The sequence below is a fragment of the Williamsia sterculiae genome (genome assembly GCF_900156495.1).
Taxonomy (GTDB): domain Bacteria; phylum Actinomycetota; class Actinomycetes; order Mycobacteriales; family Mycobacteriaceae; genus Williamsia_B; species Williamsia_B sterculiae.
Map to the genome: position 1 here is coordinate 57,672 of NZ_FTNT01000012.1, position 57,671 is coordinate 115,342.

Genomic DNA, 57,671 nt, shown 5'->3' on the forward strand with positions numbered 1-57,671 from the left:
ACGCCAACCGGGCGAACGACGGACCGTCCTGTCCGCGGGTCACAGCGTCGCCACCCAGTTCGCGAGCAACTGTGCGCCGGCCTCACCGGACTTCTCGGGATGGAACTGGGTCGCCGACAGCGGACCGTTCTCCACCGCGGCGAGAAACGGACCGCCGTGCCTGGCCCAGGTCAACGTGGCCGGCGGGATCCGTGACGTGGGGTCGTCGGGGATCTCCCACCGCTGGGCGGCATACGAGTGCACGAAGTAGAAGCGGGTGTCGGGGTCCATCCCGGCGAAGAGCACCGAGTCGGCGGGTGCGTCGACGGTGTTCCACCCCATGTGCGGCAACACGTCGGCGGGCAGCCGACTGATGGTGCCCGGCCATTCACCGCATCCGTCCGCGGGCACCCCGAACTCGACTCCCCGGTCGAACAGGATCTGCATCCCGACGCAAATTCCCAGCACCGGTCGGCCTCCGGCCAGCCGCTGGTCCACGAGGCGGTCACCCTTCACCGCGCGCAACCCGTCCATACAAGCGGCGAACGCACCCACCCCGGGGACCACCAGACCGTCGCAGTTCAGCGCGAGGTCGCGGTCGTCGGTGACGGTGACGTCGGCTCCGGTGCGCTCGAGTGCGCGTTGCGCCGAGCGCAGATTGCCCGACCCGTAGTCCAGGACGGTCACTCGGGGTCGGGCGGTCACAACGCACCCTTGGTCGACGGCACGCCGGTGACCCGGGGGTCGGGTTCGGTGGCCGCGCGCAGAGCACGGGCCACGGCTTTGAACTCGGCCTCGGTGATGTGGTGCGGGTCGCGGCCGTAGAGCACCCGCACGTGCAGCGCGATGCGGGCGTTCATGGCCAACGACTCGAAGACGTGCCGATTGATGACCGTGTGATAGGGCACGCCCGGGTAACCACCGATCGTGCTGTGGGTCAGGTGATCCGGCTCCCCGTCGGTCACGCAATAGGGCCGACCCGACACGTCCACCACCGCCTGGGCGAGGGTTTCGTCCATCGGGATCCAGGCATCGCCGAACCGACGGATGCCCTTCTTGTCACCGAGGGCCTCGCCGAGGGCCTGACCGAGCACGATCGCGGTGTCCTCGACGGTGTGGTGCGCGTCGATGTGCACATCGCCCTCGGCGCGGACGGTGAGGTCGAAGCTGCCGTGGGTGCCGAACGCGGTGAGCATGTGGTCGTAGAACGGCACGCCGGTGGAGATGTCGACGACTCCGGTCCCGTCGAGATCCAACTCGACGACGATCGACGACTCCCGGGTGGAGCGTTCGACTCGGGCGGTTCGGGCGCGATCGCTCATGCGTGGGCTCCAGAGATGCTCGTGGTCAGGTCGGTGGTGGCCAACCGGGCGCTGGTGGCCAGGAAGGCGTTGTTCTCGTCGGGCAGACCGATGGTGACGCGCAGATGTCCGGGAATGTGCACGTCCCGGATGAGGATGCCGTCGTCGAGATAACGCTGCCAGGAGGCCGACGCGTCGGCGAAGTAACCGAACAGCACGAAGTTCGCATCCGACGGGACGACCGCGTACCCGAGGTCGGCCAACCCGGCCACCACCCTGTCGCGCTCGGCGACCAGCGCGGCCACCGATCCGAGCGTCTCGGCCGAGTGTCGCAGCGCGGCGCGCGCAGCGGCCTGGGTCACCACGGACAGGTGATACGGGAGCCGCACCAGCAACAGGGCATCGATGATCGCGGGTGCCGCGGCAAGGTATCCGAGTCGACCTCCGGCAAAGGCGAACGCCTTGCTCATGGTGCGGCTGACCACCACCGTGGTCGGGAAGTCGTCGATCAGTTCCACCGCGCTCGGGGCGTCCGAGAACTCGGCGTACGCCTCGTCGACGACGAGCAACCCGGGCGTGACCTCGGCGAGGCGGCGGATGTCCTCGAGACCCAACGATCCGCCGGTCGGGTTGTTCGGCGACGTGACGAACACGATGTCCGGACTGCGCGTGGTGATCTCACCGACCGCGTAGTCGACGTCGAGTCCGAAGTCACCGGACCGTTTCCCCTCCAACCAGGCGGTGTCGGTGCCGTCGGAGATGATCGGGTGCATCGAATACGACGGGACGAATCCGATCGCCGTGCGGCCGGGACCACCGAAGGCCTGCAACAACTGCTGCAGGATCTCGTTGGAACCGTTCGCCGCCCACAGGTTCGCCGTGGTCAGCGCGGTGCCGGTGCGCGCGGTCAGGTAATCGGCGAGATCGGTCCGCAGCGCAACGGCGTCGCGGTCGGGATAGCGGTGCAGCAGCCGCGCGGCGTCACGCACCGAGTCGGCGACATCGGCGACCAGTGCCGCACTCGGCGCGTGCGGGTTCTCGTTGGTGTTCAGTTGCACGGGCACGTCGAGCTGCGGTGCGCCGTACGGGTTCTTGCCGCGCAGGTTGTCGCGCAGCGGCAGGTCGGCCAGCGACACCCGGGCGCCGGGCGCCGCGGTCACCGCGACCCCTCGTTCCCACGTGATCCGGCCCGAGCGGAGTCGGTCTGACGCACCCGGACGGCGTCGCCGTGGGCGGGCAGGTCCTCGGCGTCGGCCAGGGCGACCACGTGACCGGCCACCTCGGCCAGCGCCGCACTGTCGTAGTCGATGAGGTGGACCCCACGCAGGAAGGTCTGCACCGACAGTCCGGAGCTGTAGCGCGCCGAACCCGAGGTCGGGAGGACGTGGTTGGAGCCCGCGCAGTAGTCGCCGAGACTGACCGGCGAATACGCGCCGACGAAGATCGCCCCCGCGTTGTCGACCCGATCGGCGACCGTGGCCGCGTCTCGGGTCTGGATCTCCAGGTGCTCGGCGGCGTAGGCATCCACCACGGTCAGCCCGGCGTCGACGTCGTCGACCAGCACGATGCCCGACTGCGGTCCGGACAACGCGGTGCGGACGCGTTCACCGTGTTTGGTGGTGCGGACCTGTCGCTCGACCTCGGCGTCCACGGCGTCGGCGAGGTCGACGCTGTCGGTGACCAGCACCGAGGCGGCCATCACATCGTGTTCGGCCTGACTGATCAGGTCGGCGGCGACGAGGACCGGGTCGGCGGAGTCGTCCGCGAGGATCGCGATCTCGGTGGGCCCGGCCTCGGAGTCGATACCCACCACGCTGCGGCACAGCCGTTTGGCCGCGGTGACGTAGATGTTGCCCGGGCCGGTGATCATGTCGACCGGCTCGAGTTCGGTCCCGTCGGTATCGGTGCCCCCGTAGGTCAGCAGGGCCACCGACTGGGCGCCGCCGACCGACCACACCTCGGAGACCCCCAGCAGGGCGCAGGCGGCGAGCACGATCGGATGCGGCAGGCCGCCGAAATCGGCCTGCGGCGGCGACGCCACCACCAGCGACCGCACCCCGGCCTCCTGCGCGGGCACCACGTTCATCACCACACTGGACGGGTACACCGCATTGCCACCGGGTACGTAGAGCCCCACCCGACGGACGGGGATCCATTTCTCGGTGACCGTGCCACCCGGGGCGACCTCGGTGGTCGTCGAGCTGCGCCGTTGGTCGGCGTGCACCCGGCGAGCGCGGTCGATGGTCTCCGTCAGCGCACGCCGGACGTCCGGGTCCAGGCGGTCGAGTGCATCGACGACGGCCTGCTGCGGCACCCGGACCGTCGACGGGCGCACCCGGTCGAACCGCTCCCCGGCGTCGAGAGCCGCCTGTGCACCGCCGTCGCGAACGGCGGCGACGAGGGGGGCCACCACGTCGAGCACCGCGTCCACGTCGGTGCCGCCGCGGGGCAGTGCACGCCGCAACTGGGCGGTGGAGGGGACGCCACCGCGGAGATCGGTGCGGGCAAGCATGGGCGACGGACTCCTAAGCAGACGAGCGGCCGGGACGGCGGCGACACCTCGCCGCCGGTGAGCACCAGGATATGGGGTCCGGGCCACTCGTTTTCACCTGCCCGTGTCCGGCGGTGCGGACGGTTACAGGTCCAGCCCCAGATCGAGGACGCGCACCGAGTGGGTCAGCGCACCCACCGCGAGGTAGTCGACACCCGTCTTGGCGTAGGAGTGTGCGACGTCGAGGCTCAGCGATCCCGAACTCTCCAGCTTCGTCTCCGGCGCCCGCGTGTTACGACGCTGCACCGCCATCTGCGTCTGCCAGAGCGGGAAGTTGTCCAACAGGACGAGCTCCGCGCCCGCGGTCAGTGCCTCGTCGAGTTGTTCCAGGGTATCCACCTCCACCTCGACCGACAGTTCGGGCGCCGCCGCCCGCACCGCCTCGAGCGCGGCGGTCAACGAACCCGCCGCGGCGATGTGGTTGTCCTTGATCAGCGCGGCATCACCGAGCGACATCCGATGGTTGCGGCCCCCACCGGCCCGCACCGCCGCCTTCTCCAACGCGCGCAGCCCCGGCAGGGTCTTGCGGGTGTCGCGGACCACGCACCCGGTGCCGGCGATCGCATCCACCCATTGCGCGGTGGCGGTGGCCACCCCCGACAGATGACACAACAGGTTGAGCGCGGTGCGTTCGGCGGTGAGCAGTCCCGCGGTGGGGGCGTCGAGGGCGAGCACCACGTCACCGGGGTGCACCCGGTCGCCGTCGGAGCGCCGCGACGCCACGGTCACGTCGTCACCGATCACCTCGGCGAACACCGCGAGGGCGACGTCCAGCCCGGCGACCACACCGTCGGCACGACTGACGACCGCCGAGGCCGTGCGCGCCCCGGGCGGCACCGTGGCCAGGGTGGTCACGTCGGGCCCGTCGCGGAGATCCTCGGCGAGCGCGGTGGCGATGAGGGCGCGGACGTCGTCGGTGACCGGTGCGCCGGCCGTTGTCCCGGTCATTCCCCGCTGTGCTGTTTCCCGCCCGGTCATTCCCCACCCGCCGGCGTGCCGATGGCGATCATCCGTTCCACGCTGGCCCGCGCGCGCTCGGCGACGTCGGGGGCCACGAGCACCTCGTCGCGCCCCTCGCGCAGGCATCGCAGCAACGCCGCCGGGGTGATCATCTTCATGTAGGGGCAGGACGCGCGGTCGTTGACCGCCTGGAAGTCGACGTCGGGGGCGGCGCGGCGCAACTGGTGCAACATCCCCACCTCGGTGGCCACCAACACCTCCCGGGCCCCGGTCTGCCGGGCGGCGTCGAGCATGCCGCCGGTGGACAGGATCTTCACCTTCTCCTCCGGCACGAATCCCTCGCCCGCGAGGTAGAGCGCCGACGTCGCGCACCCGCATTCGGGGTGGACGAAGAGCTCCGCGTCGGGGTGGGCCTGGGCGCGAGCGGTCAGTTCGTCGCCGTTGATCCCGGCGTGCACGTGGCACTCTCCCGCCCAGATCTGCATGTTCTCCCGGCCGGTGACCCGTTTGACGTGCGCGCCGAGGAACTGGTCGGGCAGGAACAGCACCATCCGGTCGGGATCGATGGAAGCCACCACCTCGACCGCGTTCGACGACGTGCAGCAGATGTCGGTGAGACCCTTCACCTCGGCGGTGGTGTTCACATAGGACACGACCACCGCGTCGGGATACTCGGCCTTCCACGCGCGCAGGTCGTCGGCGGTGATGGAGTCGGCCAGCGAACAGCCGGCGCGCGCGTCCGGGATCAACACCCGCTTGTCCGGGCTGAGGATCTTGGCCGTCTCCGCCATGAAGTGCACACCGCAGAAGATGATCTCGTCGGTCTCGGCCTCCGAGGCGATCCGCGAGAGGGCCAGTGAGTCGCCGACGTGATCGGCCACGTCCTGGATGGCCGGCAGCTGGTAGTTGTGGGCCAACAGGGTCGCGTTCCGGGCGGTCGCCAGGCTGCGGACCTCGTCGAACCACTCGGGTGTGGGTTCGACGCCGGTGTAGGGGGCGGGTGCTGTGGTCGTCATGCCGACCACCTCCTGGTCATCGTGTGCGGAGTCGTGCTGTGTGGGCTGCCGTCCGTGAACGGACCGGGTTTTCGACCGTAGATCGAAAACCTCTGCCGATGCTACACCCGCCAGTCGGGCCCATAGACTCGGCACCATGCCGGCACCGGGGGTCTTGCACGAGGTGCTGTGCGCCGTGTTCGAGGTGCGCGCGGGCGGCGACGCGGAACCACCCGGTCTCTCGGTGCTGTTGTGGCAACGCGGCGAGGAGCCACAACGAGGGTCCTGGTCGTTGCCCGGCGGGTTGTCGTGCACCGACGAGGACCTCGAGACGTCGGCCCGGCGTCAGCTCGCTGAGAAGGTGGACCTGCGCGAGGTCGCGCATCTGGAGCAGCTGGCAGTGTTCTCGGCACCCGACCGGGTGCCCGGTGAGCGGGTCATCGCCTCGACATACCTCGGTCTGGTGCCATCGGACTCGCCTGCGAACCTCCCCGACGACACCCGGTGGCATCCGGTGGATCGGCTGCCGGACATGAGCTTCGACCACCGCGGGATCGTCGAGTTGGCGCGTACCCGGTTGTCGGCGAAGATCTCCTACACCAACATCGCCTTCGCGTTGGCACCCGCGGAGTTCTCGATGTCCGAACTCAGCGACATCTACGGCGCGGCGCTCGGTTATCCGGTGGACAGCACCAATCTGCTCCGCATCCTCAGCCGTCGCGGCGTCGTCGGCGCTACCGGCACCACCCGACGCACCGGACGCACCGGCGGCCGACCACCTGCGCTGTACCGCTTCACCGAACGTCGGCTGCGGGTGACCGACGAGTTCGCCACCCTGCGCCCACCCCCGTGAGAACAACGGCCCGATGGATCGCGACAACGGCCCGCTCGACGCGTATTTCGGCCCGATCGACGTGGTCACACGTCGAGTGGGCCGTCGTTGACGTCGAGCGGGCCGTTCTTCACGCCGAGCGGGCGCTCGTCGATGTCGAGCGGGCCGTCGTTTCAGTCGGAATGGGGGTCGTCGCCGCGGCCGAGGTCGGGGTACGGGGACGACAGGGTCGCGACCAGGTAGGCGATCACCGCGGCGAGCGGGGCGATGACGACCAGCGCCCACGGCGCCGGGATCGGCCCCAGGTGCGCGGGCGGCATCCACAGGGCGGGCGACGAGGTGTAGAACTGCCCGACCTCGCGGTGGGGTCCGGGGCCGGGATAGCGCGCATGCGCGACCAGTCCGCCGATCCACATGGCGACCGCAGAGGTGACCACCGCCGAGACCACGGTCGTCAAGACCCCGGCGACCCCGCGCAGGCTGCGCACCGACCAGCCGAGCAGCCCGACGATCACGCCGGCGACGACCATCACGCAGACGAAGACCGCGACGGCGTCGAACCGGATGTCCACGGCCGTCGGCAGGCTCACCGCGGCACCGATCTCGGCGACCACGCCGCGCACCCCGGGAGCGAGCACACCCCACAGCACACCGGCCACCGCACCGACGATGACCGCGGCCAGTCCGAGGACCACCCACCCCCAGCCGTCGACACGTTCGCGGCGCGCGTCGGCGACCGGCAGCACGTCCGGATCGGTACCGCTCATCGTCGTCCGAGATCCGCCGAATCCACCGACCCGTGCCGCGAACAGCGCGCCGACCACCCGTCCGGGCGGACCTGCACGATCATCCGGCGCCCGCACTGACCGCAGAATCGCGGCGGTTCCAGACCGAGCTCCGCGGCCCGCGGCACCCGCACCGACCCCGGGTCGTCCACCCCGATGCCGGTGTACACGCCGAAGCGCAGCGGCTCGTCGAGCGGGCCGGACACCCCGGCCCCCGACGCGGCGGACGGCGGCGGCACGGTTGGGTTCATGACCACCTCAGATGCTGTCGTTGAGGGCCTTGATCGGCATCTGCAGGTCGGCCAGCAGGTCGAGGTCCGCCTCGGCGGGACGGCCCAGCGTGGTCAGGTAATTGCCGACGATGACGGCGTTGATGCCACCGAGGATGCCCTTCTGGGCTCCGAGGTCACCCAGGGTGATCTCACGACCGCCCGCGAACCGCAGAATGGTGCGCGGCAACGCGAGCCGGAAAGCGGCCACGGCCTTGAGGGCCTCGGACGCCGGCAGCACCTCGAGATCGCCGAAGGGCGTTCCCGGCCGCGGGTTGAGGAAGTTCAGCGGAACCTCGTCGGGCTCCAACGACGCGAGGTCGGCCGCGAACTCCGCGCGCTGTTCCAGGGTCTCCCCCATGCCGAGGATGCCGCCGCAGCAGACCTCCATACCGGCGTCGCGGACCATCCGCAGGGTTCCCCACCGCTCCTCCCAGCTGTGGGTGGTGACCACCTCGGGAAAGTGCGACCGCGCGGTCTCCAGGTTGTGGTTGTAGCGGTGCACGCCCATCGCGGCGAGCTCGTCGACCTGCTCCTGGGTCAGCATGCCCAGACTGCACGCGATCTGGATGTCGACCTCGTTGCGGATGGCCTCGATGCCCGCGGCGACCTGACTCATCAACCGCTTGTCGGGACCGCGCACCGCGGCGACGATGCAGAACTCGGTGGCGCCGGTCTTCGCGGTCTGTTTCGCCGCCTCCACCAACGACGGGATGTCGATCCACGCGCTGCGCACCGGTGAGGTGAACAGACCCGACTGCGAGCAGAAGTGACAGTCCTCGGGGCACCCGCCGGTCTTCAGCGAGATGATCCCCTCGACCTCCACCTCCGGTCCGCACCAGCGCATCCGCACGTCGTGGGCGAGCTCCAGCAGCTCGGTCAGCCGAGCGTCGTCGAGCCGCAGCACCGCGAGGACCTGTTCCTGGGTCAGCGCCTCGCCGCGTTCGAGCACCTGCTCGCGGGCGACGGCCAGGATGTCGTCGGACGCGGGTGCGTCGAGGGTGCTCCGGGGATTCACGGGGGCCTGTGTCACGGATGGACTCCTTCTCGTTGACGGTCATTGTCGGCGGTGAGCTGTTCCGCCGATGCGGTGGGGTCGACAACGGCGGCGTCGACGACCCCGGGGTCGAACCAGGTGTGGGCACGGGCGGTGAACTCCGCCCGCGACAACCGGCCGGAACCGGCGGGAATCGTCCCGACGATCGGTACACCGGTGACGCGCGGCAGGTCGTCGCGGTTGCAGGTGGACGCCAGATCGGGGTCGTCGGGCCACGACCCGATGACCAACCCGGCCGTGCGCAGGCCGCGGGCGGCGATCTCGTGCACGGTCAACTCGGCGTGGTTCAGTGCGCCGAGCCCGGCGGGTGTCACCACCAACACGGGCGCGCCCAGCGCGGCGGCGACGTCGAGCAGGGTGAGATCTGCGGCCAGCCGCACCAACACCCCGCCCGCACCCTCGACCAGGGTCAGATCGTGGGTCTCGGTCAGTGCGCGCACGGTGTCGACGACGGTCCGCAGCTCCAGCGCGGGCATCCCCGCACGCCGGGCGGCGGTGTCGGGGGCCAGCGGGTCCGGGTAGCGCACGCATTCCGCGGTGGTCACGTCACCGACCAGGCGACTCACCTCCGCGAGATCACCGGGCGCACCGGCGGACATCCCGGTCTGCGCGGGTTTGCACACCGCCACCCGGCGACCTGCCGCCCGCGCCGCCGCGGCGACGGCCGCGGTCACCACCGTCTTGCCGACGTCGGTGCTCGTCCCGGCGATCACCAGTACGCTCATCGCAACCCCATCTCGCTCAGCACGCCACCGACCACGGTCGCGACCCGGTCGATGGTCGCGGCGTCCAGGTCGGCGCGGACGGTCAACCGCAACCGCGACGTCCCGTGCGGCACGGACGGCGGACGGAAGCATCCGACCAACACCCCTCGCTCCCGGCACCGGGTGGCGGCGTCCACGGCGACCGCGGGATCACCGACGATCAGCGACACCACCGCCGCGGCCGGGCGGTCGGCGCCGAGGCGCTGCGCCAACCTCTCCGCGTTGGCGCGCAGACGGTCGGGCAGGTCGGGTGCGGCACGGAGCACCCCGAGTGCGCCGCGGGCCGCACCCACCGCGGCCGGGTTGAGGCCGGTGTCGAAGATGAAGGTACGTGCCCGGTCGATGAGGTGGGCGCGCACGGCGTCGTCGCCGAGGACCGCGCCACCCTGCGCGCCCAACGACTTGGACAGCACCGCGGTCACCACCAGGTCCGGCGCACCGGACAGACCGCATTCGTCGACCAGCCCGCGGCCACCGCGACCGCGCACCCCGAGGGCGTGCGCCTCGTCCACGAGCAGCGCCGCCCCCGACGACCGCGCCGCCCGGTACAACTCGCCGACCGGGGCGGGTGCCCCGTCGATGCTGTACACCGAGTCGGTGACCACCAGAGCACGCTCCTCGGGGCGCTCGCGCAGCACCCCGGCCACCGCGTCGACGTCACCGCGGTCCACCACGACCACCCGGGCCCGCGACAGCCGGCAACCGTCGATGAGTGAGGCATGGGTGCCCGCGTCGCTGACGATGAGGTCGCCGCGACCGGCCAGGGCGGTGACCGCCCCGATGTTGGCCAGATAGCCCGACGAGAACACCAACGCGGCGGAGAACCCGAGGAAGTCGGCGAGGTCACCTTCGAGGTCGGCGTGCGCCCGGGTGGTCCCCGCGACCAGTCGGGATGCCGTCGACCCGCCGCCCCAGCTGTCGACGGCGTCGTGCGCACCGGCCAGGACGCTCGGGTGGGTCGACAGGCCCAGGTAGTCGTTGGAGGCGAGGTTGATCAGCTCTCGGCCGACGTCGCGGACCACCAGCTCGCGGTGTAGTCCCTCGGCGGCGCGCAGGCGTGCGTCCGGCTCCAGCCAGGCCAGGGCGTCGGCGAGATCCACGCCGGTGCGGTCGACGGTCATCGGCGCTCCCCCGCCGGTGCAACGAGCTCGCGGGTGACCGCGCGTACCGCGGCACCGACCCCGGCGACGACGATCGCCAGGTCGTCGTCGTCACAGACGAACGGCGGCATCACGTAGACGAGGTCGCGGAACGGTCGCACCCAGAGGCCGGCGTCGATGGCCGCCGCGCTCGCCACCGACACGTCCACCGGCCGATCGAGCTGCACCACGCCGATCGCGCCGAGCACCCGGACGTCGACCACGCCCGGCCGGTCGGCCAGCGGTGACAGACCGGCACCCAGCACCTCGGAGATGTGGGCGACCCGATCGCGCCACGGCGACGACAGCAGCAGTTCGGTCGACGCGACGGCCACCGCGCACGCCAGCGGGTTGGCCATGAAGGTCGGCCCATGGGCCAGCAGTCCCGGATCGCCCGCGCTGATCACCCCGGCGACCTCGGCGGTACACAGTGTCGCGGCCAGGGTGAGGTATCCCCCGGTGAGCGCCTTGCCGACGCACATGATGTCCGGTGAGACCCCCGCATGGTCGGCGGCGAACAGTTCACCGGTGCGGCCGAAGCCCGTCGCGATCTCGTCGAAGATCAGGAGGACGTCCTGCTCGTCGCAGATGCGACGCAGCGCCCGCAGGTATTCGGGGTCGTGGAACCGCATACCGCCCGCACCCTGCACCACGGGTTCCACGATGACCGCGGCGAGCTCGTCGCGGTGCGCGGCGACCAACGCCTCCAGCTCCGCGACGTAGGCGTCGTCGTGGTCGGCGGGCGGGGCGGGTGCGAAGACCTGCCGGGCCAACACGTCGGTCCACAGCGCGTGCATGCCGCCGTCGGGGTCGCACACGCTCATCGGGGTGAAGGTGTCGCCGTGGTAGCCACCACGCCAGGTCAGCAGTCGGGTGCGGCCTGCCCGGCCGCGGGCGCGCCAATACTGCAGCGCCATCTTCACCGCGACCTCCACCGACACCGACCCCGAGTCGGCGAAGAACACGGTCTGCAGCGGCTGCGGGGTGATCTCGACCAACAGTTGGGCCAACCGGGCGGCCGGTTCATGGGTGAGGCCGCCGAACATCACGTGCGACATCCGTTGCGACTGGTCGACCAGCGCCGCGTCGAGCACGGGGTTGCGGTACCCGTGCACGGCCGCCCACCACGAGCTCATCCCATCGACCAGCTCCCGACCATCGCCCACCGTGAGGCGTACGCCCGACGCGGATCGCACCACCAGTGGTTCCACCGGGGCGGGCATCGAACCGTACGGATGCCAGATGTGCTCGGCATCGATACGGCGGATGACGTCGGGATCCACCGGGCGGCTCCTGTCGAAAGTCGGGCGGCTGTATGACCCTGGACACTGTACAGGGGCGGTATCGGGCAGGGCGGACACGCCCTCTACCCTCGACCACGTGCCCAACAGCCGAGACGACGTCCTCGACGCCGCGCGCGCCATCCTGGATCGCTACAGCCTGGCCGACCTGTCCATGCGCAGGCTCGCGGGCGAACTCGGCGTCCGTCCCAACGCGCTGTACTGGCACTTCCCCAACAAGCAGTCGTTGCTCGCCGCCCTCGCCGACCGCATCCTCGACGACGTGGTTTCACCGCCGGCCACCGACCCGTGGGACACCCAGGTGATCGCGCTGGTCAGCGAGATGCGTCGTGTTCTCCTCGCGGTGACCGACAGCGCGGAACTGGTCTCCGCCAGCTGGGCCAGTGGCCTGTCGGCGATGACGGTGGCCGGCGAGATCACCACCGCGGTGTCACGCGGCGGGCTCGGCGTCCGTGACGCCAGAGCCGTCACCACCGCCGCGTGCCAGTTGGTCATCGGCCTCACCTTCGAACAGCAGACGCGGGCGCAGATGGAGCGGTTGGGCGTCAGCGGGCCGTCGGGTCGTGACTTCGACGAGGAGTTCGCCGACGGGTTGGCCGTGGTCGTCGACGGGGCCCGCGAGCGCAGCGGCGAACGAGCTCGGCGCAGCGCCTGAGTCGCGGTCCCCGGCATCCGGGGACCACACCGTCGCTACGTCGGCGAAGACCGGCCGACACGGTAGATTCGGCGTCACAGCACTCTCGCAGGCCCGGCCCCGAACGAGAAGAACAGGCCCGAGAAAGAGGACAGGCCCGGTCAGTTTTGGCAGCACCCACCCGCGTCGCACAGCAGGCACCGCCCACCAGGGACCCGGTGACGGCGTACCGCACGGATCTGGACGGGCTACGTGGGGTCGCGATCGCCCTGGTGGCCTGTTTCCACATCTGGTTCGGCCGGGTGTCCGGCGGCGTCGACGTCTTCCTCACCCTGTCCGGGTACTTCTTCGTCGGTTCGCTGCTGCGGCACGCCATCGCCGCCCAGGCCCCGCACGTCAACCCGTGGCGGGCGGCCAACCCGTGGCCGCGGTTCACCCGACTGGCCCGCAGGCTGTTACCGGCCCTCCTCACCGTCCTCATCGCGGCGTCCGTGCTCACGCTGCTGGTGCTGCCGCAGACGCGATGGCTGACCGTCGGCCGTGAGGTGATGGCGAGCGCGCTGTACTACCAGAACTGGCACCTCGCCTTGAACTCACAGGACTACACCGCGGCCAGCTCCGCGAACAGCCCGTTGCAGCACCTGTGGTCGATGTCGGTCCAGGGTCAGTTCTTCCTGGTCACCATGCTGACCGCACTGGCGATGACCCTGGCGGTCACGGTGGTGACCCGCCGGCTGCCGGTGCCGGTGCGGCAGCGGGCGATCCGGTGGTCGGCGGGGTCGACGTTGCTGGGTGTGCTGGCGGTGTCGTTCTACTGGGCTCAGCTGCGGGCGGGGATCAATCAGCCGTTCAACTATTACGACACCCTGGCGCGGGTGTGGGAGCCGCTCGCCGGCGGACTGTTGGCCATCTGGATGCCCAGGACGCGCATGCTCACGTGGCTGCGCACCCTGGTGGGGATCACGGCCCTGGCGGTGATCGTGACGTGCGGATGGTGGATCAACGGCGTCGAGTCCTATCCCGGGCCCTCGGCGTTGGTGCCGGTGCTGGCAACCCTCGCGATCATCTGGTCGGGTGCGATCGCGCAGGAGCACGGTCCGTCGGCACCCGTACCCGCGGTCAACCACGTTCTGTCCGGCCGGTGGCCGGTCTGGTTGGGATCCATCTCCTACGCGCTGTACCTGTGGCACTGGCCACTGCTGATCTTCTATCTCGCGGTGCGCGGCAAGGACCACGCGGGCGTCGTGGAGGGCGTGGTGCTGCTCGCGGTGTCCGCCGCCCTGGCCTGGGTGACGAAGCGCTTCGTCGAGGATCCGCTGCGGGTAGCACGATCGGCCGGCCGGACGCGCTCCACCGGTCGTCACGCCGCGCCGCCCACGCACGCCCGACGCGCGGCGCTGCTCTCGTACTCCGGGCTGCTGACGAGCGTGTTGGTCATCGGCGCGTCGGTCACCGGAGTGACGATCAAGGTGTGGGAGCACCACGTCGACACCATGGTGGTCGACACCACCGACCTCGACCCGGCGGTCTACCCGGGTGGTCGGGCCTTCCTCGACAACGCCCCGGTTCCGCGGATGGAAGCCCAGCCGACACCTCTGCAGGTGCTCAAGGACCTACCGATCACGTCCTACCGCGGAGACATCAGCAGCTTCACCGACGACGGCGTCACGGTGGGGGTCTACGGCGACACCGACGCCACCCGAACCGTCGCACTGGCGGGCGGCTCACACGCGGAACACTGGATCACCGCGTTGGACGCGATCGGCAAACGCGACCATGTCAAGGTCACGACCTACCTGAAGATGGGCTGCCCGCTGTCGAGCAACCCCCATCCCACCTACCTCACCAACGACGTGCCGTACCCGCAGTGCCGCGACTGGGTGCAGCAGGTGATGCACCGACTGACCACGACCGACAAGCCCGACGCGGTGTTCACCAACACCACCCGGCCGCGAGCGGGCATCACCGGTGGGGACATCGTTCCCGACGACTACACCCCGATCCTGCGGCAGTTCAGTGACGCCGACGTCCCGGTGCTGGGTATCCGGGACACCGTCTGGCCGCATCACGACGACGGTACGGCCATCGACTCACCGACCTGCCTGGCTGAGGGCGGTGACCCGGACACCGACTGCGCGTCGTCGCGCCGCACCGCGCTCAGCGACTCCGACCCCACCGACGCTCTGGTCGGCCGTTACCCCGGTCTGCACCCGCTCGACCTGTCGAATGCGTTCTGCGACGACACCACCTGCCCGGCGGTGATCGGCAACGTGACCGTCTACCACGACTGGCACCACCTCAGCGCGACCTTCGTCCGCAGCCTGATCCCCGAGTTGTCGCGACAGATGCGGGCGGCACTGCCCTGGACCTGACCCCAGGGTCCACCGGTCGCGACCCCAGGTGCCCTCTGCACACGATGAGCAGGACACCGTCAGCGACTACGCTCACCGCATGACGACAGCGGCAGGAGGCCTGCGCGCCGACGGTGCCCCCACCGACCGCGCCACCGCCTCGACACCGGACGGCCTGCAGGTGTGGCCCGGCACGGCGTATCCGCTCGGCGCCACCTACGACGGCGCCGGAACCAATTTCTCGCTGTTCTCGGAGGTCGCCGATCGGGTGGAACTGTGCCTCATCGGCAAGGACGGCAGCGAGCGACGGATCGACCTCGACGAGGTCGACGGCTACGTGTGGCACTGCTACCTGCCCTCGATATCCCCCGGCCAGCGCTACGGGTACCGGGTGCACGGACCGTGGGACCCGGGCACCGGCCACCGCTGCGACCCGTCCAAGCTGCTTTTCGACCCGTACGGCAAGGCGTTCCACGGGCATTTCGACGACGATCCGTCGCTGTTCTCCTACCGCCTCCAAGGCGTCGACTACGGCGACGAACCTCACCGGGAAGAGTCCGCGGTCACCCCGGAGCCGGCCGCTGCCGACATGGAGCCCCCCGAGGACCAACCGACCGGCGACCCCGCCACCGAGGTCGCGGTCGCCGATCTCGGTGAGGGTGTCGACGCCGACGATGCGGAGGACACCAAGACCGCCGAGGTCGTGGCGGCCGCCGCCGTCGAGACCGACACCGACACCGCCGAGCTCGCGCCGCCGCGGCTCGACTCCCTGGGCCACACCATGGTGTCGGTGGTCATCAACCCGTTCTTCGACTGGCAGCACGACCGTCCCCCGCACCACCCGTACCACGAGACGGTCATCTACGAAGCCCACGTCAAGGGCATGACCGCGACGCACCCCGACGTGCCGGAATCGTTGCGCGGCACCTACGCAGGCCTGTCCCATCCGGCCATCATCGATCACCTGACGGCCCTGGGGGTCACCGCGATCGAGCTGATGCCGGTGCATCAGTTCATGCAGGACCACCGCCTGCTGGACCTGGGACTGCGGAACTACTGGGGCTACAACAGCTTCGGGTTCATGGCGCCGCATCAGGAATATTCGTCGAACAAGAAAGCCGGAGCCGCGGTCGCCGAGTTCAAGGCCATGGTGCGCTCGTTCCACGAGGCGGGTATCGAGGTCATCCTCGACGTGGTCTACAACCACACCGCCGAGGGCAACCACATGGGTCCGACCATCGCGTTCCGTGGCATCGACAACGCGGCCTACTACCGGCTCGTCGACGGCGAGTCGGCGCTCTACATGGACTACACCGGAACCGGCAACAGCCTGAACGTCCGGCACCCCCACACCCTGCAGTTGATCATGGACTCGTTGCGGTACTGGGTGTTGGAGATGCACGTCGACGGATTCCGCTTCGACCTCGCTGCCACCCTGGCGCGCGAGCTGCACGACGTGGACAAGCTGTCGGCGTTCTTCGATCTGGTGCAACAGGATCCGGTCGTCAGTCAGGTGAAGCTCATCGCCGAACCCTGGGATGTCGGTGAGGGCGGTTACCAGGTCGGCAACTTCCCCGGACTGTGGACCGAATGGAACGGCAAATACCGTGACACCGTGCGTGATTACTGGCGCGGTGAGCCGTCGACGTTGGGCGAGTTCGCATCCCGGTTCACCGGGTCGTCGGACCTGTACGAGGCCACCGGTCGTCGACCGAGCGCCAGTATCAACTTCATCACCGCCCACGACGGCTTCACCCTACGGGACCTGGTGTCGTACAACGACAAGCACAACGACGCCAACGGTGAGGGAAACCGCGACGGCGAGAGCCACAACCGGTCCTGGAACTGCGGGGTGGAGGGTCCGAGCGACGACCCGGAGATCGAGGACCTACGTGCGCGCCAGCAACGCAACATCCTCGCCACACTCGCGCTGAGTCAGGGCACCCCGATGATCGCCCACGGCGACGAATTCGGCCGGACCCAGAACGGCAACAACAACGTCTACTGCCAGGACTCTCCGCTGTCCTGGATGGACTGGACGTTGGCCGAGAAGAACGCCGACCTGCTGGAGTTCAGCCGCAAGGCGATCGCGCTGCGCACCGCACACCCGGTGTTCCGGCGGCGCCGTTTCTTCCGCGGCCGCCCCATCCGCTCCGGTGACGAGCCCCGTGACATCTCGTGGCTCACCCCGTCGGGACAGGAGATGACCCCGGAAGACTGGGACAGCGGGTTCGGGAAATCGTTGGCGGTGTACCTCTACGGTGACGGCATCAACGAGCCGGATCTGCGGGGTCGCCGGGTCTCCGACGACACCTTCCTCCTCTGTTTCAACGGGCATTACGAACCGCTCACCTTCTCGATGCCGAGTTCGTTCTACGCTCCGGAGTGGACAGGGGTGCTCGACACCTCCCACCTCCGCGGTGACTGCGACGTCCACGCGGTCGCCGACCAACCGGTCGAGATTCCGGGCCGATCCGTGCTCGTACTGCGAAAGGTGGGGTGACTCGCCACCCATGCCAACCGGACCGGTCACCGCAACGTACCGTCTGCAGCTCAACGCGGACTTCACCTTCGACGACGCCCGTCACCAGCTCGACCACATCGCCGGCCTCGGCGTCAGTCACCTGTACCTGTCGCCCATCCAGACCGCGGTCGACGGTTCCACCCACGGATACGACTGGGTGCCGCCACCCGCGGTGTCCCCGGTGTTGGGCGGGATCGACGGGCTGCGGGCGCTGCGCTCCGCGGCGGCCGAACGCGGACTGGGCATCATCGTCGACATCGTCCCCAACCACACCGGGGTAGAGGATCCTCGGCAGAACCCGTGGTGGTGGGATGTGCTGCGCCACGGGCACGATTCGGCCTTCGCGTCGTATTTCGACATCGACTGGTCCTCCGCCAACGGTGCCGACGGCAAGCTGGCCCTACCCGTCCTCGGTGGACCCGGTGACGTCGACGCCCTCGAGGTGTTCCCGAACGCCGGTCAGACCGGTGAACTCGGGTTCTACGAGCACCGTTTCCCGCTGGCCCCGGGAACCGCACAGGGGTCGGGCGCAGAGGTGCACGACCGACAGCACTACCGCCTGGTGCCGTGGGACTCCGGGGTCATCGGGTATCGCCGGTTCTTCGCGGTCAACGGTCTCGCCGGCCTTCGGCAGGAGGACGCGGATGTCTACGCCGCCACCCACAGGGTGGTGCAGGACCTGGTGGCCGAGGACCTCGTCGACGGCATTCGGGTCGATCATCCCGACGGTCTGACCGCTCCGGTGGAATACCTGCAGCGGCTGCGCGACACGATCGGCCCCGACCGCTTGCTGCTGATCGAGAAGATCCTGTCGCGCGGCGAACCCCTCGATCCGTCGCTACCGGTGCAGGGCACCACCGGTTACGAACAACTCCGCCGTGTCGGTGCGGTGCTGGTGGACCCGCGGGGCATCGAGGAGCTCTCGGAACTGCACCTGCGGGTGGCCGGCGACCGCGGCGACTCACGCTGGCTGCACGACGCCGAACACGCCCTGAAACTGGCGACGCTGCACCACACATTCCCGGCCGAACTGGGCCGGTTGCGACGCTCGGTGCGGGCCGCGACGCCGGACTCCGCCGTCGAGGTCACCGACGCCGATCTCGATGCCGCGCTGGCGTTGATCCTGGCGGGACTCGGCGTGTACCGCGCCGACTACCCGGTGTTGGGCGACAAGCTCGCCGACCTCGTCGACGAGCTGCGCATCCGGGAACCCGGGCTGGCCGACGCCTTCGCGGTGATCGGGCCTGCCGTCACCGTCCCCGGTGAGGCCTCGTCCCGGCTGGCGCAGGTGTGTGGTGCGGTCACCGCGAAGTCCGTGGAGGACTGCCTGTTCTATCGCACCGCGCGACTGGTCAGCAGCCAAGAGGTCGGTGGCGACCCGGGTCTGCCCGCGATGGGACTCGACGACTTCCACACCGCGAACCGCATCCGGGCCGGGCAGTGGCCGTCCGCCATGACGGCGCTGTCCACCCACGACACCAAACGCGACGAGGACGTACGCGCCCGCATCGGGGTTCTGTCGCAGGTACCCGGGCGGTGGGCCGACGTGGTCGCACAGATCGAGGACCGCACCCCCGCACCGGATCCGCTGACCGGGCTGTTCCTGCTGCAGAACATGTTCGGGGTGTGGCCGAGCGACGGTCCGGTGGACGACGACCTGCGCACACGACTCCACGACTACGCCACCAAGGCGATCCGCGAGGCCGGGTTGCGGACCACCTGGACCGAGGTCGACACCGACTTCGAGGACGCCACCCACCGTTGGATCGACGCGGTGGTCGACGAACCGGGGACCCTGGGATCGCTGGTCGCGGAACTGGCACCGCACTGGCGGTCGGATTCGCTGACCCAGAAGGCGCTGTCGATGCTGACGCCGGGGTTCCCCGACATCTACCAGGGGACCGAGTGGTTCACCGACTCGTTGGTCGATCCCGACAACCGCCGACCGGTGGACTACACCCGCTCGGTCGACCACCCCAAGACGCGATTGGTGACCGCGATCGCCACGCTGCGCCGTGATCATCCGGACCTGTTCGGTCCGGGTAGCGCCTATGTGCGGCTGATCGCCGACGGCCCCGCCGCCGATCACCTGATCGCCTTCGGCCGCGGTGCGCACGGCGCCGAGCCCGCCGTGGTGTTCGCCGCGCCGCGGTGGACGGTCTCCCTGCCGGACCTGTCGGCCACGACGCTGCGGTTACCACCGGGACGCTGGCGAGACCTGTTGAGCGGTAACGATTTCGACGGTGTCGTGGGGCTGTCGGAGCTGCTCGCGGAGACCGCACCGGTGGTGCTGGTCGCCGACACCACCTCGGGCGAGCGGTAGCGTCGACGGCGTGTCTGGTCCCGATACCGCGTCCGCTCCGCATGCCGTGTCCGTCTGGGCACCCACCGCCACCTCCGTCGACGTCGTCGTCACCGCCGACGGTTCCGAACCGCGAACCTTCGCGGCGGATCGGAACGGCGAATGGTTCACCGCGCCCGACGAGGCGGCCGCGCTGATCGACCGCGGCGCGACCTACGCCTTCGCCGTCGACGACGAGTCCCCCGTTCCCGACCCCCGCGCCCCCTGGCTACCCGCCGGTGTGCACGCACCCGGCCGCACGTTCACGGTGGATCCCGACCTGTGGACCGACGCCGACTACGTGGGTCGATCGGTCAGCGGTGCGGTGCTCTACGAAATGCACGTCGGCACGTTCACCGAGCCGGGCACCTTCGACGCCGCCGCCGAGAGACTCGACCACCTGGTCGAGCTCGGCGTCGACTTCGTCGAGGTGATGCCGGTCAACGCGGTCAACGGCGACCACAACTGGGGATACGACGGCGTCGGCTGGTACGCCGTGCACGAACCGTACGGCGGGCCTGCGGGTTTCGCGCGATTCGTCGACGCCTGTCATGGCCGTGGTCTCGGGGTGGTGCTCGACGTGGTCTACAACCATCTCGGACCCTCGGGCAACTACCTGCCCCGATTCGGGCCGTATCTGACCGAGGCGTCCACCGGGTGGGGACAGTCCCTCAACCTGGACGAGGCGGGTTCGGACGAGGTGCGTCGCTACATCATCGACAACGCGCTGCGCTGGTTCGACGAGTTCCACGTGGACGGCCTCCGGCTGGACGCGGTGCACGCCCTGGTCGACCGGACCGCGGTGCACCTGTTGGAGGAATTGGCCACGGCAACCGACGCGTTGTCCGCCCGGATCGGTAGGCCGTTGTCCCTGATCGCCGAGAGCGATCTGAACGACCCGCGGATGATCACCCCACGCGACCGCGGCGGTCTGGGGATGACCGCGCAGTGGGACGACGACGTCCATCACGCCATCCACACCGCGGTGTCGGGTGAGCGGCAGGGTTACTACGCCGACTTCGGCAGCCTCGAGACGCTGTCTACGGTGCTGCGCCGCGGGTTCTTCCACGCCATGACCTATTCGTCGTTCCGCGGTCGACGACACGGGCGGCCGATCGACACCGCCGCCACACCGGCGACGGCTCTGGTCGTCTACACCTGCGACCACGACCAGATCGGCAACCGGGCGGTCGGTGACCGACCCAGCGCCTACCTCGATCACGGTCAGCTGGCGATCAAGGCGTCGCTGGTGCTGCTGTCGGCGTTCACCCCGATGCTGTTCATGGGTGAGGAATGGGCCGCCTCCACGCCGTTCCAGTTCTTCACCTCCCATCCGGAGCCCGAACTGGGCCGGGCCACCGCGGAAGGGCGTAAGGCCGAATTCGCCGCCCACGGCTGGGACGCCGCGGAGATCCCCGACCCACAGGATCCGGAGACGTTCCGCCGGTCGAAGCTGGACTGGTCGGAGGTCGAGACGTCCGGTCACCGCGACGTTCTCGACTTCTACCGACGTCTGATCGCGCTGCGCACCGAGATCGCGGACTTCGCGGCCGGGACCTTCGCCTCGGTGGACACCGACTTCGACCCGGACGCGCGATGGTTCGCCCTGCACCGCGGGGGGCACACCGTCCTGTGCAACCTGGGTGCCGAACCGGTCACCGTCGACATCGCACTGGAACCACTGCTCGAATGGCACCCCGTCAGCACCGACGGACCGCGTACGACTCTCACCGGACACAGTGTGGTCGTCGGGCGCCGTCTGCCCTAGGTGTCGCGAGTCGTACCACGACGGTGAAATAGCGCAGGCCGCGCCGTCGTTGCACACGGACGTGGCTGAACTGCATCATTCCGTACTCGATCTCGCACCCGTCATCGCCGACGATCCGGCGACCGATGGGTCCGGCTCCGACACCGCACCCATCGGCACCGCCCTGCACAACTCCGTCCGCCTCGCCCAGGAGGTGGAGAAGCTCGGTTATCACCGCTTCTGGTTGGCCGAACACCACTCGATGCCCGGCATCGCCAGTGCCGCCCCGGCGATCGTCATCGGTCAGGTCGCGGCCGCGACCTCCACGTTGCGGGTCGGTTCGGGTGGAGTCATGCTGCCCAATCACGCCCCGCTGGTGGTCGCCGAGCAGTTCGGCACCCTGGACGCCCTCTTCCCCGGCCGCATCGACCTGGGGCTCGGGCGGGCACCCGGCACGGATCAGGTGACCATGCACGCATTGCGGCGACCGGAACCCGGCCAGTCCCTGGGCGGTGACGATTTTCCCGCCGAACTCGCCTCGCTGCGTGCGTTCCTCACCGGCGGGTACCCCGACGACCACCCGTACTCGGCCATCACCGCGACGCCGGGTCTGGGCGCCGACCCGGAGATCTGGTTGCTCGGTTCATCCACCTACAGCGCACAGTTGGCCGCGATGTTGGGTCTGCCGTTCGCCTTCGCCCGGCATTTCGCACCGCAGCAGACCATGCCTGCGATGCAGGCCTACCGGGACCACTTCCGGCCCGGTGTGCTCGAGGAGCCGCACGCGATGATCACCGTGACGGTGATCGCCGCCGACGACGACGCCGAGGCACAGTATCTTGCCGGGTCACAGCGATTGGCGATGGCGCGACTCCGGACCGGAGCCCCCGGTCGCTACCCCACCGCCGAGGAGGCCGCACGACACCCGTTGACGCCGTTGCAGGAGTCGTCGATCGCGCCCAGCGCGTCGGCCTGGATCGTCGGCGGACCGGAGCGGGTGGCCGATCAGCTGGGTGGCGTGCTTTCGGCGACCGGCGCGAACGAGATCATGATCAACTCCACCGTCGCCGACTTCGACGCACGTGTCCGCTCGCACCGCATCGTCGCAGAGGTGCTGCGTGACCTCGCCCCGGCCGCGGTCTGAGCCTCAGGTCAGGTAACGATAGGCCGGTGAGCCGGGTTCCAGTCGCTCACACTGCAATCGGCTGGTCCGAATCCGATCCATCAGCGGTCCGAGACCGTCGGATTCGGAGAGCTGGATGCCGACGAGCGCCTGCCCGGTCTCCCGGTTGTTGCGTTTGACGTACTCGAACAGCGTGATGTCGTCCCCGGGGCCGAGCACCTCGTCGAGGAATCGACGCAGCGCACCGGGTTCCTGCGGGAACGCGACCAGGAAGTAGTGCTTGAGGCCGCGGTGCACCAGCGAACGTTCGATGATCTCGCCGTAGCGCGACACGTCGTTGTTGCCACCGGACAGCAGGCAGACCACGGTCGACCCGGGCTGTAATCGCAACTCGTGCATGCCGGCCACCGACAGGGCACCCGCGGGTTCGGCGATGACCCCCTCGTTCTGGTAGAGCTCCAGCATCACCGAGCAGATGGCTCCCTCGTCGACGTCGGTGACCAGCAACTGCCCCGGCTCGGGTGACGTCGGGGTGGTGGCGACGCGCGCCCCGAAACCGGCGAGGGTCCAGTACCCGACGTCGCCGATGCGCTTGACGGCGGCGCCGTCGACGAACGGGTCGATCGTGTCGAGGGTGACCGGGCCACCCGCTCGCAGGGCCGCGGCGAGAGATGCCGCGCCCGCCGGTTCCACCCCCACGATGCAGGTCTCGTCGGACGCGGCACGCAGGTACGCGGCCATCCCGGCCACACATCCCGCACCGCCGACCGGGGCGATGAGCACATCGGGAGCCCGTCCCAGTTGTTCGACGATCTCGCGGGCGATGGTGCCCTGACCGGCCGCGGTCCGAGGGTCGTTGAAGGCGTGGATCCAGGTGGCCGACGTTCGTGCGACATCGGCCTGCGCGGCCGCGGCCGCGGCGTCGTAGGTGTCACCCGCCGCGATCAGTTCCACCCAGGCACCGCCGTGCCACCGAATGCGGTCACGCTTCTGAGCGGGTGTGGTGGTCGGGACGTAGATCCGGCCCTGCACCTGCATCCGCTTGCACGCGTACGCGACCCCCTGGGCGTGGTTACCGGCACTCGCGGCGACAACCCCTGCGGCCTTCTCGGCGTCGCTGAGCTGGGCCATCACGTTGTACGCACCGCGGATCTTGTACGAGCGGACGCTCTGCAGATCCTCCCGCTTGAGATAGACCTGCGCTCCGGTCATCTCACACAAGCGAGGATGCAGCTCCAGCGGCGTGCGGGACACCACCGGGGCGATTCGCGCAGCGGCACCCTCGACGGCGGCGGCGGTGACGACCGGCTCGGGTGTCTGCACGACGGACTCCTGAGTGCTCACCCGACCATCGTCTCACCGCCGCCCCGTCGATCGACCACGAGGTCGGCCGGGTCAGGAGGCGGGTTCGAGGACGAAGACGGGGATCTCGCGGCTCGTCTTCTGCTGGTAGTCCGCGTAGGGCGGGTAGGCGGCGACGGCGCGCTCCCACCAGGTCGCTTTCTCCTCGCCGGTGACCTCGCGGGCCACGAGGTCGTGCACCTCTTCCTTGTCACGCAGTTCGACGTGCGGGTCGGCGACCACGTTGTAGTACCAGACCGGATTCTTGGGCGCCCCACCCAAGGAGGCGACCACCGCGTAGACACCCTCGTGTTCGACGCGCATCAAGGGTGTCTTGCGCAACTTGCCCGACTTGTTGCCGATAGTGGTCAGCACGACCACCGGCATACCCTTCAGTTCGGTGGCCTCGGTGCCACCCGACGCCTCGTACTTCTCCGCCTGCTCACGGGCCCAGTCCGACGTACTCGGCGCGTACTCACCACTCAGCGGCATCTCATGACTCCTTCGTGTTGTGTGCACAGGCTGGTGACCTGCTGTTTCGTATACCCTGCATTCCAGTTTTCGGTGTACCGAACATTTTGCGGCGGTATCCCCTATAGTGGGTGAACACGAGGGATCGGCCATCCATGCCCTCGAAGTTCACCCACCACGATCTGGATCGACAGGGAGGTCGCAGCGATGACGGTCACATCCGGTTTCGGCTCGGCCGATTTCCGCGCCTCGACCCTCCGGCGAGCTGCCCGCACCACCACTTCCACCCTCCCGACGGTACTCATCGCCGGCGTCGCGTGGCCGCTCTACAAGGTCCAGGCGCTGATGGTGGCCGCGGTGTTGCTCGCCGCGGTCGGCGTTGGCACCGGATCGGCGGAACTCACGGCGTGGGTGGTCACCGCGGGCACGGTCATGGTGTGGTGGGTGCAGCGCACCCGGCATCAGTACCGACCGTCGGTGTGAACCACCCGGTACTGCTGCACACCGCGATCGACGCGCAGGACTGTCGCGGCCTCGCCGAGTTCTACCGGCTGTTGCTCGGCCTGCACTATCGGCGGGGCGATGAGATCCGCGGTGATGGTGACGAAGCCGCCGTGTGGTTGGTGCTGCTCGACGACGCCGAGAACCGAGTGCTGGCCGTCCAACAGAAGCACGAGACCACCCCACCCACCTGGCCCGCCGAGACGGTCCCCATGCAGATGCACATGGACTTCCGGGTCGCATCGGTCGACCAGTTGCACATCCAGCGGCGACGCGCCGAACATCTCGGCGCGCGTCTGCTGCAGGACCGGTCCGACGATCCCGAGGAGCCGCTCTGTGTGCTCGCGGATCCCGGCGGACATCCGTTCTGCCTGTTGGTGCAGTGAGTTCGCACGGAAACGACCGTCATTCGGGAAAAGACTTGCCAACCGGGCCCGATCGGCTCTATACCGACGTCCATGACCGCAGACCTCACCGTGACCGATACCTTGCCCACCGCGGGTGAGCGGGAATCGTTGCTACAGTTCCTGGCCCGACAACGCGACCTCGTGTGTTGGAAGGTCGCCGGTTGCTCCGACGATGCCGCGCACCGGACCAGCATGCCCTCGGGGTTGACCATGGTGGGTCTGGTGAATCATCTGACCGACGTGGAACGGTCCTGGTTCCGGGAGGTGTTCGCCGGCGCCGAAGACCTCGACTACGGATGGTCCGAGGAGGATCCCGACGCCGAGTTCCGGGTGGACCCGTCGGTGAGCGTGGACGAACTGATCACCGCCTACCGCACCGAGACGGCACTGTGCGACGCCGCGATCGCGGGTCGTGGTCTCGACGAGATGGCGGTCACCCGCCCGATGTCGCTGCGCTGGATCATCCAGCACATGATCGAGGAGACCGCACGGCATCTCGGCCACCTCGACCTGCTGCGGGAACTCGCCGACGGTCAGGTGGGTCAGGAGCCGGACACACGGTGACAGCCGGATCGGTCGGTGACTCTCCACGTGGTCTGCGCGGCCGCGTGGAGGCGTACACCGAGCGATGCTGAACCAGCACTGGGTCCTCCTTGGCGCGGCATTCGGGCTGATCGGCAGTGTCCGGTATGCCACGTCCACCGCGGTGGGCGAGGCCCGACCGAATCTGGTGACCTGGACGCTGTGGGCAACCGCGCCGCTCATCGCGTTCGCCGCCCAACTCGACGCCGGCGTCGGGCTGCCCGCGGTGATGACGCTGAGCGCGGGTGTGGGGCCAACCATCGTCCTTATCACGGCGCTGAGCACTCGCCACCACTACACGGACCTGCGCCGGTCGGACCGGACCTGCGCCGCACTTGCGGTGATCGCCTTGGTGGTCTGGTGGGGCATGGGCGACGCTCCCATCGCCGTAGTCGTCGCCGTCGCGGCCGATGCCCTCGCCGCCGCTCCCACGGTGGTGAAGGCGTGGAAACTGCCACGGACCGAGAACGTGCTGTTCTACCTCCTGATCGGCGTCGGTGCGGTGATCACCCTCCTGACGATCACGGACTGGCACCCCACGACGTGGATCTTCGTGGCCTACCAGATCACCGTGTGCACGGTGGTGATCGGCGTGGTGACCACTCGCCGCCGGGTCGTGATCTGACAGGCTGGCCTGATGACCGACACGGATCGCGACCTCGAGCACACTCTCGACGACATCGTTGCCGCCCGTGACCGCGACGACATGCAGCCGACCGTCGATGCCCTCGAGCGGCAGCTGCGGTTGCACCCCGACAACGCGCGGGTCAACTACGAGATGGGCGGCGCCCATGACACTGCGGGCGCGGAAGAGCTGGCCCTGGGCTTCTACGAACGCGCTCTCGACCTGGGACTCGACGGCGACCTGCGAGTGCGCTGTCTGCTGCAGTACGGCAGCACCCTGCGCAATCTCGGCCGCGGCGCCGAATCGCTGGCCGTCTTCGACAGGGCCGTCGATGCGGATCCGGATCTGGCCGCACTGAAAGTGTTCCGGGCGTTGACGCTTCACTCGATGGATCGTCGTGACGCCGCGCTCGCGGAGCTACTGCTGGTGATCGCCGACCATGTCCCGACGGCGGACATCGCGCGGTACACCGCCGCCATCCGTGGCAACGCACGGTATCTGTCCGACCTGGACGGGTGAGCCGTGTGGCGATAGCCCACGACCACTCGGTCAATGCTCGATGTCGGACCTCGCAGGTAGCATGGGTAGTAGTAGAACTTAGCTGACGCGGGCTTCACGGAATGACGTTCTGATCCTTCTGCGCCGGAAGCTGTCTCGCATGTTCACCTACACCGACACCACCGTCGACGACGGGCTGTTGTCCACATCACCGGTCGTCGATCTCATCGCCGCCGGCCACGACTCCCAACGCCTCGAGCGCCAGTCCAACGCACGCACCATCCTCTCCGCCTACCGCATCGGTCTGGCACGATTCCACGACATCCTCACCCGCACCGACGAACTCAACCCGCACATCGGCCACCACGCCGACAAGGCCTGCACCGGCGAGATCTCACTGCAATTCGGGGTGTCGAAAACCATGGCCGGTTCCTGGTTCGCCCTCGGCGCCAAGCGCGACAACCTACCGATCATCCTCTCCGCCTACCTCGACGGACAGTTCAGCTACCGCCGCGCCCACCTCCTCGCCACCACACTCACCGGCGTACACACCGATAATCTCGACCACGCCCAGTCCGACGCCATCGCACTGGCCCGAGAACCACTCACCGACACCACGCTGCGCGACCGACTCGACGCACTCATCATCGAGCTCGATCCCGACAAAGCCGCCGCCGACCGCGAGAAATTCACCAACAACCAGAACATCCGGGTGACCAAAGACCGCCACGGCCACTCCACCCTCGACGGCTGCATCCCCGCCGCCCAAGGCGAACACCACCGTCAGCGCATAACCACCCTCATCACGCAGCGCCTGTGCGAACACGACTCACGATCGACACGCCAACGGCGAGTCGCCGCGCTGGCCGACATCCAGGGCATGACCACCCTCGCCCGCGACTGCACCACCTCGCAGTGCCCGGCCGCCGCGGCCGTCACCACCGCGCCCACACCATCAGCACCCGTGGCCACCACCCTCACCCTCCGTACCGGTCACCTCGCCCACCTCGGCCGCTACGGCACCACCGACCCCACACTCGCCGACCACCTCGTTCCCGACAGTGGCGATAACCGTGAGATCACGCCCAGCGCCCTGACCTACCGGCCATCTCGAGCACTGATCGCCGACATCCTCGCCACCGACCGCACCTGCCGATACCCCTTCTGCGACACACCCGCCGAGGACTGCGACATCGACCACATCACCCCCTTCGACCACAACGACCCCCGACGCGGCAAACTCACCATCAACCGCAACCTCGCACCAATCTGCACCCCCGACCACCACCGAAAACACCACGGCGACTGAATACCCACCATCGACCACCACCGCCGGATCACCTGGACCAACCACCACACCGACCAACACATCACCACCACACCATGATCATTGATCTGGACATGTGATATCCAGATATGTACTGTCCAGACTCATGGAGTTGCCGAAAGGTGTCGAGTGGGCAGCGCATGCGCTGCTCGTCCTCCACGTCGTGGGTGAGGACCGTCCCCTGTCGAGCGCAGGTCTGGCGCGCCTGTTCGACCTGTCGCCGACGTACCTGAACAAACATCTACAGAAGCTCGCGACGGCAGGCATGGTGACCTCGGCGCGAGGCGCGAACGGCGGGTTCCGTCTCGACCGAGACGCGGAGCAGATCACCCTGCACGACGTGGTGACCGCACTGGACGGCACTCGAACCCTGTTTCGATGCAACGAGATCCGGTGCCAGGGAGTCTTCGCCGACCAGCGGGAGGTGATTCTCGCTCGGGGATTGTGTGGCATCAACCGCGCCATGGGTCAGGCAGAGGACGCCTGGAGATCGTCCCTGCGCGACGTCTCCATCGCCGCGCTGGCAGCCAACATGAACGCCGCAGCCCGCACCCGCATCATCGAGGCGACGAGCCCGAAACCGACCCTGACGGAGAACCAGTGACGATTGCCATCCTCGGAGCCACCGGCACGGCCGGTGAGGCCACCACCGCCGCCGCACGGCGAGCCGGGTACGACGTGCGCGGGCTCTCGCGCGCCACCGGGGTCGACCTGCACACCGGCGCAGGTCTCGACGAAGGACTGCGCGGCATCGACGTCGTGATCGACGCCTCCAACCCCTTCCCCACGGCAGACGCCGGTCTGGACGTCGTATCCGCCTTCGCGGCCTCCACTCGACGTCTCGCGGAGGCCTGCGCCACGGCAAAGGTGCGACACCTCGTCCATCTGTCCATCTGCAACATCCATCAGCCCGCCTTCGACGGTTTCGACTACTACCTCGCCAAACGTGCCCAGGAGGAGGTGTTGGGGTCGACGCCGCTGCCCCACACGGTGATCCGGACGACGCAGTGGATGGAGTTCGCGCTGAACCCGGCCGCGGTGGCCGTCAGCGACGACGAGGTGCGCGTGCAGGACTGGCTCGTTCAGCCGATCGCTGTTGCGACGGTGGCAGAGGTCCTGGTCCACGCCACCACCGACCAACGGGACCGGCAGGTCGCGGGACCTGACATCATCCACCTTCCCGACCTCACACGTGGGCTGCTGACGGCGACCGGTGATCCGCGCCCCGTCGTCACCGTGGAGCCGTTCGTCCCGGAGTTGGCCCGAGGCGTCCTACTCGCTCCATCCGGGGCCGAGCTGCTCGGACCCACCCCCGACGAGTGGGTGGCCGGCCGGACGGCGTGACGTCGGCTCGGCCCGGTGCGCGATACCGCCGCGGAGTCACCGGGGGTGTGCGGGTACGACGCGCAGGTCCACATGGGCGCCGACGGTGGCGTCGAGCGCGGTGACGCACATGTCGAGGTTCTCGGCAGGCGTGATGGTGTTGTCGACGAGGCTTGCGAGCGTGGCCTCTCGGACGAAACCAATCCAGCCGAGGAAGGCTGTCTGTGCCAGGCGGCGCTCGGTCCCCGATGCGCTCGCGGCGTCGAGCACAGCCGTGCACAGCGTGGCAAACGTGGCATCTAACGGCTCGCGGACAACGGGTGTGGCGGCGATGGAACTCCGGTTCGCGATCAACACCAACGGCAGATGCCGCTCGTAGAAGTCGAGATGGGCGGCCAAGGTCGACACCAGGCCGTCACGCACCGTGCCGGCTCGATCGAAGTCGACGGTTGCGCCGAGGGTGTCGTGTGAGCGGCTCCAGATGGCCGCGAAAAGTTCGGCCTTGGTCGGAAAGTAGTGGTACACCAGCGCCCGGGTCACGCCCGCGCGTGTCGCGATCTGGCTCATCGACACGTCCTCGAACGGTTCGGACGTGAACAGCTGTTGCGCAGTGTCGAGCAGCTGGCCGCGCCGTGCGGTCGGGCTCATCCGATAGCTGGTCACCATCGAAGTCTAGGTCTTGTCAACATCGAGGAGATCCTCTAGCGTCGATCTTATTATACGACTGTCAAACAGGTGGGGTGCCCATGCGCGTCTTCATGATCTGGCTCAGGGTGTTCGGCGTTGTCGTCATCGGTATCGCGCTGGCCCACCTACTGTTCGGGCAGACCACCTACATCGGCGGTGGTCGTGTCAATGCCACGATGGAATCCGATCTGCGGTTCTTCAACGTCCTGTTCGCGGCATACGGGATCGCGTTCGTCTGGGCCGCGGGCGACGTCATCGGCAGGGCACGCATCATCGACATCCTCGGTGTGCTGTTCTTCGTCGGTGGCCTGGCCCGACTGCTGGCGTGGGTGGTCGCGGGTGCACCGAGCTGGTTCTACGTCGTCATGATCCCGGTCGAGCTGATCATCCCCGTCGTCCATCTGCTGGTTCTTCGCCGCATCGAACGCGGCATCGTCGGCGTCGCCACGCCGTAGGTCCGCTATGCCTGTCGGACACCGACACCTTCGTGGCGGCTGCGTACACTCCGACGCGTGCTGGATCACGGTGACACGATCGGCCATCGGCCGCGCCGGGTAGCCGTCGCAGGCGTCTCCGGCGCCGGCAAGACCACGGCGGCCCGCCGGATCGCCGACATGGTGGGCGCACCTCACACCGAGATCGACGCGCTGCACCACGGACCAGACTGGATACCTCGGGCCGATTTCGTTGCCGATGTGCGCGCGCTGGTGGCAGCCCCCGAGTGGGTCACCGAGTGGCAGTACGCCCACGCCCGGCCGCTCATCGCGCAACGATGCGACCTGATGGTGTGGCTCCACTACCCGTTCTGGACGGTCACCCTGCCCCGGGTCACCCGACGCACCGTGCGACGTCGTCTACACCGAGAAGTGTTGTGGAACGGGAACGTCGAACCCCCACTGCACACGATCGTCACCGACCCCGACCACATCATCCGGTGGGCGATCGCCACCCGACACACGTTCGAGGAGCGCGTCGCCGAGGTCGCCTCGCGGCACCCCACCCTGCCCATCGTGCACCTGAGCACACCGCGGGATCTCGAACACTGGATCGCCGGCCCGCTCACGAGGGCGTCAGTCACCCAGTGACAGGATCCCGCGGGCCGACGCGACGCAGATCGCGTCGTATTCGCGCGGGATGTCGCCACCCACGAAGGGACGAATCAATCCATACGGTCCCTGGCGCGTCGCCACCCGGGCCAGCCGGAGACGGCGCTCGGTCAGCCGCCCGTAGCGCCGCGCGGTGACCGTACGCAATGTCGCGTCGATGGCGTCGTTGATGGTCTCCACCTCGTGCCGTCGAGATTCCGGGACGAGGTCGACCAGATCGACGCGTCGGTACAGGGTCATCGCCTTCGCGTCCAACGGGTTGGACCGGCAGAACCGGGGAATGTGCACCGTCATCGCGTCCAGGGATTCGCGGGGGTCGTCGACGGCGGCCGCGGCCATCAGACCGGCATGCAATCGCGTGATCGACCGGACCCACAGGGCGCCGAACAACGCGTCTCTCGACGCGAAGCGGTGATAGATCGATCCGATCGGCGCACCGGTGATCGCAGCGACGTTCGCCACCGTCGCATCGCGCCAGTGGTCGAGACACGCCTGTGCGGCGGCGTCGAGGATCTGGTCCTCCGAGAACTTACGGGGTCTTGCCACACCGACACCCTAGCGTTAGTTTATGAGTGTGCGAACTAGAATGCCTCCTCTAAAATTGGTTTTGGTCCACCCGCGCTGGTTGCTACCGGTGGCGTGGGCGACGTTCTGGGTCACCGTGCCGTCGGCGGTGTGGCGGGTGCTCATGATCACCGGATGTCTCCCGGGTACGGAGTCGTTGCGCGACTACGAACTCGGTGACGAGCACCTGGTGAACTATGCCTACGTCTTCGGGCTGAGCGTGGTGCAGCTCGGCACGTCCTACCTCACCGTGGGCCTGGCCAGCCCATGGGGACGACGATGGCGCGGACACGACATCCCGGTCGTGCCGGTGATCGTGGTGGCGACGCTCGGCGGCCTGGCCGTGACCTATCTGTTCACGATCTCCATGACGTCGCAGGTACTCACCGGGTCCCGCCCCGATCAGGGACACGTGAGCGGGCTCGCCCTGTGGGTCATGAGCGCCTGCTACCTACCCATCGTCGCCTGGGGTCCGTTGGAACTGATTGCGACGTACGGCTATTGGTTACGGCGGCGCGGAGTGGTCCGTCTCGCCTGACCACCGGTCAACTCAGGCAGCCAGGACCCAGCAGGGCTTTCAGATCGCCCATCAACGCCGAGCTCGGGGTGACCCGGAGCTTCTCCGCCAATCGCAGCGTGGTCGCCTTGTCGCCGCTGATCAGACGCACGTGCACGTCTGCGGTACCCGGGTGTCGCGCGAGCACCTGCTTGAGTGCGTTCACCCGGTCGGCGGTGCACAGCCGCGTCTGCATGGTCAGACTGACCGGTTTGGCCGTCCCCACCTGTGAGAGATCGGGAACGGCGAGATCGTTGGCGCTGATCATCATGCCGTCGTCGCGCACGTTCACCCGCGCCCGGATCAGTACCACCGCGTCGGGCACGATCTCGAATCCGTACGCCTGATACGACCGCGGGAAGAAATAGACCTCCACCCCGCCGACCATGTCTTCGAGAGTGACCACCGCATACGGCTCGCCCTTCTTGTTCACCCGTCGGGTGACCGAGGAGATGATGCCGCCGATGGTGATCTGTGCACCGTCGGAGACATTGCCCTCCAGCAGCGAGGTGATGGAGGTGTCGGTCTGCGCGGCGACCACGTGCTCGATTCCACCGAGCGGGTGACCGGACACGTAGAGGCCCAACATCTCTCGTTCCAGCGCGAGCTGATGTTTGCTGTCCCAGTGGTCGTCGGGGACCTTGACCGCGAAGGCGTCGTCCGCCACACCCTCGCCACCGCTGTCGCCGAAGAGGTCGAACTGGCCGATGGCCTCGGCCTTCTTCGTGCTCAGGACCGCGTCCACCGCATCCGAGTGGATGAGGAAGAGCCCCTTGCGCGGATGGTTCAACGAGTCGAAGGCGCCGGACTTGATCAGTGACTCGGTGACCTTCTTGGTGCAGGCCACCACGTCGATCTTCGACAGGTAGTCGGAGAAGCTCGCGAACTTCCCGCGCTCGTCACGGGCCCGCAAGACGGCCGACACCACGTTGGTCCCGACGTTGCGGACCGCGGCGAGGCCGAAGCGGATGTCGGAACCGACCGCGGCGAAGTTGCGCGCCGACTCGTTGACGTCCGGCGGCAACACGGTGATGCCCATCTTGCGACAATCGGCGAGGTAGATCGCGGCCTTGTCCTTGTCGTCGCCGACGGAGGTGAGCAGACCCGCCATGTACTCGGCCGGGTAGTTCGCCTTGAGGTACGCCGTCCAGAACGACACCAACCCATATCCGGCGGCGTGTGACTTGTTGAACGCGTAGCCGGCGAACGGGAGGATGGTGTCCCACAACGCCTTGATGGCCGCCGCCGAGAACCCGTTGTCCTTCATGCCCTGCTCGAAGCCCTCGAACTCGGCGGCGAGTACCTCGGCCTTCTTCTTTCCCATTGCGCGACGCAGGATGTCGGCTCGTCCGAGGGAGTACCCGGCGACCTTCTGCGCAACCTGCATGATCTGCTCTTGGTAGACGATCAGACCGTAGGTGTCGGCCAGGATCTCCTTGAGCGGTTCCTCCAACTCCGGGTGGATCGGCTTGATCTGTTGGCGACCGTTCTTGCGGTCCGCGTAGTCGTTGTGGGCGTTCATGCCCATGGGGCCGGGCCGGTACAGCGCGATGACCGCGATGATGTCCTCGAAACCTGTGGGCTGCATACGTTTCAGCAACTCACGCATCGGGCCGCCGTCGAGCTGGAACACACCGAGGGTGTCACCGCGGGACAGCAGCTCGTAGGTGGCGGGGTCGTCGAGGGCGGCGGCGTCGAGATCGAGGTCGACACCGCGGTTGGCCGCGATGTTCTCGATGGTGTCACCGATGACGGTGAGGTTGCGCAGCCCCAGGAAGTCCATCTTCAACAGGCCGATGGCCTCACACGACGGGTAGTCCCAACCGGTGATGATGGCGCCGTCCTGCGCCCGCTTCCACACCGGGATGGCGTCGGTGAGCGGCTCGGAGGACATGATCACCGCGCAGGCGTGCACCCCGGCGTTTCGGATCAAACCCTCCAGTCCGAGAGCGGTGTCGTAGATCTGCTTGACCTCGGGGTCGGTCTCGATCAACGCGCGGACCTCGGACGCCTCGCCGTACCGCTCGTTGTCGGGATCGGTGATGCCCTTGACCGAGATGTCCTTGGCCATGATCGGCGGGGGCAGCGCCTTGGTGATCTTGTCGGCGATCGAGAAACCCGGCTGGCCGAACTGCACGCGCGCCGAGTCCTTGATCGCCGCCTTGGTCTTGATGGTTCCGAAGGTGATGACCTGGGCGACCTTGTCACGACCCCATCGCTCGGTGGCGTAGCGGACCATGTCACCGCGCCTGCGGTCGTCGAAGTCGATGTCGATGTCCGGCATCGACACGCGTTCAGGATTCAGGAATCGCTCGAAGAGCAGTCCGTACGGGATGGGGTCGATGTTGGTGATGCCCAGGGCATAGGCGACCAGCGAACCGGCCGCCGAACCGCGGCCGGGACCCACCCGGATCCCCACCTCGTGGGCATGTTTGATGAGGTCTCCGACCACCAGGAAGTAGGCGGGGAACCCCATCTGGATGATCACGTCGAGCTCGTATGCGGCGCGGTCGGAGTACTCGGTGGGCACGTCGGTGCCACTGAATCGACTCTCGAGACCCTCGAACACCTCCCGACGCAGCCAGGTCTCCTGTGTCTCCCCCGCGGGCACCGGGAACACCGGCATCCGGTCGCGGTGGGTGAACACCTCCTCATAGCTGGTGACCCGCTCGGCGATCTCCAGCGTGGAATCACACGCACCCGGGACCTCGCGATCCCACAGCTCGCGCATCTCCGCGGCCGTCTTCAGGTAGTAGCCGTCGCCGTCGAACTTGAACCGGGTGGGATCCGACAGCGTCTTACCCGTCTGCACGCACAACAGCGCCTCGTGCGTCGATGCACCGTCTCGGGTGACGTAGTGGCAGTCGTTGGTGGCCAACGGCTTGATCCCGAGCTTGCGACCGATCTCGAGGAGACCCGCGCGTACGCGGCTCTCGATCTCGATGCCGTGCTCCATCAGCTCGAGGTAGAAGTTGTCCTTGCCGAAGATCTCCTGCCACTTCGCCGCGGCGGCCAGCGCTTCGTCGACCTGACCGAGTCGCAGGCGGGTCTGTACCTCTCCGGACGGGCAGCCGGTGGTGGCGATGATGCCCTCGGCGTGGTCGGCGATGAGGTCGACATCCATCCGCGACCACTTGCCGAGTTGCCCCTCGATGGAGGCCAGCGAACTGAGTTGGAACAGGTTGCGTAGCCCGGTGGCGTTCTCGGCCACCATCGTCATGTGCGTGTACGCGCCGCTACCGGAGACGTCGTCGGACTTCTGGTCGCGGTTGCCCCATAGCACGCGCTTGGTGTTGAAGCGGGACTCGGGGGCGACGTACGCCTCGATCCCGATGATGGGCTTGATGCCGGTCTTCTTGGCGACGTTGTAGAACTCACTGGCACCGAACATGTTGCCGTGGTCGGTCATGCCGATCGCGGTCATGTCCAGGCGTTGCGCCTCGGCGAACAGCGGATCCACCTTCGCCGCACCGTCGAGCATCGAGTACTCGGTGTGATTGTGCAGGTGAACAAATGAATCGGCCACGAACGCCTCTCACCTAGTTTGGTCAACAGCCCGGTCCGGTCAACGTCTCGCGACAACTCTAGGCGCACCCTCCGACACCCCCGAATCGACACGACCGAGAGTGACGGATGAGACGGACGGGTTTCCACGGGTGGGCCCGGTCGTCGGAAGACGGTCACAACACCAGGTACAACACCGCCGCGGTGACCACCCCGAGCGCCATCAGCGCCGCCAGGATCACCGCCGTCGGGACCGGTCCGCGTGGTGGTGCGACGACGGGTCGGGCGACCGGACGTTGTCGGGTGGGCGCATACGCCGCGCGCGGGGTGGACGCCGCCTGGGTCAACGCCGCCACGAACTGACCACAGCCGGCGAATCGGTGGTCGGGGTCCTTGGCCATGGCCCGCTCCATCACCGCGTCCACCTCGGGCGGCACATCCCCGGCGCGCGACGACAGCCGCGGCACCGGGTCGGCGAGATGACCCCTCATGATCTCTGCGGTCGTCGCTCCGGGGAACGGGGTCTGACCGCAGATCAGATGGAACAGACTCGCGGCCAGCGAGTACTGGTCGGTGCGCGCGTCACAGCGATCGCCGCGCAGTTGTTCCGGTGACGCGTACGACGGGGTGACGAACACCGTGCCCGCCACCGTGGGGTCACCGGCGTCGTCGACGATCTTGGCCAGACCGAAGTCGGTCAGCAGGGCCCGTTCGTCCCCGCGACCGTCGGTCGCGGCGAGCAGGATGTTGGCCGGTTTGACGTCACGATGCAACGAGCCCCGACCATGCGCGTGATCGAGCGCGCCGGCCACCTCTGCGGCCACCCGCAGCGATCGGCGCAACCCCAACCCGGCCCGCAACCTGTCAAGCTCACGTGCCCCATCGGTACCCGGGACGTACTGCATCGCGATCCACAATCGGTCACCCTCGGTGCCGCGGTTGTGGATGGTGACGATGTGCGGATGATCCAGCGCCGCGGCGATCTCGGCCTCGCGCAGGAACCGCGCTCGGAACGCCTCGCCGTCCGGGCCCGCCGTGGCGGTGTCCAACACCTTCACCGCGTCGCTGCGGGGTAGCTCGGGGTGGCGGGCGAGGTACACGATCCCCATCCCACCCCGACCCAGTATCTGCTCGACGCGGTAACCGGCCAGCCGAAACCCGGGAGGCAACGCGGTCACGGCGGTGGAACCGTTGCGGTGTCGGCGGCAGGTCCGGTACTCGAGGTGTCCTCGGGCAACAGGGTGCGCACGGCGAACAATCCGCCCGCGGCGTCGGCAGGGAGAACCTCCACCGCCCGCACCCGCGGATCCGCGGCCACGGTCCGCAACCGATCCGGCGACCCGCGGACGACCAGCGCGATCACGCAGGCACACCCCGAACGCAGACGACTGATCGTCACCGCCGCGATCCGCTGGTCGCGGCTCCCGTCCGGGTCGGGGTCGTTACGAGTCATCAACTCCCCGATCGCGCGATCGCGTGCCGTCCCGATCGCGGACACGCCTGCAGGTTCCACGGTGACCGGTGTGCGCACACCGGGGATCGCCACGTGCAGGACCACCTGCGACAGCGACACCGGGGACACCACGGGCGCCACCTGTCCGTCGGTCAGCGGATCGCGCAACGAGATCAACGCCCATCGCGGCATCGCGTCGTCCGTCGGCACCGCCGTCAGCGTCTGCCGCGCCCGCGCGAGGTAGTCGGACACCGATTCCCCGGTGTCGGGACCGACCACATCGCCCGTGACGGGCGTGGCACGCGGCGGATGGGTCCGCCCGAGCAGATAGCAACCGCCCACGACCAATGCCGCGACGACCGCCACCGTCATCACCGTCGCCGCACCGGACCGGGTCATCCCTCGCGGAGTACGTCGAGCGCGTGCTGCAGATCCTCGGGGTAGTCGCTGGTGAACTCCACCAGCCGCCCGTCCGCGGGATGCGCGAACGACAGCGCCCGTGCGTGCAACCACTGTCGTTCCAACCCCAGCCGTGTGGCCAGCACCGGGTCGGCACCGTAGACCAGGTCACCGGCGCACGGGTGGTGCAATGCGGAGAAATGCACGCGGATCTGATGGGTTCGCCCCGTCTCGAGGTGGACGTCGAGCAAGCTGGCCGCGGCGAACATCTCGAGGGTGTCGTAGTGGGTGACACTGGGTTTGCCAGCTGCGGTGACGGCGAACTTCCACTCGTTACCCGGATGCCTGCCGATGCCGGCGTCGATGGTGCCACCGGGCGGATCCAGGTGTCCCTGCACCAGCGCGTGATAACGCTTGTCGACGGTCCGGTCGCGGAAGGCTCGTTTGAGCAGCGTGTAGGCGCGTTCGCTGACCGCGACCACCATCACCCCCGACGTACCCGCGTCGAGACGGTGCACGATGCCCTGCCGCTCCTGTGCACCACTGGTCGAGATGCGGAACCCGGCGGCGGCCAGCCCGCCGATGACCGTCGGCCCGGTCCACCCGACCGACGGATGCGCCGCCACCCCGACCGGTTTGTCCACCACCACGATGTCGTCGTCGGCGTAGATGATCCGCATGTTCTCCACCGGCCGCGGAACGATCTGGAGCGGTTGACGTGGCTCGGGCAGTGTCACCTCGAGCCAGGCCCCCGCGGCGAGGCGGTGTGACTTGGCGACCGCGACACCGTCGACGCTGACATCGCCGTCGTCGGCCAGTGCTGCGGCGACCGTCCGCGACAGTCCGAGGATGCGGGCGACCCCGGCGTCGAGCCGCATCCCGTCGACACCGTCGGGTACCGGCATCGACCGGCTCTCCCGCATCATCTCCCGTCTCCCCGCTCCCCGTCCGCCAACTCCTCGTCTGCCGACTCTCCATCTGCGGGCCGACGGCTGCCGTCGAGCTCGACCCCGAACAGCGTCAGTGCCACCAGCAGGACCGCACCGCACACCACCGCGGAGTCGGCCACGTTGAACACCGGCCACCAACCCACCGAGATGAAGTCGACCACGTGGCCACGCAGCGGTCCGGGCGCCCGGAACAACCGGTCCACCAGGTTGCCGACGGCACCGCCGAGCACCAGTCCCAGGCCGACCGCCCACCATGCCGACCGCAGCCGACCGCTGAATCGGATGATGCCGATGACCACGCCGACCGCCACCAGCGTCAGCACCCAGGTGTACCCGGTGGCCATCGAGAAGGCGGCACCGCTGTTGCGCACCATCCGCAGGGTGACCGTGGAGCCGACGACGGACACGGGGCGGCCGGGATCGATGGTCGCGACCACCACCGCCTTGGTGATGATGTCACCGATCAGCACCAGGGCCGCGATCCCGCCCAGTGCTACCAACGCGGCGCGCTTACCGCCGACGGCGGTCGAACTCTCCGGCTCGACGGGCCTGGAGGTGTCCTGGTGTTCGCTCGTCACCCGACCATCATCCCGCATGGTCGTCACGGGTCGTACAGCTAGCCTGACCGGGTGTTCCCCTCCAGCCCCCGAACAACGACCGCCCGAGCGTTGACGACCGCTGCGGCGGGGCTGCTCGCGTTGACCGCCTGCGGATCCTCCGGTGGCGGCCCGGCCCCGACCTCTGCTACGGCCCCCACCGGATGTACGACGTCACCGGTGGCGGCGCAGCCCGGTGCGGCCACCATTCCCGTCCCCGCGGCCGACGTCACCGTTCAGACCCCCGGCAGCGCCCCGGCATCGTTGCAACGCCGACCCGACCGCGACGCAGTACAGAAGGTGACGCTGTCGGCCACCTCGACCGCGACGACCATGGACCCCGGGACGTCCGCGTCCGCGGTACCGTCCGCTGCCGCGGGTGGGTCGCAGTTGAATCAGACGGTCGGGTTCCGGTTGGCCGTACAGCGCGGATGCGACGCGTCCGACGACGTCGCGGCGACGGTGCTCGCAGCGACCACCGACGACGCATCGCAACGCACCGACGTGCAGACCGTGGCGGGTACCCGATTCGGGGTGTCGCTGTCGGCGGGATACGCACCGGTCGCGCTGCAGGTGCTGCCCGCGACCACCGCCACCGATGCGGGCCGGTCCACGCTGGAGCAGACCCTGGTGCAGACCATGCAGGAAGCGGTGACGCTGCCGTCGCAGCCGATGGGGGTCGGTGCCCGGTGGGTCGCGACCCGCACGCTCGCCGGTCCGGTGCGACTGACCCAGACGGTGACCGCCATCCTGACGCACCGAGACGGTGACCTGGTGTCGATCGACTTCACCGTCGACGAGCAACCCCAGGATTCCCGATATTCGTTGCCGAACGGCCAGAACCTGACCATCGACAGCTACCGCACCTCCGGCCAGGGGTCGGTCACCATCGACCTCACCCGTGGACTACCCGTGGCGGGTGACACCCGCATCGTCAACGCCCGCTCGTTGAGCGGTGCGGAGGGCAGCACACCGTTGGTCCAGCAGACGACCTTCGAACAGCGGTGGAACACGCGATGACCTCCCCGGGTGGACACCCGAGGAGGTCATCGTGCACACCGGTGAGACGTCAGGAGCAGAGAGCGGTCTTGACGTTGTTGGCCTGCAGCAACGGACACACCGTGGACTTCGCCAGCTTCCAGCGACCCTTGTCGTAGACGATCTGCGCGTCACCACTCTGCGGCGGGCTGCCCGGCAGCGTGATCTGGATCTGCGCCTTGGCGGTGTTGGTGCCGGACTTGGTGACACCCGGAAGGATCTTGTACGTGACGCCCGGGTTGTCCTTCTTTGCCTTGACCAACTTGTCGAAGATCGTCGGATCGGCTTCCGACCCCTGGACCAGGTCGGTCTTGTCCTTGTTCGGGATGTCCGGGTTGAGAGCCTTGGTCAGCATCGCGTTCAACGCCGCGGCGGTCGGCGGCTTCGACGCATCGGTCACCCCCGCGGCGGCGTTCCCCGCGGCCTCACTCGTCGACGTCGCAGCCGACGTCGTGGTGGTGGGGGCCGAGTCGGCGTCGTCCCCGCTGTCGGAACATGCGGAGATGGTCACCAGTGCGACCACCGCCATCCCGGCGGTGACCAGCTTCTGAAGCTTCAAGATCCGTCCTTCGTTCGATCGTGCAGTGCCCGCGGGCACTGATCTGACTGCCGGCCGGACGCCGTAGGACGCCGACATCGCCGACCACTGTAGCCCAGGCCCGTCGCGCGACGGGTCGATCCCGGTCCGCGTGGCAGCCCACCGGATTTGACCTCGACGGCCACCGGGGAAACAGTGACACCGTGACGACAGGCGGCCAGGTGGTGGTGCTGAGCACCGGCGGGACGATCGCGAGCACGCATACCGCGGCGGGGGCGATACCCACCCGTACCGGGGCGCAGCTGGTGGCCGAATCCCCCACCGGCATCCCCGTCGGTGTCCGAGACGTACTGGCCCGTGACGTGCTGGCCAAGGACAGTTCGGCGTTGCTGCCCGTCGATCAGTTGGCGATCGCCGCGGCGGTTCGGGAGGCCCTGATCGACGACGTGCTCGGAGTGGTGGTGACCCACGGCACCGACACCATGGAGGAGACCGCGATCCTGCTCGACCTCACCCACGACGACGCCCGCCCGGTTGTGCTGACCGGGGCGCAGCTGCCCGCTGACGATCCCGACGCCGACGGCCCCGCGAACGTCGCCGCGGCCATCGCGCTGGCCGCCGATCCCGCCCACCGCGACCGCGGGGTCGTGGTCGCACTGGGCAGGACCGTGCTGCCCGCGCGCGGTCTGTTCAAAGCCAGCACGGTGCGCGGACACGCCTTCGACGTGGTGCGTCCGGACCTACCCCGTCCGCTACTGGCGTTCGACGACCGCGCCGACACCCCACGGGTGGAACTGTTGGCCCTCTACCCGGGGTCGGACGGGGCACTGGTGCGCGACGCGGTGAACCGGGGCACCACCGGGCTGGTGGTGATGACCTCCGGATCGGGGAACACCAATCCCGACACCGTGGCGGCACTGGCCGCCGCCATCGGCGGAGGTGTTGCCGTGGTGCTGTGCAGCCGCGTACCCCACGGTCAGGTCCTGGCGACCTATGGCGGTGGCGGGGGCGCGGTCGATCTGCTCGCGGCGGGGGCGGTGCTCTCGACGTGGTTACGAGCCCCACAGGCACGTATCGTGCTGCAGGAGTTGCTGTCCCGTGGCGCGGGTATCGCCGACGTCGCCGACTTCTTCACCCGATCGGGTTGAGCGTTCGGCAGCACCGGTGATCCCCGTCGGGCTGCAGCTCACCAGTCCAGGCTGTCCAGTGGGTCGGCGACGACGAGCGGAGCCGAGTCGACGGGGAAGGTATGTGCCCGTCCCGGGCCGGTGCCGCGGGTCTCGAACCGCACCGTGACCACACCGTGGCCGCAACCCTGGACCCACCCGTGTCCGAACTCCGGATGCCGGACGTCGGCGCCGGTGCGCATGATCGCGGTCCCACCGGTCTGCACCGACGCCGGCGCCCCCTCCTCGGCCGCGAGTTCGGCCTCCGCGGGGGATGCGTCGTCCGCACCCACCACGTCACCGAACAAAGTGAACTGCTCGGTCCTCGAGAGTCCCGCGTACCCCACCCCGACCAGTCGGATGGGTCCGATCTCCAGAGGGTCGATGGCCAACCGTTGTGCGGCCGCGGTGAGCGTGACGGGTTCGGTGGTCGCACTCGCCAGGGTGGTGGAACGGGTGAGGATGGACATGTCGGACTTCTTGAGCTTGAGCACCACCGTGCGTGCTCCCCGACCATCGGTGAGCAGCCGGCGGTGCGCCGATCCGGCCGCCTGCTCAATCGCTTGGCGTAATCGACCCAGGTCCACGATGTCGTCCTCGAAGGTGGACTCCGCGCTGATCTGTTTGGCCGAGGCGCGTTCGGCGACGGGGCGGTCGTCGATGCCCTGGGCCAACCGGTGCAGGGCGGGACCGTTGGTCGTACCGAGTACCGACGCCACCTCCACCGGCGACATCGCGGCGAAGTCACCGATGGTGTCCACACCGAGTCGTTGCAACCGGTCACCGGCCACCGGCCCTATCCCCCACAGCTTGCGGACCGACAGCGGGTGCAGGAACTCCAACTCGCGGCCGGGTTCGATGGCCACCACGCCGTCGGGTTTGGCCAGACCCGAGGCGATCTTGGCGATCTGCTTCCCGCTGCCGAGACCCACCGAGGCCGACAATCCCGTCGCCACGGTGATGGCCGACCGGATCTCCTCGGCGAAGGCGACGGCGTCGTCGCGACCCCGGCCGACGAGTGCGGGCGGTTCCCCGAACGCCTCGTCGAACGACAACATCTCGATGATCGGGAGTCGCTCCCGGACGATGCCGAACACCCGCTCGCTGACCACGCGATAGACGACGCCGCGCGGCGGCACCACCACCGCGGCCGACCCGACCAGCCGTCGGGCCTGATGCATGGGCATCGCCGACCGCGCACCGAACACCCGAGACTCGTAACTCGCACCGGCCACCACACCCCGGCTGCCGACACCACCGACGAGGACCGGGCGGCCCCGGAGAGTCGGGCGGGTCAGCTGCTCCACCGAGGCGAAGAACGCATCCATGTCCATGTGCAGGACCCATCGCGACACACACCCGAGTCTAGTTCGGGTTGGCCGCGTCCAAACATGGGATGTTAGGTTGTTTTCATGCCGTTGATCTCCCCTCCACCGCGGACCAGCTCACTGGTCGTCGACCGGATGCAGCACCTGATCTCCGACGGCGACTGGCCGGTGGGCTCGCGCATCCCCGCCGAACCCGATCTCGTCACGATGTTCGGAGTGGGACGCAACACCATCCGCGAAGCCGTGCGGGCGTTGGAGCACGCGGGTCTGCTGATGCCGCGTCGGGGTGACGGCACCTACGTACGCAGCCGCAACCTCCTCACGGAAGCCCTGGACCGCTGCGCGCGTGGCGAACTCGTCGACCTCCTCTCCACCCGTCGGGCATTGGAGACAGAAGCGGCGGCGCTCGCCGCGGAGCGGACCGATGCCGCCGGCATCGCGGAGCTACGGGAATTGCTGACCACCATCCTGCGGGCACGCGCCGAGGACGACCTCGACGCCCACATCGGCGCGGACCTCGCTCTGCACACGGCCATCGTCGTCGCCTCGGCCAACCCGCTGCTGATCAGCCTCTACGACGGCATCGGAGAGCTGTTGCGCCGCAACCACCCGACGATGGTCGGTGCCGTGCACGGCACCGACACCCACGACAACGGCCCACTCGAGGCGAACAAGGGCCCACTCGACGAGTGGAGCGCCCGGCACCCGTCGACCGGGCCGACAACCCCGTCGAGTGGGCCGAACCGCATCGACGGCCATCGACTGGTGGTCGACGCCATCGCCGCGGGTGATCCCGCCGCGGCGCGCGAGGCCGTGCACAGCTATCTCGACGACGCGATGGAGGCCCTGCGGTGACCGCCACCGAGAACACCACCCGCGCCGACACCGCGCCGACGCGTGGCGTCGCGACGATCGTCACCGCCGTCGGCATCATGCTGGTGGCGGCCAACCTGCGTCCGGCGGTCGTCGGCGTGGCGCCGCTGATCGACGAGATCGGCGGCGACAACGGGTTCAGCAACGCCATCTCAGGTCTGCTGACCACCCTGCCGGTGTTGTTCTTCGGCCTGGCCTCGCCGATCGCGCCGCGTCTGGCCGCCCGTTTCGGTATCGAACGCACCATCTTCGGCGCCCTGGTCACTCTCGTCGTCGCGATGGTGCTGCGCTGGATCCCCGACACCATCCCCCTGTTCGCCGGGTCAGCGTTGATCGGCGCCGCCATCGGCATCTGCAACGTGGTGCTGCCCGCACTGATCAAGCGCGACTTCGCACACCGCTCGGGGCTGATGACCGGCCTGTACTCGATGACGCTCTCGGGTGGCGCCGCATTCGCAGCCGGGGTGACCGCACCGGTCGACGCCGCACTGGGCGGGCACTGGCGGATCACGGTGAACCTGTGGATCCTGCTGGCACTGGTCGCGATGGTGGTGTGGATCCCGCAGCTCACCCGGATGCACACGACGACCGCGTCCCCGGGCGGCCACCTGTGGCGCAACCGGGTGGCCTGGGCCGTGACCATCTTCATGGGTACCCAGTCGCTGGTGTTCTACACCCTCTCCGCCTGGATACCCAGCTATCTGATGGACGTCGGATACTCACGCGGCGCGGCCGGTACGACCCTCGCACTCGCACAGATCGTCGCTCTCACGGCGTCATTGGTCGCCCCGATCATCGCCGGCCGGTTTGCCGATCAGCGTGTGGTGTCGTTCGTGGTCATCGGCATCAGCGCCGTCGGACTGATCGGGTTGGTCACCACCCACCACTGGGTGGTGCTGTGGACGATGCTCACCCTGATCGGGCCGGGTGCGTCCGTCAGCCTCGCGCTGCTCTTCATGGTGTTGCGCAGCAGCTCGACCGCACAGACCGGGCAGGTGTCCGGGATGGCGCAGTTCGTCGGCTACACACTGGCCGCGGTGGGACCGCTCGCGGTCGGCGCGATCCACGACGCCACCGACTCCTGGAGCATCGCGTTCTCGGTGGTCGGACTGGCGCTGGTGTTCCAGGCGGCCGCGACCACTCTCGCCGCACGCAACGTGCGCATGACCCCCTGACCGGTCACCCGGCAGTGGCGGCGGCACGGCGTGCGCCGATGCCGTAGAGCGCCAATCCCCCGAGCAGCCAGCATGCCAGGACGATGATCGGTCCCGTGATGGCGTTGCCGTCGAAGAAGGACATGTCGCGCAGGAGTGACCCGGTGGCGCCGGGTGGCAACAGCTGCCCGATACGACCCCACGGGGTCGGCAACATCTCCGGGGCGCTGGACAACCCCGACAACGGGTTGCCCAGGAATATGAGCAGCACCGCCGCGACCGCCAAACCCTTGCTGCCGAACAGCTCTCGCAACCCGAGGACCATCATGCTGGTGGCGCCGATGCCCAGCATCCCGGCGCCCGCGGTCGTCCAGTAGCCGTGGTCGAAGGTGCCGACGAGAAACCGTAGGACGGCGACCGCGGACAGTCCACCGATGACCGCAACTCCTGCGGCAGCGAGCAGCCGCTCACCGGAACCGCGCAACAGCAGCATGATCACCATGGCACCGATCCAACCGCCGAGAGCCAGCGGGAGTGCACCGGCCGCGAGACCGGTCCCTTTGGGATCCTTGGCCGGAAACGACCGGATGTCGTCGTTGTGCGCGGCCTTCCCGGTGGCTCCGGCCAACTTCTGGCCGATACCGGTGACCGTGGTGGCGACGGTGGGGCTGGCCGCCGAGGCGACGGTGGTGGTGACGTCGTGACCGGTGACGGTGATGGCGGCGTAGACGTCACGGTGTTCGATCGCGGTACGCGCGGCACCGACGGATGGGTACGCCGTGACGTCGAATCCTGGCAACTGCCTGCCCACCTGGGCCGACTGCGCCTCCGAGCCCACCACCGCGATGGGGATGTGATGTGGCGCCGAACGCGCCGCCGGGAGCGCGAAAGCGGTGATCATCGCCCCGAGCAGGATGCCGACGCCGACCACCAGGGCCACCAGCTTTCTCGGGTTGACGGCCCTTCCCGACGCACCGTCGGAGCCGGGTGCGACGACGGCATGGGATGTGGTTCCGGACTTGGCGAGCATCGTCATCGCGCGACCTCCATCGGGACTCTCAATAAGATACGGCTCGTTCCCTAAGAACATAGGCTGGTTCAATAGGAAACGCAACGTTTCTTCAGAAGCTGTTCGGAGGGAGATGCCGGTGACCGTGACACGACCGACCCGACGCCGCGGGGCGGAGCTGGACGCTGCGATCCGCGATGCCGTCCTCGCCGAACTCGCTGCGCACGGCTACCTCGGGCTGACATTCGAGGGGGTGGCCGCGGCCGCTGCGACCAGCAAGGCTGTCCTCTACCGGCGATGGTCCTCCCGGGCCGACATGGTGGTCGCGGCGATGGCCCACGGCAACGGCCCCTTCCCGGACCGTGCACCCGACACCGGTTCGTTGCGGTCGGATCTCATCGCCACCCTGCAGTCGTTCCGATCGGTGCTCGGCGACCATGCCCGATCGACGTTGCTGGGTGTGCTCGCCGACGTCGACCCGGACTCGACAGAGCAGTTGCGGCAGATGTTGTTCGAGAAGTCCTCGGAGATCCTCGCGCCGTTGATCGCCCGCGCGCGGGAGCGCGGCGAACTCGGACCCGCACCGATCCCGCCGCGGGTCGCCGCACTACCGATCGACCTGTTCCGGCACGAGAACCTGCTGCGCGGCAGACTCGACGACCACGACGCGGCAGAGATCGTCGATCAGTGCCTCATCCCGCTGTACCGAGTACACAGTGAGTTGCCCTGAGGTCACCGGATCGCGCCATCACCGACGATGGCGGCCGCCGCCCAGGTGGCCGCCTCCACGTCCGGACCCAGCAGTCCGGTCTGGGTGACGACGAGTTCGGTGGCGCCGGCGTCCAGATACCGTCGCAACCCGTCCTGCACCTCCGCGGCGGAGCCGACCAGGCCCACGTCGGCCGCCCGGCGACCGTCGCCCAACTCGATGACGCGTCGGTACGACGGGATCTGGTCATAGAACGCGGTGGCGTCGGCGAGTGCCGCTCGCCCCGACGCCGGGTCATCGGTGACCAGGGCGGGTACCAACGCGACGACGCGCGGGCGGGGTCTGCCGGCCTCGTCGGCCGCCACCGTCAGCGCCGGGATCACGTGATGTTCGAGGGCGGACGGATCGGCCAGGAAGGGCAGTATCCCGTCGGCGAGACGCCCGGTCACGGCCAGCGCCCGTGGCCCCATCGCGGCGACCAGAATCGGGGCCGGCTCGGCACCCGGCAGCCCCGTCGGTAGAGGTGAGACGGTGTCGATCTCGGTGCCGTGATAGTCGACACCGCCGGTGTGCAAGAGCCGTCGCGTGGCGGTGAGGAACTCCTCGAGCCGACGCGCCGGCTTCCGGTACTGGACTCCGAACGCCGCCTCGGTGGTGGACCGGGTGCCCAGTGCGAGGCCGAGTTCGAACCGACCGTGCGTCGCCGCCTGGGTGGTCTGCGTCTGCGCCGCAACGAGCAGCGGTTGGCGACCGAAGATCGGGACCGCCGAGCTACCGACCGCCACCCCGGGCACCTCGCGACCGATCAGCCCCGCCAGCGCGATCGCGTCGTAGTCGAAGCGCTGCCCGAGCCAGACCGCACCGAGTCCCGCCGCCACCGCCTCGCGGGCGTGCTCGACCACGTTGTCGACGGCATTCCCGGTGCCCGGGAAGGACAGGGCGGTGCCGACTCTCACCGTTCGGTGCGTTGCGCTCACCACCCCGTCAACCACCGGGACCCGCGGTGCAGTCCCGCCTCCCGCCTTCGCCTCAGCGTGATTCTGTGTCTGCGCGGTTCGATGCACGCGTGATCGCGTCCACCCCCCACCGAGCCGGACCGGAGTTCACACCGAGTGGATCTCGAAGATCGGGATGGACGGTGCCACGAAGGCGAGCACCTCGTCGGCGGAGTTCTTGTCCACGGCCGCGCCGTCGGGTCCCGCGGGCAGGAACCTCCCGACCTCCCACCCCCAGCGGACCAGGTACGGCCGCAGCACCGCCACCTTCTCCGCATCGGCGATCTCGACCGCACGTACGGTCTGGGCCCGTCGCCCGGTGCCGAGTTCGGCCGTGCCGGCCACCCGCAGGTTGCGCGACCACTGGGTGTTGCCGCGCGGTGACACCAGGTAACGACGGCCGTCGACCTCCGTCGGATTCACCGGTGTGCGTTGCGGCGTGCCGCTGACGCGTCCGACGACAGTCAGGGACTGCGCACCGGCCGGGCCCAGGCCGCGATCGGCCAGCCGGCGGATCAGGGCGTTCATGGCGGCTTCCATCCGGGAGTCGGGAACGCGGTAGTGCGTGGGTGCGGTCATGGGGAATTCTCCTGCCGTGCGTCGGTGTCAGACTTCGAGAGCACCGCTCTCGAATTTGAGTGTGCACCCCTGCCGACCGGAATGCAAGAGCACCGCTCTCCTTTCTGGCAGAATGATCTGCCATGCCCACCCGTGCCGAGAACCGCCGTGAGATCGAGTCCCAGATCGTCCGGCTGGGTCGTGACCACCTACGCACCCACGGCGCGGCGGGGTTGTCGCTGCGGGCGATCGCTCGCGACCTCGGCATGGTGTCGTCGGCGGTCTATCGCTACGTGGCCAACCGCGACGACCTGCTGACCCTGCTGCTGGTGCAGGGGTACACCGATCTCGCCGACACGGTCGACACCGCCCTGTCCGGGACGGGGAACGCGCGGGCACAGCTGGTGGCGACGGCCACCGCGGTCCGCACCTGGGCCATCGGCGATCCGGCCCGGTGGGCACTGCTCTACGGCAGCCCGGTACCGGGGTATCAGGCACCCGCCGACCAGACGTCGGTACCGGGCACCCGCGTCGTCGGCCGGATCCTGGAGATCCTCAGCGCGGTCACGCACGCACCCGAGACGGATCAGCGGGGGTACGCCGCGTTGACCGCCGACTTCGACACCATCCGCGACCAGTTCGACGTGCATGTCGACGACGCGCTCCTCGCCCGCGGCATCGCATTCTGGTCGACGATGATCGGTGCGGTGAGCCTGGAGGTGTTCGGCCAGTACGGAACCGACACCTTGCGGGATCCGACGGCGCTGTTCGACGCCGTGATCGCCGACGCCGCCGACCGGGTGGTCGGCGACTGAGCCGATCGCCCGCGGGTGGTCAGCTCGCCGCGACCTTCCGCAAGGTGGCGTGCACACCGTCACCGAGGTCCTGCCAGTCACCGCCGTCGTGCACCACATCGGCGCCGAGCACCTCGAGTTCCACGGCCAGCACCTCCCCCGCGATGAGGTCACGATGCCGGTTCGCCCACTCCGACCGCGAGTCCGGCACCGCGAGTCGCACCGCGATGCGGTCGGAGACGTCCAGTCCGGCCCGGCGTCGGGCATCCTGCAGTTCGCGGATACGGTCCTTGGCCCAGCCCTCGGCCTCGAGCGCCTCGGTGACCGCGGTGTCGAGCACCACCAGCCCCCGCCCTTCGGGCAGCTCGGCGGTCGACTCCGGTTCCACGGCAACCAACTTGCGGGTGAACTCACCCGGCAGCAGATCGATGCCGTCGGCGGTGACGATCTCCTCGGCACCGTCGGTTCGCACCGACCACGCGCCTGATTTCACCGCCTTGATGGCCCGCTGCACGTCCTTACCCAACCGCGGTCCGGCCGCACGCGCGTTGATCGCGAGCTCCACCCGTCCGAAAGCTTCGGCGTCGGTGGTCAACCGCACCGATTTCACGTTCATCTCGTCGGCGATGAGGTCGGTGTAGGGCGCCAGCCGATCGGCGGCGGGTGCGGCCACGGTGAGACCCGGCAGCGGCAGTCGCACCCGCAGTTTGTTGGCCTTCCGCAGACTCGACGCGGTGGAGCAGACCGCCTGCACGTCGTCCATGGTGGCCACCAATTCGGCGTCGTGGGGCAGTTCGTCCGCCGACGGCCAGTCGGTGAGGTGCACCGAGCGGCCACCGGTCAACCCACGCCAGATCACCTCCGTGATCAACGGCAGCAACGGCGCGGCCAGACGACTCGCCACCTCGAGCACGGTGTAGAGCGTGTCGAAGGCATCCGGGTCCACGTCCTGACCGGCCCAGAACCGCGCACGCGACCGCCGCACGTACCAATTGGTCAGCGCCTCACAGAAGTTGCGGAACTCCTCGCAGGCGCCCGCGACGTCGTAACTCTGCAACTGCGCTGTCATGGCATCGCGGGTGGCGGCCAGCTTGGCCAGGATGTACCGGTCGAGGACGGCCGGCGAGTCGGTGCGCCAGGTGGCATCCCGGTCGGCGTAGAGCTGCAGGAAGCTGTAGGCATTCCACAGCGGCAGCAGTGCCTGACGCACCCCCTCCCGGATTCCCCGTTCGGTGACCACCAGGTTGCCGCCACGCAGGATCGGTGAGGCCATCAGGAACCACCGCATCGCATCCGAGCCGTCGCGGTCGAAGACCTCGTTGACATCCGGGTAGTTGCGCTTGGACTTGGACATCTTCTGGCCGTCATCACCCAGCACGATGCCGTGTGCGGACACCGATGTGAACGCCGGACGGTCGAACAGCGCGGTGGCCAGCACGTGCAGGTTGTAGAACCAGCCACGGGTCTGACCGTTGTACTCCACGATGAAGTCACCCGGGTTGTGCGGCTCCATCCCCTGCGCCGAATCGCCGTCATCATTCCCCGTCGCTGCGCTCGCCCCGTCCTGATCCCCCGTCGCTGCGCTCGCCCCGTCGAACCACGCCGTGTTCTCGAACGGATAGTGCACCTGCGCATAGGGCATCGACCCGGACTCGAACCAGCAGTCGAGCACCTCGGGGACCCGGCGCATGGTCGAGCGCCCGGTCGGGTCGTCCGGGTTGGGGCGGGTCAGCTCATCGATGTGCGGTCGGTGCAGGTCGGTGGGCCGCACCCCGAAATCGCGCTCCAACTCGTCCAGCGAGCCGTACACGTCGACCCGCGGATGTTCCGGGTCGTCGGACATCCACACCGGGATCGGCGCACCCCAGAACCGATTCCGGCTGATGTTCCAGTCCTTGGCGCCCTCGAGCCACTTGCCGAACTGACCGTCGCGGATGTGCGCGGGCGACCAGGTGATCTGCTGGTTGAGCTCCAGCATCCGGGGTTTGAACTCGTTGACGGCGACGAACCATGACGGGACCGCCATGTAGATCAACGGCTTTCCCGACCGCCACGAGTGCGGATAGGAGTGTTCGATGGTCTCGTGGCGCAAGATGCGACCCTCGGACTTGAGATCCTTGATGATCACCGGGTTGGCGTCGAAGACCTGCAGGCCCTCGTACGGCGGCACCATCGACGTGAAGCGACCGCCCGGGTCGAGGGGCTGGACCACCTCGATGCCGTTGGCGGTGGCGACGTCCATGTCCTCCTCACCGAAGGCCGGTGCCAGATGCACCACTCCGGTGCCACTCTCGGTGGTGACGTAACCGGCCAGCAGCACCCGGTGCGCACCGGGGTGGTCGACGAAGAAGTCGAACGGCGGCCGGTACCCCAGGCCCTCCAGGTCGGCACCGCGGTAGGTGCCCAACACCTCCGGGTGGTCGCCGAGTTCCGCCCGGTAGGCGCCGAGACGTGCAGTGGCCAGAAGATATTCGGTGCCGTCGGCACCGCGGACGTGACTGTATTCGGTGTCCGGATGCACGGCGATGGCCAGGTTGGACGGCAGCGTCCACGGGGTGGTGGTCCAGATGAGGGCGTTCACGCCGTCGAGCGCGGAGAGCGCACCGTCGGCACGCAGCGGCATGGTCACCGTGACCGCCGGGTCCTGACGCATCTTGTAGGCGTCGTCGAGCTTGCTCTCCTGATTGCTCAACGGTGTCTGCTCGTACCAGCTGTAGGGCAGCACCCGGTAGCCCTGGTAGATCAACCCCTTGTCGTGAAGACGTTTGAACGCCCACATCACCGACTCCATGAAGTCGATGTCGAGGGTCTTGTAGTCGTTGTCGAAGTCGACCCAACGAGCCTGGCGGGTGACGTAGTCGCGCCACTCGCCGGTGTACCGCAGCACCGACGTGCGGCAGTAGTCGTTGAACTCGGCGACACCCATGGACTCGATCTGCGCCTTGTCGGTGATGCCGAGCTGTCGCTCGGCCTCGAGTTCGGCGGGCAGACCGTGGGTGTCCCAGCCGAACCGGCGGTCGACGCGCTTACCGAGCATGGTCTGGAATCGCGGTACGAGGTCCTTGACGTACCCGGTCAGCAGGTGGCCGTAGTGCGGCAGGCCGTTGGCGAACGGAGGGCCGTCGTAGAAGACGAACTCCGGCGCGCCCTGCCGGTTGGCGATGGACGCGGCGAAGGTGTCGTCATCACGCCAGAAGTCGAGGACCCGCCGCTCCAGGTCGGGGAACGACGGTGCGCTCGCGCCGATCCCATCGGTCAGATCGACCTTGGGGTACGCGCGTCGATGGACGGCGGGGACCTGCTGTTCAGGGCTCGGGTCCACAGCGGTCTCGGTCATCGGGTCTCCTCGTGCCAGGTGTCACTCGTCAGGCACGGGGACGACGACACTCGCCGCGGTACCACCCCGCTTGCGCCGCCAGGGCGCCACTCGTTCTTCTACGGCGGTTTCGGGCCGCGACCGTCCGGTTCTACTGCGGCGGCTGTCCACCGGTTCTTCCGGATGCTCCCCGGTGATGGCCGGATCGTCGCATGTGCACGCTCATGGTAGCGCGGTCGTCCAGGTGAATGAACTCACGCCTCAGTCGTCACCGGGGGCCCGGTGTCGGGCGCGCCGCTGCGGCGCATCGTCGAGGGACGGCACCGGATCGCGATGGACCGGGATCTCCTCGGTCGGGGGATCGTCGGCTCCGCGCCGAAAGGGATGCGAACCCACCGGATGAGCACCCACCGGATGAGCGCCCCCCGACCGATCCGCGTCCAGATCTTCGTGGTCGGTGGGGTCTTTGTGGTCAGGGGGGTGTCCGTGGTCGGGACCCGCCCCGGCCCCCGCTGGAGGGGCATGCTCGCCTGTCGACCGCTCGACCCGCGTGTCCGCGTCGGACCGGTCGCCGTCGTCGGTGCGCTGCCGCTCTCCGTGGTCGCGCGCGTCGTCGGCGTGGGCACGGTCGTCGCGAGTCCCGTCACCGTGGGACTCGTCACCGTGGGACTCGTCACCGTGGGACTTGTCGCCCTCGTCCGCGACTTCTTCACCGTCCGGACGGTCGTCGTCGCGCTCGCGATGGGATCCGATGCCCACGATGTCGGCGACCAGGAACCCGATCCCGATCACCGCCACCACGATGCAGGCGACAGCCAGCCACAGGCTGCCGATGACCAACGCGACCACCAGCAGCGCGAAACCGATGAGAGTCGCCGCCAGGGCGATCAGCAACATCTGTACACGCTCCCGTCACATCGGTCGACGGCCGCCCCGCGATCAGTTACCGGACTTGGTGAACCCACCGCTGTTGGTGAAGCCACCGTTACCCGGATCCGAGGAGAATGCATCGCCGCGGCTGTTGTCGACCGGCTCGGCGCTCCCCCGCTGCTGCAACTCCTCGAGCTGCGATTCGAGGTAGGTCTTCAGGCGGGTCCGGTATTCGCGCTCGAAGGTCTTGAGCTGCTCGATCCGGCTCTCCAGCACGCCTCGCTGCTGGTTGATCGTGCTCATGATCTCGGTGTGCTTGCGCTCGGCGTCGGAGGTGAGGGCGTCGGCCTTCTCCTGTGCCTGGCGGGTCTGCGTTTCCGACCGCGTCTGCGCGTCGGCCAGGATCGCCTCCGACCGCTGACGAGCGTCGGTGAGCATTGCCTCCGACTTGGTCCGGGCTTCGCCGACCATCGAGTCCGCGCGCGAACGCGCGTCGGCCAGCAGGGCCTCGGACTCGCTGCGAGCGTTGGTGGTCAACCGGTCGGCGGTCTCCTGCGCCAGACCCAACACCTTGGCGGCGCGCACGTGCGCGTCGTCCCCGGTCTGGGTGACCGACGACGATGCCGCGGCCGCAGCCGGTGCCGCGGTGCTCTCCGCAGGCGCAGCCGTGGTCTCGTGTGCCGACGCGGCGTAGCTCGGTGCCGACGGTTGGGCGAAGGTCTGCGTGGCCTCGGTGGACTGCGTGCTGCCCTGGCCGCTCTTGGCCTGCGACAGGTCGGTCTCGAGATCCTCGACCTTCTGTTTCAGCTCGGAGTTCTCCTCGAGCAGCCGCGCGAGCTCGGCCTCGACGAAGTCCAGGAACTGGTCGACCTCGTCCTCGTTGTAACCGCGTTTACCGATCGGCGGCTTACTGAACGCGACGTTGTGTACATCAGCTGGTGTCAGCCGCATTGTCGGGTCCCCTTTTGTGGCGTTGTTCGATCTTATGGACGTGTTGTCAGGTCCGAAGCATCGGATCGTGATGATTATTCACGATCCGAACGCTGCGGTGTAACTGGCGTCCCATCCTGTCACAGTAGAGACGTTTCGTCGCACCCGTGGAGTCATTCCGAGAAAATCGACCGTCGTACACCCGGATGTCTCCGACGTGTCAAGGGTACTTGTCCGATTCTGCGGTATCAGGCCGACCACCGGGTCGGATGCGACGAGTCCATGTCAGACGCGGACCAACTGCATCGCGATCAACACCACGATCATCGTGATCATCAACGACAGGTCCAGCCGCACAGGGCCCAAAGGGATCGGCGGCAAGATCTTGCGCAGGGCTTTGATGGGCGGATCGGTCGCGGTGAAGATCACCTCGATGACCACCACCGCGGCACCGGTGGGCCGCCACTCCCTGGCGAAAGTCCGGACCAGCTCGATGACCAGGCGGCCGAGCAACAACAACCAATAGACGAACAGGACGTACCAGACGATGTGCAGAACGGTGGTCACATCACAACTCTGCCTGATCGACACGCCTGACGCCCGACCGGTCGGTCGGACCCGGCGTCACGAGTGGTTGTAGAAGCCGGTCTCGGCGATCTTGCGGCGGTCTTCGGGTGAGACGTCGATGTCGGCCGGCGAGAGGAGGAACACCTTGGTGGCGACCTTGTCGAAAGAACCACGTAGCGCAAAAGCCAGGCCGGCGGCGAAGTCCACCAACCGCTTGGCATCGTCGTTGCTCATGTCGACCAGGTCCATGATGACCGGGCTGCCGTCACGGAACCGCTCACCGATGGTGCGAGCCTCGCTGTAGTCGCTCGGACGCAGCGTGGTGATCTTGGCCAACGGACTCTCCTCGTCGAACAGCCGGTTGACGTCCTGGTCGGCGCGATGATCGACGGCGAGCGCGGACCGTCCACCGCCGACGGCAGCGCGGCGCGGAGCCATCCGGGTGGCCGCCGCACGCGCGGTCAGCGGCTCCAGGCGGGCGACCTCGGGTGCGCCGGCGTGTGCGACGAAGCGCGCCTCGGCGGGTGCCCGGCGGGCGCCCGCGTGGACGAATTCGGGGGCACGGGCGTAGCTGCGCTCGACGGCCTCGTCCTGGTACTGCCTGCCCGCATACGCGGCATCCTCGTAGGCCGGCTCCTCGTATGCGCGATCGAAGTCGTCCGGGTACGCCTCCCGATAGGAGGTGTCACCGTAGTAGTCGTCGCGGTAGGTGCGCTCGTACCGCTCGCGAGGGTCCTCACGGCGCGGGCGCGGCGCCATGTCGTCGAGGTAATCGTCTTCGTACTCGTCCGGCGGAACCATTCCGAAGTACGCCTTGAACTTCTGCATCGTCGTCATCGCGTTGCCTTCCTGCCCGGTCGTACTTCTCGAGTCCGCCCCCGAGATGATGTCGGCGTTCCCGCCCTGGTCGTCGGTTACATCTGTGGCCACTGGCTTCTGATGTGACTGATGTGGTTAACGATTACGGTGAGACTATCGGCCGTTCTCCCAGGATCGCGGTTCCGACACGCACACATGTCGATCCGTACGCGACCGCGACGTCGAGGTCACCCGACATACCCGCGGAGAGCACCTCGGCGTCGGGGTGCGATCGCAGGAACTGGGCCCTGACGGTGGCCGCCCGGTGCATCCAGCGCTCCGGTTCACCCTCGAGCGGTGCGATACACATCAGCCCGCGCAGCCGTAGCGCGTCCGCGGACGCGACGTGTTGCGCCAGTGGATCCAGATCGTCGGCGGCCACCCCACCCCGGCTGGTGTCGCCGTCCAGGCTGACCTGGATGAGGACGTCGAGCGGGTCGTGGCGGACACCGTCGTCGCGGGCAGCGGCCGCGGCCGTGTCCAACGCGGTCGCGAGCCGTTCGGAGTCCAGCGAGTGCACACACCGCGCCCACCCGGCCACCGTCTTGGCCTTGTTGCGCTGCAGCCGACCGATCATGTCGAACACCGCAGGCTCGGAGCGTTCGGCCCGCACCTGTGCGACCTTGCGTCCGGCCTCGGGCTCGCGTGACTCCCCGAACTCGCGTTCGCCGAGGTCGATGAGGCGGACGACGTCCTCGGCGGGGAAGAACTTGGTGACCACCAGCAACTCGACCTCGTCCGGGGAGCGTCCGGCGGCGGAGCAGGCGACGCGCAACCGGTCGCGCACCTCACCGAGACCTCGGGCCAGTTCCGCGGTACGCGACTCCTGGTCACCCATGATCGCCCGTGCCCGAGTCGATCCAGATGACCGAGGCGAGGCGTCCGGTCGGCGCCCCACGGCGGTGACTGAACAACCGCTCGTCGGAGATGGTGCAGCGAGGGTCGACGGTGACACCGGCCACCCCGGCTTCCAGCAGCTGTCGCCGTAGTCCGGCGCGCAGGTCGAGGCCGGTGGTCCCGGTGGCCGTGCGACAGGCACTGCCCGGCAGATGCTGCTCCACGTCCCGCTGCATCTCCGGCGGCACCTCGTACTTCGCGCCACCCGCGGCGGGGCCTAGGAACACCCCGATCCGGGACACCTCCGCACCCTGGGCGACCATCGCCTCGAGCACCCGCGGCACGATCCCGATCCGCGCGCCCACCCGGCCCGCGTGGGCGCCGGCGATCACCCCGGCCACGTCGTCGCTGAGCAACACGGGTACGCAGTCGGCACTCAACACCGCCAGGGCCAGATCGGGCACCGAGGTGACGAGTGCGTCGGTCGCGGGGACCGGTTCCGAGACCGGCCCGTCGATCACGGCGACGGTCCGGCTGTGCACCTGCTCCATCCAGACCATGCGGTCGGCGGACACCCCGATCTCGGTG

General features: G+C 68.5%; 58 protein-coding genes (2 of these 58 cut by a window edge). 24 read left to right on the forward strand and 34 right to left on the reverse strand.

Features of this window, described 5'->3' with window-relative positions:
* The 7 genes from BW971_RS17600 to nadA all read right to left on the reverse strand — a co-directional run.
* Positions 1-43: the beginning of a hypothetical protein gene (locus BW971_RS17600; RefSeq protein ID WP_076482319.1), read on the reverse strand. Its footprint begins 239 nt before the window's first position; only the first 43 of its 282 coding nucleotides appear in the window; its start codon is at positions 41-43; the stop codon falls past the left edge of the window.
* Positions 40-684: an imidazole glycerol phosphate synthase subunit HisH gene (gene hisH / locus BW971_RS17605; protein WP_076482321.1), complete on the reverse strand. Its 645-nt coding sequence runs from the start codon at positions 682-684 to the stop codon at positions 40-42. Before hisH ends, BW971_RS17600 begins: the two co-directional genes overlap by 4 nt.
* Complete coding sequence (hisB, locus tag BW971_RS17610; protein ID WP_076482323.1) at positions 681-1,301, reverse strand: imidazoleglycerol-phosphate dehydratase HisB; 621 nt, start codon at positions 1,299-1,301, stop codon at positions 681-683. Before hisB ends, hisH begins: the two co-directional genes overlap by 4 nt.
* Complete coding sequence (locus BW971_RS17615) at positions 1,298-2,440, reverse strand: histidinol-phosphate transaminase (protein ID WP_234974464.1); 1,143 nt, start codon at positions 2,438-2,440, stop codon at positions 1,298-1,300. The genes hisB and BW971_RS17615 overlap by 4 nt, the downstream gene beginning before the upstream one ends.
* Positions 2,437-3,792 carry a histidinol dehydrogenase gene (gene hisD / locus BW971_RS17620; protein ID WP_076482326.1) on the reverse strand — a complete coding sequence of 452 codons (1,356 nt, stop codon included), beginning with the start codon at positions 3,790-3,792 and terminating at the stop codon, positions 2,437-2,439. The genes BW971_RS17615 and hisD overlap by 4 nt, the downstream gene beginning before the upstream one ends.
* A gap of 123 nt (positions 3,793-3,915) precedes the next feature.
* Positions 3,916-4,779 carry a carboxylating nicotinate-nucleotide diphosphorylase gene (gene nadC / locus BW971_RS17625; protein WP_076482328.1) on the reverse strand — a complete coding sequence of 288 codons (864 nt, stop codon included), beginning with the start codon at positions 4,777-4,779 and terminating at the stop codon, positions 3,916-3,918.
* Positions 4,780-4,805: 26 nt separating this feature from the next.
* On the reverse strand, positions 4,806-5,807 hold the full coding sequence (nadA, locus tag BW971_RS17630; RefSeq protein ID WP_076482329.1) for a quinolinate synthase NadA: 1,002 nt from the start codon (positions 5,805-5,807) through the stop codon (positions 4,806-4,808).
* A gap of 136 nt (positions 5,808-5,943) precedes the next feature.
* Here nadA and BW971_RS17635 point away from each other — a divergent pair, with 136 nt between their 5' ends.
* Positions 5,944-6,639 (forward strand): NUDIX hydrolase, encoded by a 696-nt coding sequence (locus tag BW971_RS17635; RefSeq protein ID WP_076482331.1) that lies wholly within the window; start codon positions 5,944-5,946, stop codon positions 6,637-6,639.
* Positions 6,640-6,791: 152 nt separating this feature from the next.
* Here BW971_RS17635 and BW971_RS17640 read toward each other — a convergent pair whose 3' ends face one another.
* The 6 genes from BW971_RS17640 to BW971_RS17665 are packed head-to-tail and all read right to left on the reverse strand — an operon-like array spanning position 6,792 to position 11,855.
* Complete coding sequence (locus BW971_RS17640) at positions 6,792-7,385, reverse strand: DUF2567 domain-containing protein (protein ID WP_076482332.1); 594 nt, start codon at positions 7,383-7,385, stop codon at positions 6,792-6,794.
* Positions 7,382-7,654 carry a biotin synthase auxiliary protein BsaP gene (gene bsaP, locus BW971_RS17645; protein ID WP_076482478.1) on the reverse strand — a complete coding sequence of 91 codons (273 nt, stop codon included), beginning with the start codon at positions 7,652-7,654 and terminating at the stop codon, positions 7,382-7,384. The genes BW971_RS17640 and bsaP overlap by 4 nt, the downstream gene beginning before the upstream one ends.
* A 7-nt stretch (positions 7,655-7,661) precedes the next feature.
* Positions 7,662-8,705, reverse strand: coding sequence for a biotin synthase BioB (gene bioB / locus BW971_RS17650; protein ID WP_076482334.1), 1,044 nt, complete (start codon positions 8,703-8,705; stop codon positions 7,662-7,664).
* Positions 8,702-9,454: a dethiobiotin synthase gene (gene bioD / locus BW971_RS17655; RefSeq protein WP_076482335.1), complete on the reverse strand. Its 753-nt coding sequence runs from the start codon at positions 9,452-9,454 to the stop codon at positions 8,702-8,704. The genes bioB and bioD overlap by 4 nt, the downstream gene beginning before the upstream one ends.
* The gene (locus tag BW971_RS17660; RefSeq protein WP_076482338.1) at positions 9,451-10,614 is read right to left on the reverse strand and encodes an 8-amino-7-oxononanoate synthase; all 1,164 of its coding nucleotides are present in this window, start codon (positions 10,612-10,614) and stop codon (positions 9,451-9,453) included. Before BW971_RS17660 ends, bioD begins: the two co-directional genes overlap by 4 nt.
* Positions 10,611-11,855, reverse strand: coding sequence for an adenosylmethionine--8-amino-7-oxononanoate transaminase (locus tag BW971_RS17665; protein ID WP_407701236.1), 1,245 nt, complete (start codon positions 11,853-11,855; stop codon positions 10,611-10,613). The genes BW971_RS17660 and BW971_RS17665 overlap by 4 nt, the downstream gene beginning before the upstream one ends.
* Before the next feature lie 157 nt (positions 11,856-12,012).
* Here BW971_RS17665 and BW971_RS17670 point away from each other — a divergent pair, with 157 nt between their 5' ends.
* The 6 genes from BW971_RS17670 (at position 12,013) to BW971_RS17695 (ending at position 22,674) form a co-directional block, all read left to right on the forward strand.
* Complete coding sequence (locus BW971_RS17670; RefSeq protein WP_076482341.1) at positions 12,013-12,588, forward strand: TetR family transcriptional regulator; 576 nt, start codon at positions 12,013-12,015, stop codon at positions 12,586-12,588.
* Positions 12,589-12,734: 146 nt separating this feature from the next.
* On the forward strand, positions 12,735-14,939 hold the full coding sequence (locus BW971_RS17675) for an acyltransferase family protein (protein WP_076482343.1): 2,205 nt from the start codon (positions 12,735-12,737) through the stop codon (positions 14,937-14,939).
* Between the two features lie 79 nt (positions 14,940-15,018).
* Positions 15,019-17,421, forward strand: coding sequence for a glycogen debranching protein GlgX (glgX, locus tag BW971_RS17680; protein WP_083710290.1), 2,403 nt, complete (start codon positions 15,019-15,021; stop codon positions 17,419-17,421).
* Between the two features lie 10 nt (positions 17,422-17,431).
* A complete protein-coding gene (gene treY, locus BW971_RS17685) occupies positions 17,432-19,765 on the forward strand; it encodes a malto-oligosyltrehalose synthase (protein WP_076482344.1) in 2,334 nt (777 codons plus the stop codon).
* 10 nt (positions 19,766-19,775) lie between these two features.
* Positions 19,776-21,551: a malto-oligosyltrehalose trehalohydrolase gene (gene treZ / locus BW971_RS17690; protein ID WP_234974465.1), complete on the forward strand. Its 1,776-nt coding sequence runs from the start codon at positions 19,776-19,778 to the stop codon at positions 21,549-21,551.
* A gap of 61 nt (positions 21,552-21,612) precedes the next feature.
* The gene (locus BW971_RS17695) at positions 21,613-22,674 is read left to right on the forward strand and encodes an LLM class flavin-dependent oxidoreductase (RefSeq protein WP_076482347.1); all 1,062 of its coding nucleotides are present in this window, start codon (positions 21,613-21,615) and stop codon (positions 22,672-22,674) included.
* Between the two features lie 3 nt (positions 22,675-22,677).
* Here the strand turns inward: BW971_RS17695 and ilvA are convergent, their stop codons facing one another.
* Positions 22,678-23,997, reverse strand: coding sequence for a threonine ammonia-lyase IlvA (gene ilvA / locus BW971_RS17700; RefSeq protein WP_076482348.1), 1,320 nt, complete (start codon positions 23,995-23,997; stop codon positions 22,678-22,680).
* Between the two features lie 51 nt (positions 23,998-24,048).
* A complete protein-coding gene (locus tag BW971_RS17705) occupies positions 24,049-24,486 on the reverse strand; it encodes a nitroreductase family deazaflavin-dependent oxidoreductase (RefSeq protein WP_076482350.1) in 438 nt (145 codons plus the stop codon).
* Between the two features lie 186 nt (positions 24,487-24,672).
* Here BW971_RS17705 and BW971_RS21730 point away from each other — a divergent pair, with 186 nt between their 5' ends.
* From BW971_RS21730 to BW971_RS17745, 8 genes are all read left to right on the forward strand, one after another.
* Entirely contained in the window at positions 24,673-24,948 is a 276-nt protein-coding gene (locus tag BW971_RS21730) for a hypothetical protein (RefSeq protein ID WP_083710266.1), read from the forward strand.
* Entirely contained in the window at positions 24,945-25,352 is a 408-nt protein-coding gene (locus BW971_RS21735; protein WP_076482352.1) for a VOC family protein, read from the forward strand. Before BW971_RS21730 ends, BW971_RS21735 begins: the two co-directional genes overlap by 4 nt.
* Positions 25,353-25,424: 72 nt before the next feature.
* Positions 25,425-25,937 (forward strand): DinB family protein, encoded by a 513-nt coding sequence (locus BW971_RS17720; protein WP_076482354.1) that lies wholly within the window; start codon positions 25,425-25,427, stop codon positions 25,935-25,937.
* A gap of 64 nt (positions 25,938-26,001) precedes the next feature.
* Positions 26,002-26,580 carry a hypothetical protein gene (locus BW971_RS17725; RefSeq protein ID WP_076482355.1) on the forward strand — a complete coding sequence of 193 codons (579 nt, stop codon included), beginning with the start codon at positions 26,002-26,004 and terminating at the stop codon, positions 26,578-26,580.
* 12 nt (positions 26,581-26,592) lie between these two features.
* Positions 26,593-27,099: a tetratricopeptide repeat protein gene (locus BW971_RS17730; RefSeq protein WP_076482357.1), complete on the forward strand. Its 507-nt coding sequence runs from the start codon at positions 26,593-26,595 to the stop codon at positions 27,097-27,099.
* Positions 27,100-27,238: 139 nt separating this feature from the next.
* Positions 27,239-28,387 (forward strand): HNH endonuclease signature motif containing protein, encoded by a 1,149-nt coding sequence (locus tag BW971_RS17735; protein ID WP_076482359.1) that lies wholly within the window; start codon positions 27,239-27,241, stop codon positions 28,385-28,387.
* Positions 28,388-28,511: 124 nt separating this feature from the next.
* Positions 28,512-29,009 (forward strand): RrF2 family transcriptional regulator, encoded by a 498-nt coding sequence (locus BW971_RS17740; RefSeq protein ID WP_076482361.1) that lies wholly within the window; start codon positions 28,512-28,514, stop codon positions 29,007-29,009.
* The gene (locus BW971_RS17745) at positions 29,006-29,749 is read left to right on the forward strand and encodes an SDR family oxidoreductase (protein ID WP_076482362.1); all 744 of its coding nucleotides are present in this window, start codon (positions 29,006-29,008) and stop codon (positions 29,747-29,749) included. Before BW971_RS17740 ends, BW971_RS17745 begins: the two co-directional genes overlap by 4 nt.
* Positions 29,750-29,785: 36 nt before the next feature.
* Here the strand turns inward: BW971_RS17745 and BW971_RS17750 are convergent, their stop codons facing one another.
* A complete protein-coding gene (locus BW971_RS17750; RefSeq protein WP_076482364.1) occupies positions 29,786-30,394 on the reverse strand; it encodes a TetR/AcrR family transcriptional regulator in 609 nt (202 codons plus the stop codon).
* A gap of 80 nt (positions 30,395-30,474) precedes the next feature.
* On the opposite strand from BW971_RS17750, the gene BW971_RS17755 reads away from it, so the two are divergent.
* On the forward strand, positions 30,475-30,870 hold the full coding sequence (locus BW971_RS17755; RefSeq protein WP_076482366.1) for a DUF4345 domain-containing protein: 396 nt from the start codon (positions 30,475-30,477) through the stop codon (positions 30,868-30,870).
* Positions 30,871-30,927: 57 nt separating this feature from the next.
* Positions 30,928-31,500 (forward strand): P-loop NTPase family protein, encoded by a 573-nt coding sequence (locus tag BW971_RS17760; protein ID WP_234974466.1) that lies wholly within the window; start codon positions 30,928-30,930, stop codon positions 31,498-31,500.
* On the opposite strand, the gene BW971_RS17765 is transcribed toward BW971_RS17760, so the two are convergent.
* Positions 31,486-32,067: a TetR/AcrR family transcriptional regulator gene (locus tag BW971_RS17765; protein WP_076482368.1), complete on the reverse strand. Its 582-nt coding sequence runs from the start codon at positions 32,065-32,067 to the stop codon at positions 31,486-31,488. The two genes, BW971_RS17760 and BW971_RS17765, sit on opposite strands and share 15 nt — an antisense overlap.
* 55 nt (positions 32,068-32,122) lie before the next feature.
* Between BW971_RS17765 and BW971_RS17770 the strand changes: the two genes are divergently transcribed.
* Positions 32,123-32,623: a hypothetical protein gene (locus BW971_RS17770; RefSeq protein ID WP_143690446.1), complete on the forward strand. Its 501-nt coding sequence runs from the start codon at positions 32,123-32,125 to the stop codon at positions 32,621-32,623.
* A gap of 7 nt (positions 32,624-32,630) precedes the next feature.
* On the opposite strand, the gene dnaE is transcribed toward BW971_RS17770, so the two are convergent.
* From dnaE to lspA, 5 genes are all read right to left on the reverse strand, one after another.
* Positions 32,631-36,167 (reverse strand): DNA polymerase III subunit alpha, encoded by a 3,537-nt coding sequence (gene dnaE / locus BW971_RS17775; RefSeq protein WP_076482370.1) that lies wholly within the window; start codon positions 36,165-36,167, stop codon positions 32,631-32,633.
* Between the two features lie 154 nt (positions 36,168-36,321).
* Positions 36,322-37,323: a serine/threonine-protein kinase gene (locus BW971_RS17780; protein WP_076482372.1), complete on the reverse strand. Its 1,002-nt coding sequence runs from the start codon at positions 37,321-37,323 to the stop codon at positions 36,322-36,324.
* A complete protein-coding gene (locus BW971_RS17785; RefSeq protein WP_076482374.1) occupies positions 37,320-37,997 on the reverse strand; it encodes a hypothetical protein in 678 nt (225 codons plus the stop codon). Before BW971_RS17785 ends, BW971_RS17780 begins: the two co-directional genes overlap by 4 nt.
* Positions 37,994-38,920 (reverse strand): RluA family pseudouridine synthase, encoded by a 927-nt coding sequence (locus tag BW971_RS17790; protein ID WP_076482376.1) that lies wholly within the window; start codon positions 38,918-38,920, stop codon positions 37,994-37,996. Before BW971_RS17790 ends, BW971_RS17785 begins: the two co-directional genes overlap by 4 nt.
* Positions 38,920-39,543, reverse strand: coding sequence for a signal peptidase II (lspA, locus tag BW971_RS17795; protein WP_076482484.1), 624 nt, complete (start codon positions 39,541-39,543; stop codon positions 38,920-38,922). The genes BW971_RS17790 and lspA overlap by 1 nt, the downstream gene beginning before the upstream one ends.
* A 33-nt stretch (positions 39,544-39,576) precedes the next feature.
* Between lspA and BW971_RS17805 the strand changes: the two genes are divergently transcribed.
* Positions 39,577-40,563, forward strand: coding sequence for a hypothetical protein (locus BW971_RS17805; protein WP_143690447.1), 987 nt, complete (start codon positions 39,577-39,579; stop codon positions 40,561-40,563).
* A 49-nt stretch (positions 40,564-40,612) separates the two neighbouring features.
* Here the strand turns inward: BW971_RS17805 and BW971_RS17810 are convergent, their stop codons facing one another.
* Positions 40,613-41,140, reverse strand: a complete 528-nt coding sequence (locus tag BW971_RS17810; RefSeq protein WP_076482485.1) for a WKL family lipoprotein — start codon at positions 41,138-41,140, stop codon at positions 40,613-40,615.
* Between the two features lie 182 nt (positions 41,141-41,322).
* On the opposite strand from BW971_RS17810, the gene BW971_RS17815 reads away from it, so the two are divergent.
* Positions 41,323-42,267: an asparaginase domain-containing protein gene (locus tag BW971_RS17815; RefSeq protein ID WP_076482382.1), complete on the forward strand. Its 945-nt coding sequence runs from the start codon at positions 41,323-41,325 to the stop codon at positions 42,265-42,267.
* 38 nt (positions 42,268-42,305) lie between these two features.
* Here BW971_RS17815 and BW971_RS17820 read toward each other — a convergent pair whose 3' ends face one another.
* Positions 42,306-43,619, reverse strand: a complete 1,314-nt coding sequence (locus BW971_RS17820; RefSeq protein ID WP_083710292.1) for a DNA polymerase IV — start codon at positions 43,617-43,619, stop codon at positions 42,306-42,308.
* A 78-nt stretch (positions 43,620-43,697) separates the two neighbouring features.
* Between BW971_RS17820 and BW971_RS17825 the strand changes: the two genes are divergently transcribed.
* Together BW971_RS17825 and BW971_RS17830 are read left to right on the forward strand one after the other, a co-directional pair.
* On the forward strand, positions 43,698-44,468 hold the full coding sequence (locus tag BW971_RS17825; RefSeq protein ID WP_076482384.1) for a FadR/GntR family transcriptional regulator: 771 nt from the start codon (positions 43,698-43,700) through the stop codon (positions 44,466-44,468).
* Positions 44,465-45,661, forward strand: a complete 1,197-nt coding sequence (locus BW971_RS17830) for a CynX/NimT family MFS transporter (protein WP_076482386.1) — start codon at positions 44,465-44,467, stop codon at positions 45,659-45,661. The genes BW971_RS17825 and BW971_RS17830 overlap by 4 nt, the downstream gene beginning before the upstream one ends.
* 4 nt (positions 45,662-45,665) lie before the next feature.
* Here the strand turns inward: BW971_RS17830 and BW971_RS17835 are convergent, their stop codons facing one another.
* Positions 45,666-46,676: an ABC-2 transporter permease gene (locus BW971_RS17835; RefSeq protein WP_234974468.1), complete on the reverse strand. Its 1,011-nt coding sequence runs from the start codon at positions 46,674-46,676 to the stop codon at positions 45,666-45,668.
* Positions 46,677-46,788: 112 nt separating this feature from the next.
* Here BW971_RS17835 and BW971_RS17840 point away from each other — a divergent pair, with 112 nt between their 5' ends.
* Entirely contained in the window at positions 46,789-47,379 is a 591-nt protein-coding gene (locus BW971_RS17840) for a TetR/AcrR family transcriptional regulator (protein ID WP_159441883.1), read from the forward strand.
* A gap of 2 nt (positions 47,380-47,381) precedes the next feature.
* On the opposite strand, the gene BW971_RS17845 is transcribed toward BW971_RS17840, so the two are convergent.
* Positions 47,382-48,314 carry a TIGR03564 family F420-dependent LLM class oxidoreductase gene (locus BW971_RS17845; protein ID WP_076482390.1) on the reverse strand — a complete coding sequence of 311 codons (933 nt, stop codon included), beginning with the start codon at positions 48,312-48,314 and terminating at the stop codon, positions 47,382-47,384.
* A 147-nt stretch (positions 48,315-48,461) separates the two neighbouring features.
* The gene (locus tag BW971_RS17850; protein ID WP_076482392.1) at positions 48,462-48,932 is read right to left on the reverse strand and encodes a nitroreductase/quinone reductase family protein; all 471 of its coding nucleotides are present in this window, start codon (positions 48,930-48,932) and stop codon (positions 48,462-48,464) included.
* 122 nt (positions 48,933-49,054) lie between these two features.
* Here BW971_RS17850 and BW971_RS17855 point away from each other — a divergent pair, with 122 nt between their 5' ends.
* Positions 49,055-49,726 (forward strand): TetR/AcrR family transcriptional regulator, encoded by a 672-nt coding sequence (locus tag BW971_RS17855; protein ID WP_076482394.1) that lies wholly within the window; start codon positions 49,055-49,057, stop codon positions 49,724-49,726.
* 19 nt (positions 49,727-49,745) lie between these two features.
* Here BW971_RS17855 and ileS read toward each other — a convergent pair whose 3' ends face one another.
* From ileS to pgeF, 7 genes are all read right to left on the reverse strand, one after another.
* The gene (ileS, locus tag BW971_RS17860; RefSeq protein ID WP_076482396.1) at positions 49,746-53,042 is read right to left on the reverse strand and encodes an isoleucine--tRNA ligase; all 3,297 of its coding nucleotides are present in this window, start codon (positions 53,040-53,042) and stop codon (positions 49,746-49,748) included.
* A gap of 240 nt (positions 53,043-53,282) precedes the next feature.
* Positions 53,283-53,918 carry a hypothetical protein gene (locus BW971_RS17865; protein ID WP_076482399.1) on the reverse strand — a complete coding sequence of 212 codons (636 nt, stop codon included), beginning with the start codon at positions 53,916-53,918 and terminating at the stop codon, positions 53,283-53,285.
* 42 nt (positions 53,919-53,960) lie between these two features.
* Entirely contained in the window at positions 53,961-54,842 is an 882-nt protein-coding gene (gene wag31, locus BW971_RS17870; protein WP_076482401.1) for a DivIVA-like cell division protein Wag31, read from the reverse strand.
* 264 nt (positions 54,843-55,106) lie between these two features.
* On the reverse strand, positions 55,107-55,388 hold the full coding sequence (locus tag BW971_RS17875) for a YggT family protein (RefSeq protein WP_076482403.1): 282 nt from the start codon (positions 55,386-55,388) through the stop codon (positions 55,107-55,109).
* Positions 55,389-55,445: 57 nt separating this feature from the next.
* The gene (locus BW971_RS17880) at positions 55,446-56,225 is read right to left on the reverse strand and encodes a cell division protein SepF (protein ID WP_076482488.1); all 780 of its coding nucleotides are present in this window, start codon (positions 56,223-56,225) and stop codon (positions 55,446-55,448) included.
* Between the two features lie 124 nt (positions 56,226-56,349).
* Positions 56,350-57,084 carry a YggS family pyridoxal phosphate-dependent enzyme gene (locus BW971_RS17885; protein ID WP_076482405.1) on the reverse strand — a complete coding sequence of 245 codons (735 nt, stop codon included), beginning with the start codon at positions 57,082-57,084 and terminating at the stop codon, positions 56,350-56,352.
* A protein-coding gene (gene pgeF / locus BW971_RS17890) for a peptidoglycan editing factor PgeF (RefSeq protein WP_076482407.1) crosses the window boundary here: on the reverse strand, positions 57,077-57,671 show its 3' portion. Its footprint extends 173 nt past the window's final position; only the last 595 of its 768 coding nucleotides appear in the window; its start codon lies off the right edge, out of view; the stop codon is at positions 57,077-57,079. Before pgeF ends, BW971_RS17885 begins: the two co-directional genes overlap by 8 nt.

Bases quoted from the DNA above. Each gene is read 5' to 3' on its own strand.
- hisB (WP_076482323.1), bottom strand. From the start codon at position 1,301: ATGAGCGATCGCGCCCGAACCGCCCGAGTCGAACGCTCCACCCGGGAG.
- hisD (WP_076482326.1), bottom strand. From the start codon at position 3,792: ATGCTTGCCCGCACCGATCTCCGCGGTGGCGTCCCCTCCACCGCCCAG.
- nadC (WP_076482328.1), bottom strand. From the start codon at position 4,779: ATGACCGGGACAACGGCCGGCGCACCGGTCACCGACGACGTCCGCGCC.
- nadA (WP_076482329.1), bottom strand. From the start codon at position 5,807: ATGACGACCACAGCACCCGCCCCCTACACCGGCGTCGAACCCACACCC.
- BW971_RS17635 (WP_076482331.1), top strand. From the start codon at position 5,944: ATGCCGGCACCGGGGGTCTTGCACGAGGTGCTGTGCGCCGTGTTCGAG.
- BW971_RS17640 (WP_076482332.1), bottom strand. From the start codon at position 7,385: ATGAGCGGTACCGATCCGGACGTGCTGCCGGTCGCCGACGCGCGCCGC.
- bsaP (WP_076482478.1), bottom strand. From the start codon at position 7,654: ATGAACCCAACCGTGCCGCCGCCGTCCGCCGCGTCGGGGGCCGGGGTG.
- bioD (WP_076482335.1), bottom strand. From the start codon at position 9,454: ATGAGCGTACTGGTGATCGCCGGGACGAGCACCGACGTCGGCAAGACG.
- BW971_RS17660 (WP_076482338.1), bottom strand. From the start codon at position 10,614: ATGACCGTCGACCGCACCGGCGTGGATCTCGCCGACGCCCTGGCCTGG.
- BW971_RS17665 (WP_407701236.1), bottom strand. From the start codon at position 11,855: ATGCCCGCCCCGGTGGAACCACTGGTGGTGCGATCCGCGTCGGGCGTA.
- glgX (WP_083710290.1), top strand. From the start codon at position 15,019: ATGACGACAGCGGCAGGAGGCCTGCGCGCCGACGGTGCCCCCACCGAC.
- treY (WP_076482344.1), top strand. From the start codon at position 17,432: ATGCCAACCGGACCGGTCACCGCAACGTACCGTCTGCAGCTCAACGCG.
- BW971_RS17705 (WP_076482350.1), bottom strand. From the start codon at position 24,486: ATGCCGCTGAGTGGTGAGTACGCGCCGAGTACGTCGGACTGGGCCCGT.
- BW971_RS21730 (WP_083710266.1), top strand. From the start codon at position 24,673: ATGACGGTCACATCCGGTTTCGGCTCGGCCGATTTCCGCGCCTCGACC.
- BW971_RS17720 (WP_076482354.1), top strand. From the start codon at position 25,425: ATGACCGCAGACCTCACCGTGACCGATACCTTGCCCACCGCGGGTGAG.
- BW971_RS17725 (WP_076482355.1), top strand. From the start codon at position 26,002: ATGCTGAACCAGCACTGGGTCCTCCTTGGCGCGGCATTCGGGCTGATC.
- BW971_RS17730 (WP_076482357.1), top strand. From the start codon at position 26,593: ATGACCGACACGGATCGCGACCTCGAGCACACTCTCGACGACATCGTT.
- BW971_RS17735 (WP_076482359.1), top strand. From the start codon at position 27,239: ATGTTCACCTACACCGACACCACCGTCGACGACGGGCTGTTGTCCACA.
- BW971_RS17740 (WP_076482361.1), top strand. From the start codon at position 28,512: ATGGAGTTGCCGAAAGGTGTCGAGTGGGCAGCGCATGCGCTGCTCGTC.
- BW971_RS17750 (WP_076482364.1), bottom strand. From the start codon at position 30,394: ATGGTGACCAGCTATCGGATGAGCCCGACCGCACGGCGCGGCCAGCTG.
- BW971_RS17755 (WP_076482366.1), top strand. From the start codon at position 30,475: ATGCGCGTCTTCATGATCTGGCTCAGGGTGTTCGGCGTTGTCGTCATC.
- BW971_RS17785 (WP_076482374.1), bottom strand. From the start codon at position 37,997: ATGACCCGGTCCGGTGCGGCGACGGTGATGACGGTGGCGGTCGTCGCG.
- BW971_RS17790 (WP_076482376.1), bottom strand. From the start codon at position 38,920: ATGCGGGAGAGCCGGTCGATGCCGGTACCCGACGGTGTCGACGGGATG.
- lspA (WP_076482484.1), bottom strand. From the start codon at position 39,543: ATGCGGGATGATGGTCGGGTGACGAGCGAACACCAGGACACCTCCAGG.
- BW971_RS17820 (WP_083710292.1), bottom strand. From the start codon at position 43,619: ATGGACATGGATGCGTTCTTCGCCTCGGTGGAGCAGCTGACCCGCCCG.
- BW971_RS17825 (WP_076482384.1), top strand. From the start codon at position 43,698: ATGCCGTTGATCTCCCCTCCACCGCGGACCAGCTCACTGGTCGTCGAC.
- BW971_RS17835 (WP_234974468.1), bottom strand. From the start codon at position 46,676: ATGACGATGCTCGCCAAGTCCGGAACCACATCCCATGCCGTCGTCGCA.
- BW971_RS17850 (WP_076482392.1), bottom strand. From the start codon at position 48,932: ATGACCGCACCCACGCACTACCGCGTTCCCGACTCCCGGATGGAAGCC.
- BW971_RS17855 (WP_076482394.1), top strand. From the start codon at position 49,055: ATGCCCACCCGTGCCGAGAACCGCCGTGAGATCGAGTCCCAGATCGTC.
- ileS (WP_076482396.1), bottom strand. From the start codon at position 53,042: ATGACCGAGACCGCTGTGGACCCGAGCCCTGAACAGCAGGTCCCCGCC.
- BW971_RS17865 (WP_076482399.1), bottom strand. From the start codon at position 53,918: ATGTTGCTGATCGCCCTGGCGGCGACTCTCATCGGTTTCGCGCTGCTG.
- wag31 (WP_076482401.1), bottom strand. From the start codon at position 54,842: ATGCGGCTGACACCAGCTGATGTACACAACGTCGCGTTCAGTAAGCCG.
- BW971_RS17880 (WP_076482488.1), bottom strand. From the start codon at position 56,225: ATGACGACGATGCAGAAGTTCAAGGCGTACTTCGGAATGGTTCCGCCG.
- BW971_RS17885 (WP_076482405.1), bottom strand. From the start codon at position 57,084: ATGGGTGACCAGGAGTCGCGTACCGCGGAACTGGCCCGAGGTCTCGGT.